We start from the raw sequence: 45,081 nt of genomic DNA, 5'->3' as shown, positions 1-45,081 counted from the left end.
CGCCCGGTTTACATTCCGAACCCGGAAGCTAAGCCTTTCAGCGCCGATGGTACTGCAGGGGGGACCCTGTGGGAGAGTAGGACGCCGCCGAACAACCCGCCCTTTTAGCTCAGTCGGTAGAGCGTCTCCATGGTAAGGAGAAGGTCAACGGTTCGATTCCGTTAAAGGGCTCTGATGAAAAAGGCCCCCGCCATTAGGCGGGGGCCTTTTTTGCGTTGTGCCCACGACAGGGCCGGCGCCCGAAGAATAATGGCCGCATGACGACCGCCCTGATCCTCATCGACCTGATGCCCCGCATCGTCGCGCTGCCGTTGGCACCCCACACCGGGACGGAGGTCGAGGAGCGCTGCCGGCGACTGGGCGAGGTGTTCCGGGCCGAGGGGCTGCCGGTGGTCGTGGTGCGGGTGGAGCGGCCGAACGTCGCGGAGCAGCCGCCGGGGAGCGGGCTCGTGGACGGGCTCCGGCAGCCGGGGGACATCGAGATCGTCAAGCGCACCGTGGGCGCCTTCCACGGGACCGGCCTGGACGAGCGGCTACGGGAGCGGGGCGTGGACACGGTCGTCGTCGCCGGTCTGGTCACCACCATGGGGGTGGAGTCGACGGCCAGGGCCGCCTCCGATCACGGCTACGACGTCGAGTTCGTCGGGGACGCGATGTCGGGGTTCGCGGCCGACGAGCACGCGTTCGCGGTGGACCGGATCTTCCCCCGGTTCGGGGCCGTCCGGACCACCGCCGACTACGTCTGAGACCGGGACGGTCAGTCGCCCGTGCGCTGGCCCGGAACGCGGAACGCCAGGATGGCCATGTCGTCCGAAGCCGGTTCCGCCGCGAAGCGCTCCACCGCCCGCAGGATGCGGGAGGCCACCGCGCCGGCGGTGAGGCCGGTACAGGTGGTGAGGACGTCGGCCAGGCCGTCGTCGCCGAGCATGCGCGCGCCCTCGCGGCGCTCCGTCACCCCGTCGGTGACGCACAGCAGCACGTCGCCCGGGTCGAGGGTCAGGGTCTGTTCGTAGAGGTCGAGGTCCTCGATGACACCGAGGAGCGGCTGCGGTTCGGCGGCCGGGGTGACCTCGCCGTCCGGGCGCAGGCGCAGCGGGAGCGGGTGACCCGCGCAGACGACCTTCATCAGGGCACCGCCGTCGGGCCGCGGGTGCAGTTCCCCGTAGAGGAGGGTGAGGAAGCGGCTGCGGGCGCCCTCGTCCAGGATGGCCGCATTGAGGCGCTCAAGGACCGCCGGGCCGCCCAGGCCCTCGCGGGCGAGCAGGCGCAGGGCGTGGCGGGCCAGGCCGGTGACGGCGGCGGCCTCGGGGCCCGTCCCGCAGACGTCGCCGATGGCGAAGCCGTACACGCCGTCGCGGATCGGGAAGACGTCGTAGAAGTCGCCGCCCACCTCGTTGCCCTCGCCGGCGGCGCGGTAGATCACCTCGACCTCCATGCCGGGGATCGCGGGGGAGCCGGGCGGCAGGAGGCTGCGCTGGAGGGAGCGGCTGATGGCGGTGCGCTCGGAGTAGAGGCGGGCGTTGTCGAGGGCCAGGGCGGCGCGGCGCGAGAGGTCGTCGGCGAGTTCGAGGATCTCCTGGCGGAAGTGCTCCTCGCTGGGCTTGCCGAGCGTGAGCAGGCCGATGACGCGGTTGCGGGCGAGGAGGGGAAGGACCACCGTCTCCCCGCCGACCGCGAGGGCGGCCTCCGCCCAGGGCCGGGCGCCGGCCTCGCGGACCGGGTCGGGCGGGCTGACCCGGGAGAGCAGGGCCTTGAGGCCGTCGATGCGTTCCTCGTCCTCGTGCAGGACGTAGGCGAGGGAGGGGTCGGAGGCCTGGTCGGCGATGGTGTAGACGGCGCACCAGGTGGCCAGGGTGGGGACGGTCATCTGGGCCATCAGGGCCAGGGTCTGGTCCCGGTCGAGGGTGCCGGCGAGCAGGTCGGAGGCCTCGACGAGGAAGGAGAGGGAGCCTCGGCGCAGCCGTTCCAGTTCGCCGAGCCGGGCGGACTCGACGGCGAGGGCGAGGCGGTCGGCGGCGAACTGGAGGCGCAGGGCCTCTTCGTTCGTGTAGCGGCCGGGGCCCTCGGCGGCCACGCCGAGGGAGCCGGTGAGCCGCCCCTCGACCTTGAGGGGGACGGTGACCACGGAGCGCATGCCGGTGGACTCCAGGAGCGGGACGGCTCCGGGTACGGCGGCGAGGTCGTCGTGGACGGCGGGCATCCGGGCCGAGCCGTAGCGGCTGGCGCCGGCCTCGACGGGGACGCGGGCGAAGCGCTGGCGAGTGGAGGGCAGCCCGGTGGTGGCGCGGACCTCAAGTTCCGTCTCGTCGTCGGTGGCGAGGAGGAGGAAGGCGGCGTCGGCGTCGAGCATGTCGCGGGCCCGTTCGACGGTGCGCTGGAGCAGACCCTCCAGATCGTCGGGGGCGGGGGAGCCGATGAACAGCTCGAAGGGGTCCGCGGGGCGCGGCTCGGTGAGCTGACCGCCGTCGGAGGCGGGTACCCGGGCGGGGGTCTGGAGCAGGGCCCGCTCGTCGTCGTGGACGAGGAGGCAGACGATGGAGGGTTCGCCGTGGGCGTCGCGGACGCGCAGGTGGGAGGCGTAGACGGGGATGACGCGGCCGTCGGCGCCGCGGATGCCGTAGCTGCCCTCCCAGCGGGACAGGCGCAGGGCCTCGGCGACGCCGGTGCCGGTGCCGGGGGTCTGGGGCCAGGCGGCGAGCTCGGCGAGCGGGCGGCCCAGGGCCTTCTCGGCGGGGTGGCCGAAGATGTGCTCGGCGTCCTCGTTCCAGGCGGACACGGCATCGGCGGAGTCGATCTGGACGACGGCCACGCGGACCCGGCTGTCGGCCAGGGGCAGCATCTGGTCGGGGACGACGGGGCCCGCGGAGCGGGTACCGACCGGCCGGTCCGGGAGGTCGAGGCGGAACCACACGTGTTTGTGGGTGGTGGTGTACTCGACGCCCCAGCGGGTGGCGAGGGCGGCGCAGAGCATCAGGCCGCGGCCGCTCTCGCGGTCGGGATCGGCGTACGGGCGCTGACCGGGGGGCTGGAGCGGGAGCTCGCGCTCCGGGTAGCGGTCGGCGACCTCGACGCGTACGCCGTCCCCGGAGCGCAGGCACAGGACCTCGGCCCGGGTGCCGGCGTGGACCACGGCGTTGGTGACGAGCTCGCTCGTGAGCACCACGGCGTCGTCGACGATGTCGGCGAAGCCCCAGCCCTGGAGCGTGTCGCGGACGAACGCGCGGGCGGCGGCGACCGAGCGCCCCTGTGGGTCGAAACTGGCAGCCGCCCGTGCCGTGATCACAAGTCTCCTTCGACGCGGTGGGACATCGGAAGCCAGGTTACTTACCTTCGCGGTCGTGAGGAGGCCGTCGTCGGGGATTCCACCCGCGGGGTGCGGCCGGTGTGCGATGGTGCCGGAGTGTTATGGCCTGGTTGGGCCGGGGTGAAACACTGGGCAGTCTTGGAGTGCCGGTCGTGGGTAGTCGGATGTCCGGTGGAACAGCGGTCGACCCTTTCGGGAGGGACACGGTGGAGTCTGGCGCAGCGGTGCGGCGTACGGGAACGCGCCCGAAGGGCGGTCGGTCCCGGCGGGGCGGCACGACGGAAGTCGATACCGCCGCGCTGAACCGGCTGCTCACGGCCCTGGTGTCGATGCGGGACGGCAACTTCCGCAAGCGGCTGACGGTGTCCGGCGAGGGCGAGATGGCGGAGATCGCCGCCGTCTACAACGAGGTCGCCGACCGCAACCTCCACCTGACCGGGGAGTTGTCCCGGGTCCGGCGGATGGTGGGGCGCGAGGGGAAGCTGAGCGAGCGGCTGGAGACGGGTGCCTGCGAGGGCTCCTGGGCGGCCGCGATCGACGCCTCCAACCAGCTCGTGGACGATCTCGCCCGGCCGGTGTCCGAGGTGGGGCGGGTCCTGTCGGCGGTGGCCGAGGGTGACCTCGACCAGCGGATGGACCTGCGGACGCAGACCCCGGAGGGGGTCGGGCACCCGTTGCGCGGGGAGTTCCTGAAGGTCGGCCGGACGGTCAACAACCTGGTCGACCAGCTGTCGGCGTTCACCGACGAGGTGACGCGGGTGGCGCTGGAGGTGGGCACCGAGGGCAAACTCGGCGGTCAGGCCCAGGTGCGCGGAATGTCCGGTTCTTGGAAGGACCTGACCGATTCCGTCAACACGATGGCGTACCGGCTCACCGCCCAGGTGCGTGACATCGCTCTCGTCACGACGGCGGTGGCGAAGGGCGATCTGTCGCGCAAGGTCACGGTGCACGTGGCCGGCGAGATGCTCCAGCTGAAGAACACCGTGAACACCATGGTGGACCAGCTGTCCTCCTTCTCCTCCGAGGTGACGCGCGTCGCCCGCGAGGTGGGTACGGAGGGTGAACTGGGCGGTCAGGCCAAGGTGCCCGGGGTCGCGGGCGTGTGGAAGGACCTGACCGACTCCGTCAACACGATGGCGGGCAACCTGACGGCCCAGGTGCGGGGCATCGCGCAGGTGACGACGGCCGTCGCGAACGGCGACCTGTCGCAGAAGGTGCGGGTCAGCGCGCGCGGAGAAGTGGCGCAACTGGCCGAAACGATCAATCAGATGACCGAAACCCTACGGACCTTCGCGGACGAGGTCACGCGTGTGGCCAGCGAGGTCGGGGCCAAGGGTCTGCTCGGCGGCCAGGCGCAGGTGCCGGGGGCCGCGGGTACGTGGAAGGACCTCACCGACTCGGTGAACACGGTCTTCCGCAACCTCACCACGCAGGTGCGCGACATCGCGCAGGTGACGACGGCGGTGGCCAACGGCGACCTGTCGCAGAAGGTCACCGTCGATGTGGCCGGCGAGATGCTGGAGCTGAAGAACACCGTCAACACGATGGTGGACCAGCTCCAGTCCTTTGGTGCCGAAGTGACCAGGGTGGCCCGTGAGGTGGGTGTCGAGGGCGAGCTCGGCGGCCAGGCGCAGGTGCCGGGGGCAGCCGGTACGTGGAAGGACCTCACCGACTCGGTGAACACCGCCTTCCGCAACCTGACCGGTCAGGTCCGCAACATCGCGCAGGTGACGACGGCGGTGGCCAACGGCGACCTGTCGCAGAAGGTCACCGTGGACGTCTCCGGCGAGATGCTCCAGCTGAAGAACACCGTGAACACGATGGTCGACCAGCTGTCCTCCTTCGCCGACCAGGTCACGCGGATGGCCCGGGACGTGGGTACGGAGGGCAGGCTCGGCGGACAGGCGCGGGTCGAGGGGGTGTCCGGCACCTGGAAGGAGCTGACCGACTCGGTCAACTTCATGGCCGGGAACCTGACGTCCCAGGTGCGTCAGATCGCGCAGGTCACGACGGCGGTGGCGCGCGGTGACCTGTCGCAGAAGATCGACGTGGACGCCCGGGGCGAGATCCTGGAGCTGAAGAACACCATCAACACGATGGTCGACCAGCTCTCCGCCTTCGCGGAGCAGGTGACCCGGGTGGCCCGGGACGTGGGTACCGAGGGCCGCCTCGGCGGGCAGGCGCAGGTCCCGGGCGTGGCCGGGGTCTGGCGCGATCTGACGGACTCGGTGAACGGCATGGCCGGGAACCTGACCTCGCAGGTGCGCAACATCGCGCAGGTCGCCACGGCGGTGGCGCGCGGTGACCTGTCGCAGAAGATCGACGTGGACGCCCGGGGCGAGATCCTGGAGCTGAAGAACACCCTCAACACGATGGTCGACCAGCTCTCCAACTTCGCGGAGCAGGTGACCCGGGTGGCCCGTGAGGTGGGCACCGAGGGCATCCTGGGCGGTCAGGCCGAGGTCAAGGGGGTCTCCGGCACCTGGAAGGACCTGACCCAGTCCGTCAACTTCATGGCGAACAACCTGACCTCGCAGGTGCGCAACATCGCCGAGGTGACCACGGCGGTCGCCATGGGCGACCTGTCGAAGAAGATCACGGTCGACGCCAAGGGCGAGATCCTCGAACTGGTCACCACCGTGAACACGATGGTGGACCAGCTGTCCTCCTTCGCGGAGCAGGTGACCCGGGTGGCCCGTGAGGTGGGTACGGAGGGCATCCTGGGCGGTCAGGCGCGGGTGCGCGGGGTCACGGGCATCTGGAAGGACCTCAGCGACAACGTCAACACGATGGCCGGCAACCTCACCGCCCAGGTGCGCGGGATCGCACAGGTCTCGGCGGCCGTGGCGAACGGCGACCTGACGAAGAAGGTCACCGTCGAGGCGCGCGGCGAGGTCGCGCAGCTCGCCGACACGGTGAACACGATGGTCAAGACCCTGTCGTCCTTCGCGGACGAGGTCACGCGCGTGGCCCGCGAGGTGGGTACGGAGGGCCGCCTGGGCGGCCAGGCCCACGTCCCCGGGGTCTCCGGCACGTGGAAGGACCTCACCGACTCGGTGAACTTCATGGCCTCCAACCTGACCGGCCAGGTCCGGCAGATCGCCATGGTCACGACGGCCATCGCCAAGGGCGACATGACCAAGAAGATCGACATCGACGCGCGCGGCGAGATCCTGGAGCTCAAGACGACCATCAACACGATGGTCGACCAGCTGTCCTCCTTCGCCGACCAGGTGACGCGGGTGGCGCGCGAGGTGGGCACCGAGGGCATCCTCGGCGGCCAGGCCCGCGTCCGTGACGTGGACGGCACCTGGCGGGACCTCACCGAGTCCGTGAACGAGATGGCCGGGAACCTCACCCGGCAGGTGCGCGCCATCGCGGCCGTGGCCACCGCGGTGACCCGCGGCGACCTCAGCCTGAAGGTCGACGTGGACGCGGCGGGGGAGATCCAGGTCCTCCAGGACAACATCAACACGATGATCGTGAACCTGCGCGACACCACCCTGGCCAACAAGGAGCAGGACTGGCTCAAGGGCAACCTCGCCCGGATCTCCGCGCTGATGCAGGGCCGGCGGGAGCTGGACGACGTGGCCTCGCTGATCATGAGCGAGCTGACCCCGGTGGTCTCCGCGCAGCACGGCGCGTTCTTCCTGGCGCTGCCCACCGGCGGGAGCACCGAGATCGGGACGGACGGGGCCGGGGAGGGCTCGTACGAGCTGCGGATGCGCGGGAGTTACGCGTACGCGGGCGGTCAGATGCCCATCTCCTTCCGGCCCGGCGAGGGTCTGATCGGCACGGTCGCCGAGGAGAAGCGGACGATCCTGGTCGAGAACACCCCGCCCGGCTACCTGAAGATCTCCTCGGGGCTCGGGGAGGCCCCGCCCGCGCACGTGATCGTGCTGCCGGTGCTCTTCGAGGGGAAGGTGCTCGGCGTGATCGAGCTGGCGTCCTTCACGCCGTTCACGCAGATCCAGAAGGACTTCCTCAGCCAGATCGCCGAGATGATCGGTACGAGCGTCAACACCATCTCCGTCAACTCCAAGACGGAGGTGCTCCTCAAGCAGTCGCAGGAGATGACCGAGCAACTGCGCGAGCGCTCCGACGAGCTGGAGAACCGTCAGAAGGCCCTCCAGGCCGCCAACGCGGAGCTGGAGGAGAAGGCCGAGCTGCTGGCGCAGCAGAACCGGGACATCGAGGTGAAGAACACCGAGATCGAGGAGGCCCGGCAGGTCCTGGAGGAGCGCGCCGAGCAGCTCGCGGTCTCCATGCGGTACAAGAGCGAGTTCCTCGCGAACATGTCGCACGAGCTGCGGACCCCGCTCAACTCGCTGCTGATCCTGGCCAAGCTGCTCGCCGACAACGCCGACGGGAACCTCTCGCCGAAGCAAGTGGAGTTCGCCGAGACGATCCACGGCGCGGGCTCGGACCTGCTCCAGCTGATCAACGACATCCTCGACCTGTCGAAGGTCGAGGCGGGCAAGATGGACGTCTCGCCGACGCGGATCGCGCTGGTCCAGCTCGTCGACTACGTCGAGGCCACCTTCCGGCCGCTGACGGCGGAGAAGGGGCTCGACTTCTCGGTACGGGTCTCCCCGGAGCTGCCCGCCACCCTGCACACCGACGAGCAGCGACTGCTCCAGGTGCTGCGCAACCTCCTGTCGAACGCGGTGAAGTTCACCGACAACGGGGCGGTGGAGCTGGTGATCCGGCCCGCGGGCGGCGATGTGCCGGCGGCGATCCGGGAACAGCTGCTGGAGGCCGGCTCGCTGCGCGAGGCGGACGCCGATCTGATCGCCTTCTCGGTGACCGACACCGGGATCGGGATCGCTGCGAGCAAGATGCTGGTGATCTTCGAAGCGTTCAAGCAGGCCGACGGGACCACGAGCCGGAAGTACGGCGGCACGGGCCTCGGTCTGTCGATCAGCCGGGAGATCGCCCGGCTGCTGGGCGGGGAGATCCACGCGGCCAGCGAGCCCGGCCGCGGATCCACGTTCACGCTGTACCTGCCGCTGCACCCGAGCGAACTGCCTCCGCAGGGGTACGCGCCGCCCGCGCCCGGCGGCGCCCGCGGGGAGTACCGCAGGGCCGCCGACGAGGCGCGTCCCGCGCCCCAGCCGGTTCCGGCGGTGCCCGCCCCCCTCGCGCAGGCGCCGGTGCGCCAGGCGCTCCCGGCGGCCGAACCCGCCGGGCAGGGCTCGTCGGCGCTCTTCCGGCGGCGCCGCAAGCAGCTGACCGACGCGATGCCGCGCACCGAGGTGCCAGGGCAGCCGTACGGGGTGGGCTGGGAGACCGAGGAGCCGGCCCCGGCGGCGCCGCGGACGTACGACTTCCACGGGGAGCGGGTGCTCATCGTCGACGACGACGTGCGCAACGTCTTCGCCCTGACGAGCGTTCTGGAGCAGCACGGGCTCGCGGTGCTCTACGCCGAGAACGGGCGGGAGGGCATCGAGGTCCTGGAGCAGCACGACGACGTGTCGCTGGTCCTGATGGACATCATGATGCCGGAGATGGACGGGTACGCGACGACGTCCGCGATCCGGCGCATGCCGCAGTTCGCGGGCCTGCCGATCATCGCGCTCACGGCGAAGGCGATGAAGGGGGACCGGGAGAAGGCCATCGACTCCGGGGCTTCCGACTACGTGACCAAGCCGGTCGAACCCGATTACCTCCTGTCGGTGATGGAGCAGCACATGCGCGGAGACTGATCGGCGGGTGGTCGGTGACCGGAGGGCACGGGGGGAACCTTCTGCCCTCCCCTCACGTTTCCGCTTCGTGCACAGTGACATCTTGGTGACAGGGTGTGGCGATCTCGGGACTGGGGCTACGATGACCGGCACAAGGACGGACGGCGCAAGGATGCCGTCCTCTGGGGCGGGGCCCGGCGCGCATGCCGGAGCCAGGAGCCGGGGAGGCCCCATGCCGGGGCGAGGAGGACAGGGCATGGTGCAGAAGGCCAAGATCCTCCTGGTCGACGACAGGCCGGAGAATCTGCTGGCGCTGGAGGCCATCCTCTCCGCGCTCGATCAGACACTGGTCCGGGCGTCGTCGGGGGAGGAAGCGCTCAAAGCGCTGCTGACGGACGATTTCGCGGTCATCCTGCTGGATGTCCAGATGCCGGGCATGGACGGGTTCGAAACGGCCGCGCACATCAAGCGGCGCGAACGGACCCGGGACATCCCGATCATCTTCCTCACCGCGATCAATCACGGTCCGCACCACACCTTCCGCGGTTACGCGGCGGGCGCGGTGGACTACATCTCGAAGCCGTTCGACCCGTGGGTGCTGCGCGCCAAGGTCTCGGTGTTCGTCGAGCTCTACACCAAGAACTGCCAACTGCGGGAGCAGGCGGCACTGCTGCGTCTGCAGCTGGAGGGCGGCGGTTCCCACAACGGCGACGGCGGCAAGGAGACCGCCGGGCTGCTGGCCGAGCTCTCCGCGCGGCTCGCCGCGGTCGAGGAGCAGGCCGAGGCCCTGACCAAGCAGCTCGGCGAGGACGAGGCCGATGCCGCGGTCGTGGCCACCGCCGCGCACCTGGAGCGCAAGCTGACCGGGCTGCGCCGCGCCCTGGACGCCCTGGAACCGGGCGCCGGCGGCGGGGCGCCGATGCTGCCCGCCCAGGGCTGACGGACGGCGGGACGAGCGGGGCGGTGCCGCCGACGGTCCCGAGGTCCGGAAGCGGTGCCTGCGCGACGGTGCCTGGCCGGGTGTCAGGTGTGCCGGTGCGTCAAAGCGCCTACGGACGCGGCGACACGAACGGGTGAAGGGGTGGGCACGCGTGTCCACCGGCGTGCGCACCGGTAACCTCGGGCCCATGGCCTCAAGTACGTCCGGCAAGGGTTCCCAGAGCACCGCGGGCACCGCGAAGGGCCGCACCGGCCGTACGACGGCGCCGGCGAAGAAGGCGGCTCCCGCCCGCAAGCCCCCCGCGAAGAAGGCCGCGGCGGCCAAGCGGCCCCCGGTCAAGAAGGCCGCCGCCAAACCGGCGGCGTCCCCCACGGGGGGCGTGCTGCGGCTCGTGCGCGCCTGCTGGCTCGGTCTCGCGCACGCCGTCGGCGCGGTCCTGCGCGGGCTCGGCCGCGGTGCGAAGAACCTCGACCCCGCGCACCGCAAGGACGGGGTCGCGCTGCTGTTGCTGGCCCTGGCGCTGATCGTCGCCGCCGGGACCTGGTCGAACCTGAGCGGGCCCGTCGGGGACCTGGTCACGATGCTGGTCACCGGCGCGTTCGGGCGCCTCGACCTGCTCGTGCCGGTGCTGCTGGGCGTCATGGCGGTGCGGTTCATCCGCCACCCCGAGCAGACCGACGCCAACGGCCGCATCGGCGTCGGCCTGACCGCCCTGGTCATCGGTGTCCTCGGGCTGGTCCACATCGCCTGCGGGGCGCCGGGCCGCGACGAGGGCACCACCGCGATGCAGAACGCGGGCGGCCTGATCGGCTGGGGTGCCTCCAAGCCGCTGATCTTCACCATGGGTGCGCCGCTGGCCGTGCCGATGCTGGTGCTGCTCACCGTCTTCGGGCTGCTCGTGGTCACCGCGACCCCGGTCAACGCGATCCCGCAGCGGCTGCGCGCGCTCGGGATCCGGCTCGGGATCATCGCGCCGAACGAGTACGACGAGCGGTACGCCGAGCAGGAGGCCGCCGGGCGCCGGGACCGCCACGACGCCGAGCAGTGGCGGGCCCGCACCGGGGCTCTCGCGGGCCCCGGCGGACCGGGTGGCCCGGACGATCCGGCCGACGCCGCCGAGGAGGCGGCGCCGGCCCGGCGGCGCGGGCCGCGGCGCACCGCCGCGCGGCCCGGCGGGCGGGAGATGGACGCGGTCGACGTGGCCGCGGCGGCCGCCGCCGCGCTGGACGGGGTGGTCTACGGGGGTCTGCCCCCGTCCCCGCTGGTCGCCGACCTCACCCAGGGGATCTCCGTGGAGCGCGAGGGCGTCGAGGTCACCGCTCCGGTGCCGCCCGCCCGCGAGGGGCGGCCCGCGGCCTCCGTCCCCGCCTCCGTCGCGCCGATCGTCCCGGCCGGGGCCGAGGCGCCGCACGAGCGCACCGCCGCGGCCTCCGGGACCCTGTCGGTGCCCGACCTGACGAAGACCCCGCCGCAGGCCCAGCCGCTGCCGCCCCGCGCCGAACAGCTCCAGCTGCGCGGGGACATCACGTACGCGCTGCCCTCGCTGGACCTGCTGGAGAAGGGCGGGCCCGGCAAGACCCGCAGTGCCGCCAACGACTCGGTCGTCGCCGCGCTGACGAACGTCTTCACCGAGTTCAAGGTCGACGCGCAGGTCACCGGCTTCACCCGGGGCCCGACGGTCACCCGCTACGAGGTGACGCTCGGCGCCGCCGTGAAGGTCGAGCGGATCACGGCGCTGGCGAAGAACATCGCCTACGCCGTGGCCTCTCCGGACGTGCGGATCATCAGCCCGATCCCCGGCAAGTCGGCGGTCGGCATCGAGATCCCGAACACCGACCGGGAGATGGTCAACCTCGGCGACGTACTGCGTCTGGCCGACGCCGCCGAGGACGACCACCCGATGCTGGTCGCGCTCGGCAAGGACGTCGAGGGCGGCTACGTCATGGCCAACCTCGCGAAGATGCCGCACGTGCTGGTCGCCGGTGCCACCGGCTCCGGCAAGTCCTCCTGCATCAACTGCCTGATCACCTCGATCATGGTCCGGGCGACGCCGGAGGACGTGCGGATGGTGCTCGTCGACCCCAAGCGCGTCGAGCTCACCGCGTACGAGGGCATCCCGCACCTGATCACGCCGATCATCACCAACCCCAAGCGGGCCGCCGAGGCCCTCCAGTGGGTGGTGCGCGAGATGGACCTGCGCTACGACGACCTGGCGGCCTTCGGCTACCGGCACATCGACGACTTCAACCGGGCGATCCGGGACGGCAAGATCAAGCTGCCGCCGGGCAGCGAGCGGGAGCTGAGCCCGTACCCGTACCTGCTGGTGATCGTCGACGAGCTCGCCGACCTGATGATGGTGGCCCCGCGCGACGTCGAGGACTCGATCGTCCGCATCACCCAGTTGGCCCGCGCGGCCGGCATCCACCTGGTGCTCGCCACCCAGCGGCCCTCGGTGGACGTGGTCACCGGCCTGATCAAGGCGAACGTGCCCTCGCGGCTCGCCTTCGCCACCTCCTCGCTCGCCGACAGCCGGGTCATCCTGGACCAGCCCGGCGCCGAGAAGCTGATCGGCAAGGGCGACGGACTGTTCCTGCCGATGGGGGCGAACAAACCGGTCCGCCTCCAGGGCGCCTTCGTCACCGAGGACGAGATCGCCGGGATCGTGCAGCACTGCAAGGACCAGATGGCGCCCGTCTTCCGGGACGACGTGACCGTCGGGCAGAAGCAGAAGAGGGAGATCGACGAGGAGATCGGCGACGACCTCGACCTGTTGTGCCAGGCGGCGGAGCTGGTGGTCTCCACCCAGTTCGGTTCCACTTCCATGCTCCAGCGCAAGCTGCGCGTGGGCTTCGCGAAGGCCGGCCGGCTCATGGACCTGATGGAGTCCCGGGGCGTGGTGGGTGCGAGCGAGGGCTCCAAGGCGCGGGACGTCCTGGTCAAACCCGACGAACTCGACGCGATCCTCGCGGTGATCCGGGGCCAGGACGCCCCCTAGAACGGGGGTCCGTCCGGCTCACCCGACCGTATGGGATCGGCGGGCAACCGTTTCCCCCGGGCGTGCGTCAAGTTGAGGGAGGCAGCGATGGGTGTTCCCGAAGCCATTCGGATGGCGTAGGGAGTACACCCCTCCGGTTGCCCCACCCTTTCGTCACCCCCCTAGACTGGGAAGCCAGCAGGTGGCTACACGCTCGAAAGGCGCACTCGTGTCCATCGGCAACTCCAACTCCCCCGAAGAAGAGCGTCCTTCGACCGACGACCGGTCCGAGGACCGCATCGTCGAACCTTCCGTCGAAGGACCGTCCATCGGGACGGCCCTCAAGAAGGCCCGGATCGCCGCCGGGCTGACAGTCGACGAGGTCAGTTCCACCACCCGCGTGCGCATCCCGATCGTGCACGCGATCGAAGAGGACGACTTCACGCGGTGCGGCGGCGGCGTCTACGCCCGCGGTCACATCCGTACGCTCGCCCGCGCCGTGCACATCGATCCGGAACCCCTGATCGACAGCTTCGACGCGGCCCACGGCGGCCGGCCGGCACCCACCCCCGCCGCGCCGATGTTCGAAGCCGAGCGGATCCGGCCCGAACGGCAGCGGCCCAACTGGACCGCCGCCATGGTCGCCGCCATCGTCGCCGTGATCGGCTTCGTCGGCTTCACCGCCTTCAGCGGCGGCGGCGACGGTCAGGGCAAGCGGCCGGTGGCGGAAGGTTCCGCCGCCCCGAAGGCCGCACCCAAGCAGCCCGCGGGCAAGCCGGCCGCCCAGCCCCAGCAGACCCCGTCGGCGCCCAAGCCGGAGCCCTCCGACAGCGCCATCGCCGCGGCCCCCAAGGACCTCGTCACGGTCGTCCTGACGGCCGACACCGGCGAGAGCTGGATCTCCGCGAAGGACCACAGCGGCCGGCTGCTCTTCGACGGAACCCTCGCGCAGGGCGAGTCGAAGACCTTCACGGACAAGGAGTCCGTGGACCTGGTGCTCGGCGATGCCGGGGTCGTCAAGCTGTTCGTGAACGGCAAGGAGATCAAGGAGCGCTTCCAGGCCGGTCAGGTGGAACGTCTCACCTACACCAAGGACGACCCCCGTCAGGGCCAGGCCCAGGCGGGCTGACCAGCACGGAATAAAAAGTTCCAGATCCCCGGGATCCCGCGCGGCACCTGCCGCCGGCCCCGGGGATCTTGTTCTGGGGGGACTTGGGCGGGGGCCCGCGTCCGGACGAAGTAGTCTTGAGTCCATGCCCGAACGCCGTACCGTCGCCCTTGTCACTCTTGGCTGCGCCCGTAACGAGGTGGACTCGGAGGAGCTCGCAGGCCGCTTGGCGGCGGATGGCTGGGAGCTCGTCGAGGACGCCGCCGACGCGGACGTAGCCGTCGTCAACACCTGTGGCTTCGTCGAAGCCGCCAAGAAGGACTCCGTAGACGCCCTGCTGGAAGCCAACGATCTCAAGGATCACGGCAAGACCCAGGCCGTCGTCGCCGTCGGCTGTATGGCCGAGCGCTACGGCAAGGAACTCGCCGAAGCGCTCCCCGAGGCCGACGGGGTCCTCGGCTTCGACGACTACGCCGACATCTCCGACCGCCTCCAGACCATCCTCAACGGCGGCATCCACGCCTCCCACACCCCGCGCGACCGGCGCAAGCTGCTGCCGATCAGCCCGGCGGAACGCCAGGACACCGCGGTGGCCCTGCCCGGACACGCCCAGGAGCCCGAGGCCGCCCCGGCGGACCTCCCCGAGGGCCTCGCGCCCGCCTCCGGCCCGCGCGCCCCGCTCCGTCGCCGCCTGGGCAACAGCCCGGTCGCCTCGGTCAAGCTCGCCTCCGGCTGCGACCGCCGCTGCTCCTTCTGCGCCATCCCGTCCTTCCGCGGCTCCTTCATCTCCCGCCGCCCCAGCGACGTGCTGGGCGAGACCCGCTGGCTCGCCGAGCAGGGCGTCAAGGAGATCATGCTGGTCTCCGAGAACAACACCTCGTACGGCAAGGACCTCGGCGACATCCGCCTGCTGGAGGCCCTGCTGCCCGAGCTGGCCGAGGTGGACGGCATCGAGCGCGTCCGCGTCAGCTACCTCCAGCCCGCCGAGATGCGGCCCGGTCTGATCGACGTGCTCACCTCGACGCCCAAGGTCGTGCCGTACTTCGACCTGTCCTTCCAGCACTCGGCCCCCGACGTGCTGCGCGCCATGCGCCGCTTCGGTGACACCGACCGCTTCCTGGAGCTGCTGGACACCATCCGCTCCAAGGCCCCGCAGGCCGGCGTCCGGTCCAACTTCATCGTCGGCTTCCCCGGCGAGACGGAGTCGGACTTCGCCGAGCTGGAGCGTTTCCTCACCCACGCCCGCCTCGACGCCATCGGCGTCTTCGGCTACTCCGACGAGGACGGCACCGAGGCCGTCGGCTACGAGAACAAGCTGGACGCGGACACCATCGCCGAGCGCCTCGCGCACATGCAGCGGCTCGCCGAGGAGCTCACCTCCCAGCGCGCCGAGGAGCGGATCGGGGAGACCCTGGAGGTCCTCGTCGAGACGGTCGTGCCGCTGGACGAGGCCGAGGAGGGCGAGGGCGCCTACGGGCGCGCCGCCCACCAGGCGCCCGAGACGGACGGCCAGGTGGTCTTCACGGACGGCGCGGGTCTGGTGCCGGGGCGTATCGTCACGGCCAAGGTGGTCGGAACGCTGGGTGTGGACCTGGTGGCGGAGCCCCTGGACCTGCACCTTGAGGAGGAGGCCGGATGACCGGAGTCCCGGCGTCGGCGGCGGGCGGGACCGGCCGCCGGCCCACGCCCGGCGCGAAGCTCGGGACTGCGGCCGTCAATCAGGCCAGCCTCTGGAACATCGCCAACATCCTGACGATGATCCGGCTCGTGCTCGTGCCGGGATTCGTCCTGCTGCTGCTCGCCGACGGGGGTTACGACCCCGTCTGGCGGGCGCTGGCCTGGGCGGCCTTCGCCGTCGCCATGATCACGGACATCTTCGACGGGCACCTGGCCCGGACGTACAACCTGGTCACGGACTTCGGGAAGATCGCCGACCCCATCGCCGACAAGGCGATCATGGGGTCGGCTCTGGTGTGTCTGTCCTGGCTCGGCGACCTGCCCTGGTGGGTGACGGGGGTGATCCTCGGGCGCGAGCTCGGGATCACGCTGATGCGCTTCTGGGTGATCCGGTACGGAGTGATTCCGGCCAGCCGGGGCGGCAAGCTCAAGACCCTGGCCCAGGGCACCGCGGTGGGCATGTACGTGCTCGCCCTGACCGGGCCGCTGGCGACCATGCGGTTCTGGGTGATGGGGATCGCCGTCGTGCTGACCGTGGTCACCGGCCTGGACTACGTCCGGCAGGCCGTGGTGCTGCGCCGGGCCGGGCTGGCGCAGGAGCGGGCCGCGAAGTGACGTACGGGGCGGGGGACGCACCGGAGACCTCCGGAGCGGTGGAAGACGCGGCGGACACGGCCGGCGTGGCCGGGGACGTACTGCGGATGCTTGCGGAGTGTGACCAGACGCTCGCGGTGGCGGAGTCGCTGACCGGCGGCATGGTCGCCGCCGAGATCACGGCGGTGCCGGGGGCCTCGCGCTCCTTCCTCGGCTCGGTCACGGCGTACGCCACTGAACTCAAGCACCGCGTCCTCGGGGTGGACGCGGCGCTGCTCGCGGCCGAAGGCGCGGTGAACGCGCAGGTCGCAGTCGAGATGGCGACCGGAGTGCGGAGCCTGACGGGTGCATCGTGGGGGATCGCGACCACCGGAGTGGCCGGTCCGGATCCTCAGGACGGGCAGCCCGTGGGCACGGTTTTCATCGCCGTGGCGGGCCCTGCGGGCAGGAAATCGGCCCGGCTGCGGTTGAACGGCTCCCGTGCGGAAATTCGTAGGGAGAGTGCACGGACAGTGCTCGAACTCCTCTCAAGCGAACTCCGCGAGAATCTGCGGGGGCAGGATACGGAACGGAACGGGGGGATTTGATGTTTGCAGCCCTGAGTGAACACGACATCGCTCCCCGCACGGCCGCGGCGCGAGGCGGTACGGTGGGGCGTGAAGGTTACGGCTACACGGTCAGAGGAGGGAGCCACCGATGATTCTGCTCCGTCGCCTGCTGGGTGACGTGCTGCGTCGGCAGCGCCAGCGCCAGGGCCGTACTCTGCGCGAAGTCTCCTCGTCCGCCCGAGTTTCGCTCGGCTATCTCTCCGAGGTGGAGCGGGGGCAGAAGGAGGCATCCTCCGAGCTGCTCTCCGCGATCTGCGACGCGTTGGACGTACGGATGTCCGAGCTGATGCGCGAAGTCAGCGACGAGCTGTCGCTGGCGGAGCTTGCGCAGTCGGCCGCCGCAAGCGAACCGGTGCCGGCACCGGTGCGCCCGATGCTCAATTCGGTTTCCGTGGCCTCGGTCACGGGCGGACCGGAGCGGGTGACCATCAAGGCACCCGTGGAAGCGGTGAACGTCGTCGCCGCTTGAGCGCGAGTCAAGCATGTGAGCGTGGCGGGAGCCCCGGAGGGTGCGTGAGCACCGGCCGGGGCTCTTTGCCGTCCGGGGGCCGGTGGGGCGACGCGGCGGGCGTTCTGGGTGCGGGGGCCGCGGTCCTGCGGGAGGATGGGCCCGTCCCCGATCAGGCCCTCCCCCGGACTGCGTCCGGGGGTACCCCGTGGAGGTGGCCGTGCGGCGGTTGCTCATACCCCTCGCCCTGGCGGTGGGCGTGCTCTGGTGGTGGGCCGTGCTGCGGCTCGTGCTGGTGCCGGAAGGTACCGGGCCCGTGGAGGGCGCCGTCGTGGTCGGCGGATGGGGGCTGGGGCTGTTGCCGGTGCACTGCACGGGGCAGATACCCGTACGCAGGGCCCGGACGGCCGCAGGGGCTGCCGGGGCGTCGCTCGCCGGGGCGGGGAAGCGGCTCACCAGGGCATCGATACTCCGCCGTTCGGACGAAGGATCTGGCCCGTCGTGAAGGACGAGGCGTCGCAGGCCAGGTAGAGCACCGCCTGCGCGATGTCCTCGGGTTCCCCGACCCGGCGCAGCGGGGACATCCGGACCATGGCCTCCTCCGTCCGCTGCTGGACCTCGGAGCCGTGCCGGCCGGTCATGGGCGTGCGGATCCAGCCCGGGGCGACGGCGTTGACGCGGATGCCGTGCGGGCCGGCCTCGGTCGCGAGGGTCTTCGTGAGCTGGACCACGGCGGCCTTGGCGGCGCTGTAGCAGAGCAGCCCCGGCTGGGCGGCGTCCACGGCGCCGGAGGCCATGGTGACCACCGAGCCGGGGCGGCCGGCGGCGATCATGGCGCTGACGGCCTCCTGGCAGGTGCGCAGGACCCCTTTGAAATTGATGTCCAGGATCCGGTCGAGGTCCTCGTCGGTGGTCTCCAGGACGCTGCTGGTGTGCATCACCCCGGCGATGGCGGCGGCGATGTCCAGCGGTCCGGCCGCGGCGACGGCTGCCCGCAGCGCGGCGCGGTCGGTGACGTCGAGGGGGTGGGCGGTGGCGGTGCCGCCACTCTTGGCGATCAGGGCCGCGGTCTCCGCGAGGCCCGGCTCGTCGCGGTCCGCGCAGTGCACGACGGCGCCGGCCCGGGCGAGGAGGAGGGCGGTGGCGCGGCCTATCCCGCTCGCGGCTCCGGTGACGAGCGCGGTGCGGCCGGTGAGGTCGTACGGGGTGGGTGAGGGCATGCAGGGACCGTACGAGCGGATCTGACGGGCCGTCAACTAGCGCGTCGGGGCCGGGCCGGATTGGCAGCTCGGGCACCAGTACGCGGGGCGGTCGTCCTGTACGCCCTCGCGCACCGGGGTGCCGCAGCGCAGGCAGGGGTGCCGGGCGCGGCCGTAGACGAACAGCTCCCGGCCGGGGCGGCGGCTGCCGGTGGTGTTGCGGCGCCGTGGCCGTGCGGGGTCGCCGGTGTTCGCGGCCAGCAGGCGCTGTGCGGCGGCGGCCAGCCGGGGGAGGGTGGCCAGCGGGTCGGGGAGGTCTCCGACCGGGGTCCAGGGGGTGACCTGGGCGAGGAAGCAGAGCTCGGCCTTGTAGATGTTGCCGATGCCCGCCAGGTTGCGCTGGTCGAGCAGGGCCTCGCCCAGGGGCCGCGCGGGGTCGGCGAGGAGGTTGGCCGCCGCCTTGGCCGGATCCCAGTCGGGGCCCAGGAGATCGGGGCCGAGGTGGCCCACCACGCGGTCCTCGTCGGTGGTGCGGAGCAGTTCCAGGACGGGCAGGCGGTAGCCGACGGCGGTGGCGTCGGCGGTGGCCAGGACCGCCCGGATCTCGTGGGCGGGGCCGCCGCGCCACTTCTGGCCGGGCGCGAAGACGTACCAGGCGCCGTCCATGCGCAGGTGGCTGTGGAGGGTGAGGCCGCTGTCGAGGCGGGTCAGGAGGTGCTTGCCGCGCGGGGTGACGCCGAGGACCGTGTCTCCGGTGAGGTCGACGGTGGCGAAACGGGGGACGCGCAGGTCGGCGCTGACGAGGGGCCTGCCCGCGAGCGCGGCGTGCAGGCGGGCCGCGACACGGTGGACGCTGTCTCCTTCGGGCATGCGGCCATTGTCGCGCCGCCGGCCCGGGGAACGCGGAACCCCCTGGGCGGGATGGCCGCCGCAGGGGGTTCGCGGATCAGGAGGTGCGGGCGCCCGACGGGCCGCTCGTCACTTCCAGGTGAGGCCCTTCTGGGCGGGGCTGCTCAGGTTGTTGTACGGGTCGCCCCAGTACTCGGCTCCGGTGACCTTGGTGCCGGTCGGCACGAGGGCGATGGCGCAGGCGGTCTGGCTCTGGCCGTTGGTGAAGCCCTTCGGCAGCGAGTCGCTCGGGCACTTGTCGAACTTGCCGATGGTCAGCAGGACGCCGGACTCGCTGCCGCCGTCGAGCAGGCCCTTGATGTGGCCGACGCTGGCGAAGGACAGGTCCGTGGTGCCGGTGTTCTTGACCGTGTAGTGGATGTAGAAGGGGGTCTGGCCCTTCACCTTGTCGGCGACGTTCAGCGGCGTCAGGTCGGCGGGGGTGCCCGCCTCGATGCCGGTGACGGTGAGGGCGATCTGGCCGCCCTTGTTGCTGCCGTAGCTGAACGGGACGGTGGCGGCCTCGCCGATCTTGAAGGCCTGGCCCGACTTGGCCACCGCGCCGCTGCCGCCCGCGGCGGGCGCGCCGGTGGAGCCGTCGTAGCCGCCCGCGGACGGGGAGCCGGCCGGGGAGCTGGCGTAGCCGGAGGGCTGGCCCGCCGGCTGGGAGGCCGGGGCGGACGGGGCCGCAGGGGCCGCCGGGGTGACCTCCTCGTTGCCGTCCTTGCAGCCCGTCAGGACCAGGCTCGCGGCGACCGCGAGGCCGGCCGCGACCACGGTGGTCTTGCGCATGCTGATGGTGCTCACTGTTCTTCTCCCCCATGACTGTGCACCGCCAATGCGGTGCCTGTGATCACCTTTGATAAGCCATGGATAAGCGTCAGTGCCAGCTCAGGAGCGCCTGGCAGCGGTTTCGTGACATGGCCAAGACATACGTGGCCGAGCCGATACTGGAGCGAGTCCAAGCCGTTTCCCGCAAGGGGCGGCCGGGGCCACCTAGTTGCGCAGGCGCAGCCCCCGTGGGGTGGCGTGGAAGCCGGCCGATTCGAGGGACTTGCCGAGCAGGGAGGTCAGGGCCGGGGTGGCGTTGACGCGTTCCACCGTCAGGTCCGGGAGGGTGCCCGCGCGGGAGGACGCCACCAGGGCGGCCGTCGCCGCCGCGAGGCGCGGATCCTCCGGCTCCGGCCAGGCCAGCAGGGTCTTGCCGCCGCGCTCCAGGTAGAGGACGAGCTCGCCGTCGACCAGGACCACCAGGGAACCCGCCTTGCGGCCCGGCTTGTGCGTGGCGCCCGCCGGGGGCTCCGGCCAGCCCAGGGCCGCCCCGTACGCGTTCGCCGGATCGGCGGCGGCCAGCACCACCGCCGCCAGGGGCGGCGGGGTCCGCTCGGCAGCCCGCAGGCGGTCCACCGCGCCGTCCATCGCGAACTGGGCCGCGCCCAGTCCCTCCACCACGTACCCCCGCCGGGCCTGCCCGCTGTCCTCGAACGCGGACAGGATCCGGTACACCGCGCTGAACCCGCCCTCGACCCCCTCCGCCGCCACCGCCCCGCGGGTGACCACGCCGTGCCGGTCCAGCAGGGTCCGGGCCAGCGCGTGCGCCCGGTGCGTCGGGTCGGGCGCGGGTGCGGGGAGCAGGGACCAGCGGCCGGAGACCGTGGGCGGGCCCGTACGGGAGACCGTGGCGCTCAGGGTCCCGTACCGGCCGCGCGGCACCGTCCGGCGGGCCCGGTGCGCGGTGGCCCCCGCCGTACGGCCCGAGCCGAGCAGGGAGCGCAGCGGGGCCAGGGTGTCGTTCGTCACCCGGCCCGACCAGGCCAGGTCCCACAGGGCCGAGGACAGCTCCAGGTCGGAGGCGTCCGGGAGCCCGGCGCGGACCTCTTGCACCAGCTGCCGGAAGAACAGGGCCCGCCCCGAGGACAGGGCCTCCAGCACCCCCTGGTGCAGCGGCGACGGTTCCAGCGGGTGCGCCGGGGGCAGCAGCAGGGGCGCCGCGTCCGCCAGGTAGAGGGAGATCCAGCCGTCCTTGCCCGGCAGGGCGCCGGCTCCCGCCCACACCACCTCGCCCGTGGTGGTCAGCTCGTCCAGCAGCGCGGGGGAGTATCCGGCGACCCGAGAGGGCAGGATCAGCCGCTCCAGGGCCGAGGCCGGGACCGGCGCGCCCTGGAGCTGCTCGATGGCGCGGGCCAGGCCGTCGATGCCGCGCAGCCCGCCGCCCAGGTGCTGCCATTGGGGCAGGAAGGTGGCCAGCGAGGCCGGCGGAACCGGCTCCAGTTCCTGCCGGAGCGCGGCCAGCGAGCGGCGCCGCAGCCTGCGCAGCACCGTGGCGTCGCACCACTCCTGGCCGATGCCCGCCGGATGGAACTCGCCCTGCACGAGCCGGCCCGGCGCCGCCAGCCGGTGCAGGGCGCCCTCCGTCACCGCCGTGCCCAGGCCGAAGCGGGCGGCGGCGGTGGCGGTGGTGAACGGGCCGTGGGTGCGCGCGTACCGGGCCAGCAGATCGCCGAGGGGGTCCTTGACCGGCTCGGTGAACGCCTCCGGGACCCCCACCGGCAGGGCCGTGCCCAGCGCGTCCCGCAGCCGGCCGGCGTCCTCGATCGCCGCCCAGTGGTCCGCGCCGCCGATCCGGACCCGGATCGCCCGGCGGGCCGCCGCCAGCCCGGGGGCCCAGCCGGGCTCGGCGCCCCGCTCCGCCAGTTCGGCGTCGGTCAGCGGGCCCAGCAGGCGCAACAGGTCGGCCACCGACTCGGCGTCCTTGGCCCGGCGGTCTCCGGTCAGCCACTGCAGCTCCCGCTCCAGCTCCTCCAGCACCTCGGCGTCGAGCAGTTCGCGCAGCTCGGCCTGGCCCAGGAGCTCGGCCAGGAGGCGGGAGTCCAGCGAGAGCGCCGCCGCGCGCCGCTCGGCGAGCGGCGAGTCCCCCTCGTAGAGGAACTGGGCGACGTACCCGAACAGGAGAGAGCGGGCGAAGGGGGAGGGCTCGGGGGTGGTCACCTCGACCATGCGCACGCGCCGCGCCTCGATGTCCCCCATCAGCTCCGTCAGCCCCGGCACGTCGAAGACGTCCTGGAGGCATTCCCGTACGGCTTCCAGCACGATCGGGAACGAGCCGAACTCCGAGGCCACCTGGAGCAGTTGCGAGGCCCGTTGGCGCTGTTGCCACAACGGGGTGCGCTTGCCCGGGCTGCGGCGCGGCAGCAGCAGCGCGCGGGCCGCGCACTCGCGGAACCGGGAGGCGAACAGGGCCGACCCGCCGACCTGGTCGGTGACGATCCCGCTGACCTCGCCCCGCTCGAAGGCGACGTCGGCCGCGCCGAGCGGCGCCCGGTCGTCGTCGAACGCGAAGTCCGCCGGGTGTGCGGGGTCGTGGTCGAGGAGGTCCATGGAGAGCAGGTCGGCGTCCGGCAAGCGCAGGACGATCCCGTCGTCGGCGTGCATGACCTGGGCGTCCATGCCGTACTTCTCGGCGAGGCGGGCGCCGAGCGCCAGTGCCCAGGGGGCGTGCACCTGGGCGCCGAAGGGGGAGTGGACCACCACCCTCCAGTCGCCCAGTTCGTCGCGGAACCGCTCGACCACGATGGTCCGGTCGTCCGGTACGTGACCGCAGGCCTCGCGCTGCTCGGCGAGGTAGGCCAGGACGTTCTGCGCCGCGCGGGCGTCCAGGCCGGCCGCCAGCAGCCGCAGCCGGGCGTCCTCCTCGGTGAGCCCGCCCAGCTCGCGCAGGAACGCACCGACCGCACGGCCCAGTTCGAGGGGGCGGCCCAGCTGGTCGCCCTTCCAGAACGGCAGCCGGCCCGGCACCCCGGGGGCCGGGGTGACCAGGACCCGGTCGCGGGTGATGTCCTCGATCCGCCAGGAGGTGGTGCCCAGGGTGAACACGTCGCCCACGCGGGACTCGTAGACCATCTCCTCGTCCAGCTCGCCGACCCGGCCGCCGCCCTTCTTCGGGTCCGAGCCCGCGAGGAAGACGCCGAAGAGGCCGCGGTCCGGGATGGTCCCCCCGGAGGTGACCGCGAGCCGCTGCGCGCCGGGCCGCCCGGTGACCGTCCCCGCCACCCGGTCCCAGACCACCCTGGGTCTCAGTTCCGCGAAGGCGTCGGAGGGGTAGCGGCCCGCCAGCATGTCCAGCACCGCCGTGAACGCCGATTCCGGCAGCGCCGCGAAGGGCGCCGCCCGCCGTACCAGGGCGAGGAGGTCGTCCAGCTGCCAGGTGTCCAGCGCCGTCATGGCGACCAGCTGCTGGGCGAGGACGTCCAGCGGATTGGAGGGGATGCGCAGGGACTCGATCGCCCCGGTGCGCATCCGCTCGGTGACCACGGCCGCCTGGACCAGGTCCCCGCGGTACTTGGGGAAGACCACCCCCGTGGAGACGGCGCCCACCTGGTGTCCGGCGCGGCCCACGCGCTGGAGCCCGGAGGCCACCGAGGGCGGCGACTCCACCTGCACCACCAGGTCCACCGCGCCCATGTCGATGCCCAGTTCCAGGCTGGACGTGGCGACCACGGCGGGCAGCCGGCCCGCCTTCAGGTCCTCCTCGACCAGGGCCCGCTGCTCCTTGGACACCGATCCGTGGTGCGCGCGGGCCAGCAGGGGAGGCGCCCCGTGGGCGGCCCCGGACTGCGCCATGATCTCGGCGGGCGGCGCCCCCTGGGGCAGGGGCTCGCCCACGGCCCGCTCGTAGGCGATCTCGTTGAGCCGGTTGCAGAGCCGCTCCGCGAGACGGCGGGAGTTGGCGAACACGATCGTCGAACGGTGGGCCTGCACCAGGTCCGCGATCCGCTCCTCCACATGCGGCCAGATCGACGGCTTGTCGCCGCCCTCGCGGCCCTCGGTGGCCGGGGAGCCCCCCAACTCGCCCATGTCCTCGACGGGGACGACCACCGACAGGTCGAACTCCTTGTCCGAGGGCGGCTGCACGATCTCGACCCGGCCGCGCGGGGCCAGGTACCGGGCGACCTCCTCCACCGGCCGGACCGTCGCCGACAGCCCGATCCGGCGGGCCGGGCGCGGCAGCAGCTCGTCCAGCCGCTCCAACGACAGGGCCAGGTGCGCCCCGCGCTTGGTCCCCGCGACGGCGTGCACCTCGTCCAGGATCACCGTCTCGACCCCCGCCAGCGCCTCCCTGGCCGCCGAGGTCAGCATCAGGAACAGCGACTCCGGGGTGGTGATCAGGATGTCCGGCGGTCTGACGGCCAGCGCGCGGCGCTCGGCGGGCGGGGTGTCCCCGGAGCGGATGCCCACCCGGATGTCCGGCTCGGGCAGGCCCAGGCGCGCCGACTCCTGCCGGATCCCGGTCAGGGGGCTGCGCAGGTTGCGCTCCACGTCCACGGCGAGGGCCTTGAGCGGGGACACGTACAGCACGCGGCAGCGCTTCTTCGGTTCGGCGGGCGGCGGGTCCGCGGCGAGCCGGTCGAGGGCGGCGAGGAAGGCGGCGAGGGTCTTGCCGGAACCGGTCGGTGCCACGACGAGCACGTCCGAGCCCTCCCCGATCGCCCGCCAGGCGCCCTCCTGCGCGGCGGTGGGCGTACGGAAGGCCCCCGTGAACCAGGAGCGGGTCGCGGGGGAGAACGAGTCGAGCGCAGCGCCTGCCATGCCCCCATCGTGCACCCCGCCACTGACAACGCACCGGACCTGCGCGGACACCCCCGGCGGCGGCGCGCAGAATGGGGTCATGGGGACGGACGCAACGCACGACGGGCACCGGGAGTGGGCCCGCCACTGGCAGTACCCGCAGTTGCCGGGGCTGGACCTGCTGCGCGCCCACTACGTCCGCCACACCTTTCCGCGCCACGCGCACGACGGCTACGTCATCGCGGCCGTCACCGGCGGCGTCGAGGAGATCGGCCTGCCCTCCGGCACGGTCCGGGCCGGGCCGGGCAGCGTGGTGCTGATCAACCCGGAGGTGGCGCACACCGCGCGCGCCGGGGCGCCCGAGGGCTGGGCGTACGCAACCCTCTACCCCTCCCGGGACCTGATCGCCGAGGTCGCCGCCGAGATCGGCAGCCTGCGCGGCACCCCCGGCTTCACCGCCGACCTGGTCCCCGACCCGGAGGCGTCGCGGGCCATCACCGACGTGCACCGGGCCGCCGAGGCGGGCAACGCGCTCGCCGCCGACACCCTGCTGAGGGGCGTGGTGGCGCGGATGCTCACCCGGCACGCGGGCCCGCTGCCCGCCCGCCCGCCGCGGCGCGCGGGCGCGGCCGACGCGGAACGGGCCCGCAGCGTGCTGGAGCAGCGGATGGCCGAGCCGCCCTCGCTGGAGCGCCTCGCGGAGGAACTGGGCACCAGCCCCTTCGCCCTGCTGCGTGCCTTCCGGGACCGGTACGGGATGCCGCCCCACACCTGGCTCACCGACGCCCGGGTCCGCCGGGCGCGGCTGCTGCTCGACGCGGGCACCGCGCCCGCCGAGGCCGCCGTCACCGTCGGCTTCACGGACCAGCCGCACCTGAACCGGCACTTCACCCGGATCGTCGGGGTGCCCCCGGGCGCGTACCGGCGGGAGCGGGCCGCGGGCTAGGCCGTCTCTTCCGGATCTTGCCTGACCCGCGCCGCCCGGCACCGCACCTCGCCGCCCTGGCGGAGCGCCCAAGTACGTCCAGTACAAGGGCGCCCCGCCAACGCGCCGATGCACGGCACCGGACGACGCGGGCTTAACCGGCAAGATCCGAAAGAGACGGCCTAGCCGCGGGCTGGTGCCGTGGCCGCGGGAGTCCGGGCGGCGCCATCGCCCGTGCCCTCGCCCGTGCCCTCACCCGTGCCCTCGCCCGTGCCCTCGCCCGCGCCCGGCCGGGGCCCCGGCCTGCGGCGACGGGGCGCCGGGCGGGTGCAAGAACGTACAAGACCGCCGGCCGCCCCCCGCGTACGTTCGGGGCGTGGGAGAGAACCAGATGGTGATACGAGAGGCCCCCGTCCACGACGGGGGAGCGCCCCCCGGGCGGCCGCGGGCCGCCGTCGTCCGCGACGCCCTCGGGGTGGGAGTGGCCGTCGGCCTGTCGGGGTTCGCCTTCGGCGTGACCGCCGCCGGGGCCGGGATCAGCGTGCTGCAGGCCTGTGTGCTGAGCCTGCTCGTCTTCACCGGAGCCTCGCAGTTCGCCCTGGTCGGCGCGCTCGCCGCGGGCGGGAACCCCTTCACCGCGGCCGCCGGGGCCTTCTTCCTGGGCACCCGCAACGCCTTCTACGGGCTGCGGCTGTCCCAGCTGCTCGCGCTGCCCCGGGCCGTGCGCCCCTTCGCCGCGCACTGGGTGATCGACGAGACCACCGCCGTGTCGCTGGCGCAGCCCGACCGCAAGTCCGCCCGGCTCGGCTTCACCGTCACCGGGCTCAGCCTCTACCTGCTGTGGAACCTCACCACCCTGCTGGGCGCGCTCGGCGCCGAGGCCATCGGGGACACCTCCGCCTGGGGGCTGGACGCGGCCGGGCCCGCCGTGTTCCTCGCGCTGCTCGCGCCGATGCTGAAGACCACCACCGAGCGGGCCGTCGCGGGCCTGGCCCTGGTCCTCGGACTGGGCTTCCTGCCCGTCCTGCCCTCCGGGGTGCCCGTGCTGATCGCCGCGCTGGCCGCGCCCGCCGTGCTGTGGATGAAGGGACGCCGCTCGTGAACGTCTGGATCGCCATCGGACTGACCGTCGTCGGCTGCTACGCCGTCAAGCTCGCCGGACTCCTCGTGCCCGCCGGGGCCCTGGAGCGGCCCCTGGTGCGCAGGCTGTCCGGCCTGCTGCCGGTCGCGCTGCTCGCCGCGCTCACCGCCCAGCAGACCTTCAGCACCGGCCACGCGCTGGTGCTCGACGCCCGCGCCGCCGGGCTGGCCGCCGCCGCGCTCGCCCTGCTGCTGCGCGCCCCGTTCCTGGTGGTCGTCGGGGCGGCGGTGGTGGTCACCGCGGGCGTCCGGGCGCTGGGGGGCTGACCGTGCCGATCGGGCGCCCGTACGCCCTGAGCGTCAGCAGGGCCTCCAGGGTGGCGATCGGCCGCCGCTCCAGCGAGCTGCCCGGTGCCCAGGCGCGGCGGCGCACCGGCCAGCCTCCGTCCGGCTGCTGCTCCGCCGCGAGGAAGTCCAGGGAGCGGCGCATCTCCTCGTCGGTGAACCAGCTCCGGGCCAGCGACTCCGGGCGCCGCGCGTAGTCGTACGGGAAGAGCAGCTCGCCCGGCGCGTAGCCGGGGGCGGGCGCGTACTCCTCGCGCCGCGCCGGGTCGAGCACCACGAGGTGCCGCTCGCGCACCAGCCGCCCCAGCCGGTCCGCGGCCGCCGCAGCGCGGGACCGGTCGGGGGCGCCGTCGAGGAAGGCCACCGCGCTCTGGACCTCGTAGGGGTGCGAGTGGCGCAGCGTCTCGATCCGCTCCCAGCAGAAGTCCGTGGCCCGGAACAGCCAGGCGTGCCAGATCCGGTTGCGGTGCAGCACCCCGACGACGGGCCCCGTGGTCAGCAGCTCGCCCGGCGGGTCGTCGCGCACCGGGTGGTAGGGAGCCACGGGATGGTCGTGCGGGGCCGGGCGGACCAGGGGGAGCGCGCCCTCGGGGGTGCAGAGCCCGGTCAGGTGGCGGCAGAGCCGCTCGATGCGCTGGCCGGCGCAGCGGCCGAGGCCGTCGAGGACCCGCAGGGCGTGCGCGGTGTGCAGGGGCTGGCTCAGTGGGCCGCGCAGATCCGGGTCGAGCGCGTGTCCGTAGCCGCCGTCGTCGCCCAGGTAGGCGCCGAGGGCGGCGTCCACCGCGTCGGCGTCCCCGCCGAGGAAGTGGAAGGCGAACCGCCGCTGCTCCAGCACCCGGGCCGTGAGCCAGATGAACTGTTCCGCGCGGGCCAGCGGGGCCGGCGGGGGAGATTCGTCTCCAGGCATGCGTGACACCGTAGGGCGCCGGGCGGAGGCGCAGGGGGCCAACGGGACGGGTGCACTCTCCCGGGCGGGATACTGGGGGCATGCGGTTGACGATTTTCTGGGAGCGGATGGCGGAGCACTTCGGTGCGGCCTACGCGGAGTCCTTCGCCCGGGACCACGTGATGGCGGAACTCGGTGGACGCACCGTGCACCAGGCCCTGGACGCGGGCTGGGAGACCAAGGACGTGTGGCGCGCGGTGTGCACCGCGATGGACGTGCCGGCCTCGCTGCGCTGACGCGAACACCGTTTCGCGATTCGGGAAGCGGGTGGGACAGACTGGGCGGCGTGGCAGTCAGTGATGAGACGACGACGACCGACCCGATCCCGGAGGCCCGGGAGGCCGAGGACACCGGCGACGCACCGGACACCGGGGGCGTCCCGGAGGTCCGGGAGGCGTCCGGCGGTACCGCCGCCGGCCGGGGGGACGCGCGGATGCCGCGCTGGCTGCCGCGCGCGGTGGTCCTCGTACTGGCCCTGGTCGCCTGCTTCCAGCTCGGCAGCTGGGCCTTCCACCAGCTGATCGGGCTGCTGGTCAACATCCTGATCGCGTTCTTCCTGGCGCTCGCGATCGAACCCGCCGTGGCCAGGATGGCGGCGCGCGGCATGCGCCGCGGGCTCGCAACCTTCCTGGTGTTCCTCGGGGTGTTCGTCGCGACGGCGGGCTTCCTCGCGCTGCTCGGCTCGATGCTCGCCGGACAGATCGTCGACATGGTGGAGGGCTTCCCGCGCTACCTCGACTCGGTGATCAACTCGATCAACGCCACCTTCCACACCGAGCTGTCCCGCCTGGAGATCCAGGACAGCCTGCTGCACTCCGACTGGCTCCAGAAGTACGTGCAGAACAGCGCGACCGGTGTGCTCGACGTGTCCACCACCGTGCTCGGCGGGCTCTTCAGGCTGCTGACGGTCGGCCTGTTCTCCTTCTACTTCGCCGCCGACGGGCCCCGGCTGCGCCGCGCGCTGTGCTCCGTGCTGCCGCCCGCGAAGCAGGCCGAGGTGCTGCGGGCCTGGGAGATCGCCGTCGCCAAGACGGGCGGCTACCTGTACTCCCGCGGCCTGATGGCGCTGATCTCCGGTATCGCGCACTACGTCGTCTTCGAGTTCCTCGACCTGCCGTACGCGCCCGCCCTGGCGGTGTGGGTGGGGCTGGTCTCCCAGTTCATCCCCACCATCGGCACCTACCTGGCGGGCGCGCTGCCGATGCTGATCGCCTTCACGGTCAACCCGTGGTACGCGCTGTACGTGCTCGGGTTCGTGGTGGTCTACCAGCAGTTCGAGAACTACATGCTCCAGCCGAAGCTGACCGCGCGGACGGTGGACATCCATCCTGCGGTGGCCTTCGGGTCGGTGATCGCGGGCACCGCCCTGCTGGGCGCGGTCGGGGCGCTGATCGCGATCCCGGCCGTCGCGACGCTGCAGTCCTTCCTCGGCGCGTACGTCAAGCGCTACGAGGTCACGGACGCGGCTCCGGCGACGGCGGCTGCGCGGACCCGTCGAGTACGGAGGCCAGGAGTGCGGTGATGCGGGCCTCGCTCTCGGCCTTGTCGAGGCCGAGGCCGCTCAGCACGCCGTCGCCGTCCTCCAGTTCGAGGAGGGCGAGCAGGATGTGCTCGGTGCCGACGTAGCCGTGGCCCAGGCGCAGGGCCTCGCGGAAGGTGAGCTCCAGGGCCTTCTTGGCGCCCGCGTCGAAGGGCACGAGGTCGGGGACGGGGGCGCCGGAGGGTTCCGGCAGGGCTGCCGTGGCGGCGGCGCGGAGGTCGGCGGCGGCGAGCTGCCGGGCGGTGAGGGCGGTGATCCACAGGCCCTCGGGCTCGGCGAGCAGGCCCAGGAGCAGGTGCTCGGGGCGGATCTCGGTGTGGCCGGCCGCGCGGGCCTCGTTCTGGGCGCTGACGACGACGTTGCGGGCGCGGGGGGTGAAGCGTCCGAAGCCCTGGTTCGGGTCGAGGCCGGGGTCGCCCTCCTTGTCGGCCTTGGGGACGAAGCGCTTCTGCGCCGCCTGGCGGGTGACGCCCATGCTGCGGCCGATGTCGGTCCAGGAGGCGCCGGAGCGGCGGGCCTGGTCGACGAAGTGGCCGATGAGGTGGTCCGCCACGTCACCGAGGGCCTCGGCGGCGACCACGGCGCCGCTGAGCTGCTCCAGGGTGTCGGAGTGGACCTTCTTGATGGCCTCGATGAGGTCGTCGAGGCGGACCGGATTGGTCATGCGGACGGGTTCCACGGGTTCCACGGAAGGGTTCGTCATGAGTGCAACCCTAGGTTGACACTCCGCGGGGTGTCAACCGTCGGTTGTCAGTCGTTGCGGGGTCGCCGTATAGGGCCGGAATGCGGGGGCGCGGTACACCTGGCGCTCATGAGCGTGGACACGACTACCGAACAGACCCCCGGCCGGCCGCCCGCCCTGCGCCCGCCCGCCCTGCGCACGCTCGCCGGGCGGGCGCCCGCGCCGGTCGCGCCCGCCCGGGCCACCGCCCTGGTCAGCGGTGGGGTGGCGGCCGCGGCGCTGCTGGCGCTCGTCGGCATCGGCGCGCTGCTGCGCGAGCCCGTGCTGATCCCGCCGATCGCGGCGAGCGCGGCCATCGTCTACGGGGTGCCCGCGCTGCCCCTGGCGCAGCCGCGCAGCGTCGTCGCGGGGCACCTCCTGTGCGCGGCGGTCGGCTACCTGGCGCTGGCGCTGCTCGGCGGCGCGCCGTGGGTGGCGGCGCTCGGGGCGGGGGTGGCGGTGGGGGTCATGACGCTGGCCCGGACCCCGCACTCGCCGGCGGCGGCGACCACCGTGGTGGTGGTGCTGCAGGCGCCGGACCCGGTGTGGTTCCTGCCGCTGCTGACCGGTGCGGCGGTCGTGCTGGTGCTGGCGGGGATGGCGGCGTCGCGGGCGCGGCCGGCGGCCGTCCGGTATCCCGTGTACTGGTGGTGAGGCAGGGGGTGCGCCGGGGGCGGAGGGGGCTGGGGACGTGGTCCCCTCCGCCCGCCGGCTCGGGTCACCGTCAGGCGGCGGGCTGGGGCTGCCCGTTCAGCAGGGAGACGACCTGGTCCATCTCGTCCCGCCAGATGCGGTGCACGTTCATCCGGGTCGGCTTCACGTGGCCGGGGAGCATGATGCGGAACGAGCTCCAGAGGGCGTTGCGGTTGACGTCGGTGACGGTGCCGACGGCCTGGGCGGGCGGTATCGCGAAGACGATTTCCTTCGGGCGGTTGCTCATCCGGCTCGCCTTGTGGAGGACCACCGCCTGCTCGGTCACCGTGACGAAGTAGTAGGTGAGGAACGCCTGGCCGATGAGGCCGAGCATGCTCATCAGCCACACGCTGGGGCCCGCGATGGCCTGCATGGTGACGATGGGCCGGTCGGTGGGGTTCGCCTCGGCGAGCGCGGCTGCCACCTGCTGCTGGATCGTGGCCTTCTTGATGGCCATGGATGGGTCCTCCTGAGCGGAATCTCGGTGCCCCCGTCATCGGGGGCACCGCAGAGTACCGGCCATGGACACGCCATATTTGGCCAGGTCGTGGGGGTGGCCCTTGCGTCCCGTTATGGGCTCCGGTGCCCGGCCCGTGGGCCGTTGGGAGGGTTGGGGGCGGAAGTGCCCGTAGCCCGGCCGGTCGGCCTTTCCTCAACTGGCAAGGCCCTCTTGTGAGTTGACTCAGGTCAACTGAGAATGCGCATGACAACCGAAGGATCTTCGGTCGCATTCGTCACCAGAGGGGAACCCCCACATGAACAAGCCTCTCACCGGCCTCCTGCTCTCCCTGCTCCTCACCGGAGCGGCGGCTGCGCCGGCCGTGGCCTCCGCCCCCCAGGACACGGACCGGGCAACGGCCAAGAACCCGCAGGCCGTGGCCGTCACGTACGCGGGCACCGTCGCGCTCAGCAACTGCTCCGGCTCGGTCGTCCGCACCCCCGCCTCGCAGCCGAACGACCCCGCGCTCGTCCTCTCCAACGGGCACTGCCTGGAGACCGGCTTCCCGGCCGCCGGCGAGGTCCTGGTCAACCGCGCCTCCAGCCGCTCGTTCTCGCTGCTCAACGCTTCCGGCTCCAAGGTCGCGACGCTGCGCGCCAGCAAGATCGCGTACGGGACGATGACGGACACGGACGTCTCGCTGTACCAGCTGACCAAGACGTACGCGCAGATCCAGAGCCAGTACGGCATCGGCGCGCTCACCCTCAACGACACCCGCCCGGCGCAGGGTTCGTCGATCAAGGTGGTCTCCGGATACTGGAAGCGGACCTACAGCTGCAGCGTCGACGGGTTCGCGTACCGCCTCAAGGAGGGCGCCTGGACCTGGAAGGACTCGGTCCGCTACACCTCGTCCTGCAACACCATCGGCGGCACCTCGGGTTCCCCGGTGATCGACACGACGACCGGCAAGGTCGTCGCCGTCAACAACACGGGCAACGAGGACGGACAGCGCTGCACGGACAACAACCCGTGCGAGGTGGACGAGAACGGCAACGTGACGGTCCGTCAGGGCATCAACTACGCGCAGGAGACGTACCTCCTCGTCCCCTGCATCGGCCCCGGCAACCAGATCGACCTGAACCGCCCCGGCTGCGTCCTGCCGAAGCCGTAGCGAGGGCAGCGGTCGTACCCGGCTGCCCCCCCCGCGCCACCCCGGCCCCGCCGACACCACCGTCGGCGGGGCCGGCCCGTTCCGGGGGGACGTGCGGCAAGGCCCCGGGCCGTGCCGCAGAATCGATCACCGAAGTCATGAGCCGCACGAACGCAGGGGGAACGCAATGATCGACGTGATCGTCGCCGGGGGTGGACCGACCGGGTTGATGCTGGCCGCCGAACTGCGGCTGGCCGGGGTGCGGACGGTCGTGCTGGAGAAGCTGACGGAGCCGTCCGGCCTGTCCCGGGCGCGCGGGCTGCACGTGCGCAGCGTCGAGGTGATGGACCAGCGCGGCCTGCTGGAGCGGTTCCTGGCGCACGGCGAGCGGTTCCAGGCCGGCGGCTTCTTCTCGGCCATCATCAAGCCGTGGCCCGACGGGGTGGACACCGCGCACCCGTACGGTCTCGCCATCGAGCAGACGGTCACCGAGCGGCTGCTCACCGAGCGGGCCGTCGAACTCGGTGCCGAGATCCGGCGCGGCGCCGAACTGGCCGGGCTGGCGCAGGACGAGGACGGGGTGGACGTCGAGCTGGCCGACGGCACGCGGCTGCGCTCGCGCTTCCTCGTCGGCTGCGACGGCGGCCGCAGCACGGTGCGCAGGCTGCTCGGCGTCGCCTTCCCCGGTGAGCCGACCAGGGTCGAGACGCTGCTCGGCGACGTCGAGTTGACCGCGGAACCGGCGGAGCTGGCCGCCGTGATCGGGGAGATCCGCAAGACCCACGTCCGGTTCGGCGCGGTTCCCCTGGGCGGCGGGGCGTACCGCGTCATCGTGCCCGCCGGGGGGCCGGTGGAGGACCGTACGGCCGCCCCGACCTTCGAGGAGTTCACGGCGCGGCTGCGGGAGTTCGCGGGCACCGACTTCGGCGCGCACTCGCCGCGCTGGATCTCACGGGTCGGCGACGCCACCCGGCAGGCCGAGCGCTACCGGGTCGGCCGGGTGCTGCTGGCCGGGGACGCGGCGCACATCCACCCGCCGACCGCCGGGCAGGGCCTCAACCTCGGTGTCCAGGACGCGTTCAACCTCGGCTGGAAGCTGGCCGCGGAGGTCAACGGATGGGCGCCCGAGGGGCTGCTCGACAGCTACCACGACGAACGGCACGCGGAGGGCGCCCGGGTGCTGGACAGCACCCTCGCGCAGGGGGTGCTGCTCGGGGCGGATCCGGCCGCGCGGGCGCTGCGGGAGTTCGTCTCGCAGTTGATGGACTTCGAGGTGGTGAACCGGTACGTGACCGAGCAGATCACCGCGGTCGGGGTCCGCTACGACCTGGGCGAGGGACACGACCTGCTCGGCCGGCGCATGCGGGACGTGGAACTGAAGCAGGGGCGACTCTACGAGCTGATGCGCGGCGGTCGCGGGCTGCTGCTCGACCGGACCGGCCTGCTGTCGGTGGCGGGCTGGACGGACCGGGTCGACCACGTGGTCGACGCCGGCGGGGAACCGGGCGCGCCCGCCGTGCTGCTGCGGCCGGACGGGCACGTGGTGTGGGCCGGTACGGACCAGGAGGACCTGCTCGGCCCGCTGTCGCGGTGGTTCGGAGCCGCTGCCGGCTGACCCGAACGGGCCGACGGCGGGAATATCCAATTGGCACATGCCAGACGCACTAAACCATTCCCGTGCACGCTCCATCAGATGTGGTGAACTCCGCAGCTCAGAGGAGTGATGCGCTCAAAACGCCCCCCATGATGACGTCGTCTCGCCCACCCCTTCCCCAAGGAGTACGACCATGTCCGCGACGTCCGAGCCCAATGTCGGTGCGTTCACCCTCGACGGTCCGCTGACCGCCGGGCCCTCCGGGGCGATCGAGGTGCCGGAGCACGAGGAGTGGAGCCTGCCGAACGGCTTCGCGTGGGTCTTCCTCGGCGACGGCAACCGTCACCTCACCCGGCCCGTGATCATGGCCGACGGTTTCAGCCTCGGCCGCAGCGAGCTCGACGTCCTCTACCAGGGGCTGGAAGGCGGAGCCTTCCCGTTCGTCAGCGAGCTGCGCCGGCGCGGCAGGGACGTGATCCTGCTCGGCTTCGACGAGCGCAGCGCATCGATCCTGGACAACGCGCAGGCGGCCATCGCCGCCATCCTGCAGGCGGGCGCCGAGCAGGTCGGCGACGCCCGCCTGGTCGTCGGCGGCTTCAGCATGGGCGGCATCGTCACCCGCTACGCGCTCGCCAAGATGGAGCGGCAGCGGATGGACCACCGGACGGCGCTGTACTTCTCCTACGACAGCCCGCACCGCGGCGCCTCCATCCCGGTCGGCGTGCAGGCGTTCTCGTACTTCATCCCGTTCCCGAACGACTTCGCGAAGCAGATGGACAGCCCGGCCGCGCGTCAGATGCTGTGGCAGCACTACGACAGGGACACCGGCAAGATCGGCGTCGCCCCGGAGCGCGCCGAGTTCCTGGCGGCCCTGGACCGGGTCGGCGGCTGGCCGCAGATCCCGATGAAGATCGGCGTGGCCAACGGCCGCGCCGACGGGGTCGGCCTGCCGGACGTGAAGCCCGGCGAGGTCGCTCTGCGGATCGACAAGATCTACCCGGGCACCACCTTCTACACCCAGGCCCAGGGCAACGACGTGACGGCCGCCTACCTCAACCGCAGGTTCCCCAAGGCCGAGAAGACCATCACGACCAGCGGCTTCCCGGAAATGGACGGCGCGCCGGGCGGAACGCTGCACACGTACCGGATCCTTGCCGAGACGATGGAGAAGCTCGGCGGCAAGGCCGATCTGCGGCACGAGGACGTGTGCTTCGTCCCCTCGGTCAGCGCGGTGGCGATCCGCGACGTCGACGAGCAGGACGACCTGTACGTGAGCATCGACTCCCTGAGCCCGGAGGAGAGCGAGCTGGACGACTTCCTCTGCTCGTCCACGACCACCGTGCACACGGCCATCACCGAGGAACTGGCCACCTGGATCACGGACCGGCTCCCCGACTGATCCCCACCGCGCCCACCGGGGCCGCCGTCCGCCCCCACCCGGCGGACGGCGGCCCCGCTGCCGTCCGCCCCCCGGTCGGGTCGCGGAGGCGTGCGCCGACGTCCGGACCGTCTTGTGACTGAGTGTTCTAGTTGGCCAGTTGAGCGTGCGGGTGGGCGGGGTAGCGCGGACCGGGTCTAAACGGCGGATTTCCGGTGATCCCGGCGACGGCACAGCGGGCGTGCGATGAAGTGGCCTCGTGGAGTCCCGGGATGGTGGTGCCGTACATGAAGCGCGGCCGGTGTGGTCGCATACCTGCGCAGTCGACGAGCTGTTCTTGCCGTACTCCGTTCCCGAAGAGGCTGTCGGTCGGATCAGCGGAAATCCGGACTGGCTGCGTACGTGGACGACGGTATGGAAGGCGGGCAAGGCCAAGGTCATCGTGCCCGTACGCGACCTGGCTACCGCGCCGACGGCGGCACCCGTGCCGGTGCGCCGGTTCTCGTGGCGAGCGGGCCAGAGGCACCGACCTGGGCTGGAGTTCCTGGTCTCTGCCGGGCGGCAGCACGGCTTCGAGAGCCTGGCGGAGCGCCGCCTGCTGCTGGCCTTGGACTTCGCCGGGAGCGTTGTCGAGGTGCTGTCGCAGCCGTTTCGCCTGAGGTTTGCCCCGCTGGACGGCGAGGATTCGCACACCCCTGACTTCCTCGCGCCGACACCGGGGGCGGCCTGGCTGCTGGACGTACGTCCAGCAGAGCGGATCAAGGAGGAGGACCAGGTGCGGTTCGCTGCGGCGGCACGAGCAGCGGCCGCGGTCGGCTGGCGGTACGCGGTGGTGACGGGCTCCGTATTGACACCTTGCAGGAGCGGCCCCGACACGAGCCGCTGCCCAGCTCGACTTAGAAGTCGTCGTTACCAAGATCAGCGGCCAGGCTGGGAAAACGGATCGACGGCCCTGCGCTCCACCAGCGAGGATGCGGGGCTATTGCTCACGCTGCCCGGAGGTCCAGTGGGATCCAGAGACGCCGACATCGACTTCACTTTCACGTGCCCGACCACTGTGCGCGCGATTCTGGACGCCCTGACCAGGGCGGGGTGGTCCGCGGCGGTACCACCTGGGGGCGTCTCGTACATGATCAACGATGCGGACGGCATGTACGAGTGGTACGACGGCACGCTCGACGGCCTCGGTGAGGCGCTGGCGCTGCTGGACCAGCCGGGGAACATGCCCTACACGGTGGCCCTCAACGTCTACCACTCGGAGGCGAGAACAGGCGGCATGCTCATGTTCATGCCCGGTCGTACAGATGTCTCCTTCGTGCCCACCATGGAACGTCGGCGCATCCCGGTGGCGCCGGAGTTCACCGACCTCGCCTGGTACTTGCACGCCCTCGTCCCCGCCCTCGTCACCGCAGGGCTCGAAGGGTACGAGGCCAAAGAGATCCATTACTGACAACGGCCGACGAGCGCTCCGTTGTCACTCAGTGAGGGGTAGCGTCCGGGCGTCCGGCTCGCACGTAGTCCAGGTAGTCGCCACCGGCTACACCTTGATTGCACCAGCGGGCGGGGTGTGCGCCGAGTTCTTGCTCGGCCAGGTACAGGGCCCCAGCACCTTCGGCGACGACACCGATCTCGTGACCGAAGTTCTGCTCGCCGTCCTCGCGTTCGACCTCGGGGAGCCCGTGCAGGTCGTAGAAGTCCTCGCGGCCGATGTCCTCGACCTCATGGAGAATCACGACGAAGCCCTCAGCTACCGGGCGGATCTCGACCCAGCGGACTTCCGGCCTCTCCGCTGTCCCTGCTCCTCCAAGGAACTGCTCGACCGATCGCCCCCGACTGAGGGCTCCGAGAGCGAAAGACTCGACCAGATAGCGCATCCTGGCAGGCTAAGTGCTCTTGACCTGCGCGAACAGGTCCATGCGCGCCCTGCATGATCATTCGACCCGTTGTGCGGCAGGGTGCGGGTGCCAGGCTGATCCGCTACCTGTGATGCACGCCACCTACCGCGTCGTTACGACCTGGCCCCCGCTGCCCCCGCAACTGTTCCGGCCCCACACGGGTCTCCATACCGGGGCCCCGGGCGGGCCACGCGCGTGAGGATGGGGGACGGTGTGGGAGTCCGACGGGCAGTGAAGGGTGTCAGCGAGTTCCTGATGGAGGCGGTTGGAGAAGCCGTCGCCGAGGTGATCCTCACCCTGCTCGCCTGCGCCCTGCTCGCTTGCCTGGCTCTGATCGCCTACCTGAGCTGGTCCTTCAGTCCGCGCTTGACTGTGACGGGCGCCGGACTGCTCAGCCTCTTCCTCGCGCATGGCGCCTGGAGGACCTTCCGCGACCCCGCCAAGGGTCGCAGCCGTCGGGGCCTCGCCGCCGTGACCACGGCCGGCTTCACCCTGACCGCTGCGACAGGCGTGTTCCTGTTGTTCTATGGCACAGGATGCGGCTGCCTGTGACAGCAGTTCCCTGCTGCGTCGCGGTTGGCCATGCCGCCTGACCTGCGGAGATGCCTGTTTCGGCGCACTGGGGGACAGGGGGCGAAGCCGAGTCCTCCATGGTGCGGGCATAGCTGTGCGGCCCCCTGACCTGCACGAGTGCCAGTGCACAGAATGGCCAACCATCACGCTCGCTGGCCAACTACGACGCTCAGTCATACGTCCCGGGAGGGGCTGGCGTGGTGCGCTTGACAGGAAAATCGAACATCCATTCTGATGGGTTATCCACAGCCGGAACGGGTGTGGGAGCGCATTGTCAGTGGCAGGCGTTAGCGTCAATGGCGTGAAGCGATCGACTCAAGCAAACCGGGTGGAACCCATGGCAGGCACCGACCGCGAGAAGGCTCTCGACGCCGCGCTCGCACAGATTGAACGGCAATTCGGCAAGGGTGCGGTCATGCGCCTCGGCGACAAGCCGAACGACCCCATCGAGGTCATCCCCACCGGGTCGACCGCTCTGGACATCGCCCTCGGCGTCGGCGGGCTGCCCCGCGGCCGTGTGATCGAGGTGTACGGGCCGGAGTCCTCCGGTAAGACCACCCTCACCCTGCACGCCGTGGCCAACGCGCAGAAGGCCGGCGGCACCGTCGCCTTCGTGGACGCCGAGCACGCGCTCGACCCCGAGTACGCCAAGGCCCTCGGCGTGGACACCGACAACCTCATCCTGTCCCAGCCGGACACCGGCGAGCAGGCGCTGGAGATCGTCGACATGCTGGTGCGCTCCGGCGCACTCGACCTGATCGTCATCGACTCCGTCGCGGCGCTCGTGCCGCGCGCGGAGATCGAGGGTGAGATGGGTGACTCGCACGTCGGTCTCCAGGCCCGCCTGATGAGCCAGGCGCTCCGCAAGATCACGGGTGCGCTGAACCAGTCCAAGACCACCGCGATCTTCATCAACCAGCTCCGCGAGAAGATCGGTGTGATGTTCGGCTCGCCCGAGACCACCACCGGTGGCCGCGCGCTGAAGTTCTACGCCTCGGTGCGCATCGACATCCGCCGCATCGAGACCCTCAAGGACGGCACCGAGGCGGTCGGCAACCGCACCCGCGTCAAGGTCGTCAAGAACAAGGTCGCGCCGCCCTTCAAGCAGGCCGAGTTCGACATCCTCTACGGCCAGGGCATCAGCCGCGAGGGCGGCCTGATCGACATGGGCGTGGAGCACGGCTTCATCCGCAAGGCCGGCGCCTGGTACACGTACGAGGGCGACCAGCTGGGCCAGGGCAAGGAGAACGCCCGCAACTTCCTGAAGGACAACCCCGACCTCGCCAACGAGATCGAGCGGAAGATCAAGGAAAAGCTGGGCGTGGGTGTCCGCAAGGACGCCGCCGCCGGTGACGAGCCGGCCGCCGCGTCGGCCGACTCCGCGGCCGCCGTGCCCGCCCCGGCGTCGAAGGCCAAGACGACGGCCAAGGCCGCCGTCGCCAAGAGCTGACCCGTGCGGGAGCAGGAGAGGGGCGGCGCGAGCGGCGGGCGTGAGGGCCGCCAGGAGCTGCCGCCCCAGAGCCCCGAGGAGCAGGCGCGGGCGATCTGCCTGCGCCTGCTTACCGGGATGCCGCGGACCCGGCGCCAGCTCGCGGACGCCCTGGAGAAGCGGGGCATCCCCGAGGAGGTGTCGCAGGAGGTCCTCTCCCGGTACGAGGAGGTGGGCCTGATCGACGACGCCGCCTTCGCGGGGGCCTGGGTCGAGTCCCGGCACCGCGGCCGGGGCCTCGCCCGCCGGGCGCTCGCGGAGGAGCTGCGGACCAAGGGGGTGCACACCACCCTCGTGCAGGAGGCGCTGGAACAGCTGGACTCCGAGCAGGAGGAACACACGGCCCGGGAGCTCGTGGAGCGCAAGCTCCGCTCCACCCGGGGCCTGGAGCGGGACAAGCGGATCCGGCGCCTCGCCGGGATGCTCGCCCGCAAGGGGTACCCGGAGGGCATGGCCCTGCGGGTGGTCCGGCGCGCCCTGGAGGCGGAGGGCGAGGACGCCGACGACCTCGGGTACCCGGGAGGCCTCGGGCTCTGAGGCCCGGGTCCTGAGTCGCGGGTTCTGAGTCGCGGGTTCTGAGGCCCAGGTTCTGAGGCTCAGGTTCTGAGGCTCAGGTTCTGAGGCCCGGGTCCGAGACCCGCGCGTCCGGGACCCGCGCGTCCGGGACCCCGGGGCCGAGACCCCAGGTCCCAGACTCCGATTTGAGACCCGCGTGTCCGGAGCCCCGGGTCCGAGACCCGCGCGTCCGGAACCGCAGGTCCGAGAGCCCAGGCCCGGGAGCCCGGGTCCGGAACCGGTGGGGCGCCCGGCGTCAGGCGGGAACGACGGGGAGGCCGGCCGCCTTCCAGGCCTGGAAGCCGCCCGTCAGGTCCGTCGCCCGGTGCAGCCCCAGCGCGTGCAGGGAGGCCGCGGCCAGCGTGGAGGCGTACCCCTCGTTGCAGATCACCACGACCCGGAGGCCGTGACCGGTGGCCTGCGGGAGGCGGTGGGAGCCCTGCGGGTCCAGCCGCCACTCCAGTTCGTTGCGCTCGACGACCATCGCGCCGGGGATCAGCCCGTCCCGCTCGCGCAGCGCCTGGTAGCGGATGTCCACCAGCAGGGCCCCGTCGAGGAACGCCTCGTGGGCGGCCCGCGGTGCGACGCGGGTGTAGCCCGCGCGGACCCGCTCCAGCAGCTCGTCGATGCCGACCGGGGCGCTCACTGCCAGTCCGCCGGGCGCTCGACCTGTTCCAGGGTGAGGACGGGGCCGCTGCGGCCGTAGCGGCGGATCAACGGCAGCGGCGGGTAGTAGGCGTGGACGGAGATCGCGTGCCCGTCCGGGGACTCGTTGAGGACCTCGTGGACGTGGTGCTCCCCGAAGCCGCGTCCCGCGCCGGCGGCCAGGGTGCGGCTGCGGTCCACGCCGGGAGCCAGCTCCAGGCTCTGCCAGCCCTCGGAGGGGAGCCGTACCGCCAGGGAGCGCTCGGTGAGCCTTCCCCGCGCGGTCGCGAAGGCGCCCCGCGATTCGGCGTGGTCGTGCCAGCCGGTACCGGTGCCGGGAGGCCAGCCGATCAGCCAGGCCTCGCTGCCGCCCGGACCGTCGAGCCGGATCCAGGTGCGGCCCTGCGGATCCAGTGGTAGGGAGTCCACGACCGCCGGGTCGGCGGCGGTGCGCAGGGCGAAGGCGAGGAGTTCAGCCGCCGTCGGCGCGGCGGTGCGGGCGGGGGCGGTGGCAGGGGCGTGCGTGGGCGCGGGGGCAGACATGCGATGACCGTCCTGGGAGTTCGCGAAAGGTGCGCGCGGGCCCGGAAGGACAGGGCACGGGGCGCGCGGAGGGAAGGCGAATCAGCAGGAAGGGCGACACACGCAGCCCGCGTAGCGGAGCAGGTCCATGTGAACCCTCCGCCACAGGCGTACGTCGTTGCCGGTCATGTCGGTGAGTGAACCACGCGTGCCCGGGAGCGTCAATCGATCACGGCTGTGGGCGTGGTGGAGGGAGCGATGGCGGGAGCCGCCGCGGGGGCGCCGTCCGGGGCGCCGAGCCGGACCGCGTCCGCCGCCTCGTACAGCTCCGCCGGACGGACCCCGGCGAAGGTGGCCGCCAGGTGCCCGTCGGGCCGGACGAGGAGCACGGTATGGGCCGGAGCCCCCGGGTAGGAGTCCGCGACCAGCAGCTCGGTGCGGACCGGGAGGGCGCTCACGGCCGCCGCGAGCCGGGGCATCAGCCCGGCCCCCACCCAGTGCCGCCGGTCCCACACCCCGGTGCCCGGGGCGACGAGCAGGACCAGCAGCCGGCCCCGCCCCAGCAGGTCGCGCAGCGGCACGGTGGCCCCGTCGGGTGCCGTGACGGGTACGTTCGCCACCGGACCGCCCGGCTCCGTCGCCGTGGGGACCTCCCGTACGGCCACCGGCGGGGCGTACACCGGCTCCGCGCCGAGCGGGCCCCGGCCCAGGTGCCCGTCGGTGAGCAGGGCCTCGGCGGAACGCGCGGATCCGGGAAGCAGGGTGCGCAGGCCGTTGCCGCCCCGCAGGGCGGGCATGGCCTGGTCGGCGGCGCGCAGCCGGGCGGCGACCGCGGTGCGCCGCTCGGCCTCGTAGCTGTCGAGCAGGGCCTCGGAGGCGCCCTGGTGCCAGGCCAGGGCCAGCTTCCAGGCGAGGTTCTCCGCGTCGCGCAGCCCCTCCTCGACGCCCTGGGTGCCGAGCGCGCCCAGCAGGTGCGCCGCGTCCCCGGCGAGGAAGGCGCGGCCGTCGCGCCAGCGCCGGGCGAGCCGGTGGTGCAGGGTGTGCACCCCGGTGTCGATCAGGTCGTACGGGGGAGTGGTGCCCCCGCACCACCCCGCGAGGGTGTCCCGGATCAGGGTGACGAGGGCGTCCGGGGTGACCAGCTCGCCGCGCGCGGCCAGCAGCCAGTCCAGCCGCCAGACCCCGTCGGGCAGCGGCCGGGCGGTGACCTCCTCGGGCCCGGACGGCGGGTTGCGGTGCAGCAAGGCCTCGCCGGGCCAGGGCAGTTCGGCGCGCAGCGCGGCGACGGCGTGGCGTTCCACGGCGGTCCGGCCCGGGAAGCGGATGCCGAGCAGCTTGCGCACGGTGGAGCGGGCCCCGTCGCAGCCGACGAGGTGGCTGCCGCGCCACCAGGTGGCTTCGGCGCCCCGGGTGTGCGCGGTGACCCCGCGGCCGTCCTGCTCCAGGGAGTCCACCCTGCAGTCGGTGACCAGCCGGACGAGGGGGTGCGCGGCTGCGGCGTCGCGCAGGCCGCGCGTGAGGGCGTGCTGCGGGAGGTGAAGGGGCGCGGGCCGGTCCTCGAAGGTGATCCGGCGCATCTCCTGACGGCGCCTCATGGTGCGCCAGGCCGCGAAGTGCGCCCCCTCGTCGCGCAGGGTGGCACAGCCCAGCCGGTGCACCATCGCGGCGGTGTCGCCGTGCAGGACGACGGAACGGGCGGGCCGGGGCTCGTCCTTGCCGGGCCCCTCGTCGAGGAGGACGGAGGGCACGCCGTGGCCGGCCAGGGCGAGGGCCAGGGACAGTCCGACCGGGCCCGCGCCGACGACGATCACCGGGTCCATGGCAGGGCTCCCGATGTCCGGTATGTGATCACAGAACGTATGCAACCCACTGGAGGTGCCTGCGTCAAGTGACACCCGTCCGGACGTAGCGGTGTGGTGCGGCGGAATACTCCGCCGCACCACACAGGTTACGTCGTGTCGCTGACCCGGCGTCAGACCGCCCGGCCCGTGGCCATGTCGCTGACCTCGCCGGCGCCGACCACGGCACCGGTGCTCTTGGTGGACTTGCGCAGCCGCCCCTCCAGCCAGGAGGCGAAGCTGGTGAGTGCGAAGTTCACGCCGATGTAGATCAGGGCGATGACCACGAGGGTGGCGATGGTGTTGCTGTAGTTCGCCGAGACCTGTCGGTTCGCCGCCAGCAGTTCGGTGAGGCCGAGCAGCGAGCCGCCGAGCGCGGTGTCCTTGAGGATCACCACGAGCTGGCTGACCAGGGCGGGCAGCATCGCGGTGACCGCCTGCGGGAGCAGGACGTAGACCATGGTCTGGCCCTTGCGCATGCCGATCGCCTTGGCGGCGTCGGTCTGGCCGCGGGGCAGGGAGAGCACGCCGGCCCGGAGGATCTCGGCGATGACCGACGCGTTGTACAGCACCAGGCCGGCCACGACCGCGTACAGCGGCCGGGAGTCGGAGGGCACTTCGGTGAACTGCACGAAGAAGGCGGAGCCGAAGAGCATCAGCATCAGCACCGGGATGGCGCGGAAGAACTCGACGACCGTGCCGACCGGGACGCGCACCCACGCGTGGTCCGAGAGCCGGCCTATGCCCAGCAGGGCGCCCAGGGGCAGGGCTATGACCATGGAGATGGCCGCGGCCTTCAGGGTCACCAGCAGGCCGGGGATCAGGTAGGTGGTCCAGATCCGGCTGTCGGTGACGAAGGGCGTCCACTTGTCGGCGTCGAGCTGGTGCTTGTCGGCCATGGCCGACAGGACCCACCAGGCGAGGAGGCCGAGCAGGACCAGGAACACCCCGGTGTAGATCCGGTTGCGGGCTTTCGCCTTGGGGCCCGGGACGTCGTACAGCACGGAGCTCATCGCTTCACCGCCACTCGCTTGGCCACCCAGCCCAGCAGCAGCCCGGTGGGCAGGGTCAGCAGACAGAAGCCGAGGGCGAAGATCCCGAAGACGGCGAAGAGCGCGTCCGCCTCGTTCTCGACCATTTCCTTCATCAGCAGGGCCGCTTCGGCCACGCCGATGGCCGCCGCCACCGTGGTGTTCTTGGTGAGCGCGATCAGTACGTTGGCGAGCGGGGCGACGACCGCCCGCCAGGCCTGGGGGAGCACGATCAGGGTGAGCACCTGCGTGAAGCCCAGCCCCAGCGCGCGGGCGGCCTCGGCCTGGCCGACGGGCACCGTGTTGATGCCCGAGCGCAGCGCCTCGCAGACGAAGGTGCCGGTGTAGGCGATCAGCCCGAGGACCGCGAGCCGGAAGCCGGTCTCCTTGAAGGTGCCGCCGCCCAGGGTGACGCCCATGGTCTGGTTCAACCCCAGCGAGCAGCCGATGATCAGCAGGGTCAGCGGCGTGTTGCGGATCAGGTTGACGTACGCGGTGCCGAAGCCCCGCAGCAGCGGGACCGGACTGACCCGCATCCCGGCCAGGACGGTGCCCCAGACCAGGGAGCCCACCGCCGAGTAGAGGGTGAGCTGAACCGTCACCCAGAAGGCTCCGAGCAGGTCGTACTGCCCGGAATCAAGAAAGTCGAACACGTTGCCCTGCGCTCTCCCCAGAGTGGCCGGTGGGGCGCGCCGCCGCCCGCCGGCGCGGGGGGGGGGGGGGCGAGGGGGGC

General features: G+C 72.3%; 38 protein-coding genes, 1 tRNA gene and 1 rRNA gene. 25 read left to right on the top strand and 15 right to left on the bottom strand.

Annotated elements, in window-relative coordinates; genetic code table 11:
- The 3 genes from rrf to ABZW32_RS29440 form a co-directional block, all read left to right on the top strand.
- Positions 1–93 (top strand): 5S ribosomal RNA (gene rrf / locus ABZW32_RS29450); the annotation flags it as partial.
- Positions 94–98: 5 nt separating this feature from the next.
- Positions 99–171, top strand: a tRNA-Thr gene (locus tag ABZW32_RS29445).
- Positions 172–257: 86 nt separating this feature from the next.
- The gene (locus ABZW32_RS29440) at positions 258–746 is read left to right on the top strand and encodes an isochorismatase family protein (protein WP_356221503.1); all 489 of its coding nucleotides are present in this window, start codon (positions 258–260) and stop codon (positions 744–746) included.
- A gap of 11 nt (positions 747–757) precedes the next feature.
- Here ABZW32_RS29440 and ABZW32_RS29435 read toward each other — a convergent pair whose 3' ends face one another.
- The gene (locus ABZW32_RS29435) at positions 758–3,283 is read right to left on the bottom strand and encodes a SpoIIE family protein phosphatase (RefSeq protein ID WP_356221501.1); all 2,526 of its coding nucleotides are present in this window, start codon (positions 3,281–3,283) and stop codon (positions 758–760) included.
- A gap of 227 nt (positions 3,284–3,510) precedes the next feature.
- Here ABZW32_RS29435 and ABZW32_RS29430 point away from each other — a divergent pair, with 227 nt between their 5' ends.
- The 9 genes from ABZW32_RS29430 (at position 3,511) to ABZW32_RS29390 (ending at position 17,842) form a co-directional block, all read left to right on the top strand.
- On the top strand, positions 3,511–9,009 hold the full coding sequence (locus ABZW32_RS29430; RefSeq protein ID WP_356221498.1) for a HAMP domain-containing protein: 5,499 nt from the start codon (positions 3,511–3,513) through the stop codon (positions 9,007–9,009).
- Positions 9,010–9,244: 235 nt separating this feature from the next.
- A complete protein-coding gene (locus ABZW32_RS29425; protein ID WP_356221496.1) occupies positions 9,245–9,928 on the top strand; it encodes a response regulator in 684 nt (227 codons plus the stop codon).
- 187 nt (positions 9,929–10,115) lie between these two features.
- Positions 10,116–12,923, top strand: coding sequence for a DNA translocase FtsK (locus tag ABZW32_RS29420; RefSeq protein WP_356221494.1), 2,808 nt, complete (start codon positions 10,116–10,118; stop codon positions 12,921–12,923).
- Positions 12,924–13,131: 208 nt separating this feature from the next.
- Positions 13,132–14,031 carry a RodZ domain-containing protein gene (locus ABZW32_RS29415; RefSeq protein WP_356221491.1) on the top strand — a complete coding sequence of 300 codons (900 nt, stop codon included), beginning with the start codon at positions 13,132–13,134 and terminating at the stop codon, positions 14,029–14,031.
- Positions 14,032–14,155: 124 nt separating this feature from the next.
- Complete coding sequence (gene rimO / locus ABZW32_RS29410) at positions 14,156–15,649, top strand: 30S ribosomal protein S12 methylthiotransferase RimO (protein WP_356221488.1); 1,494 nt, start codon at positions 14,156–14,158, stop codon at positions 15,647–15,649.
- Positions 15,646–16,302 (top strand): CDP-diacylglycerol--glycerol-3-phosphate 3-phosphatidyltransferase, encoded by a 657-nt coding sequence (gene pgsA / locus ABZW32_RS29405; RefSeq protein WP_356221486.1) that lies wholly within the window; start codon positions 15,646–15,648, stop codon positions 16,300–16,302. Before rimO ends, pgsA begins: the two co-directional genes overlap by 4 nt.
- 86 nt (positions 16,303–16,388) lie before the next feature.
- Positions 16,389–16,868: a nicotinamide-nucleotide amidohydrolase family protein gene (locus tag ABZW32_RS29400; protein WP_356221510.1), complete on the top strand. Its 480-nt coding sequence runs from the start codon at positions 16,389–16,391 to the stop codon at positions 16,866–16,868.
- A gap of 109 nt (positions 16,869–16,977) precedes the next feature.
- On the top strand, positions 16,978–17,358 hold the full coding sequence (locus ABZW32_RS29395; RefSeq protein ID WP_007266936.1) for a helix-turn-helix transcriptional regulator: 381 nt from the start codon (positions 16,978–16,980) through the stop codon (positions 17,356–17,358).
- A 193-nt stretch (positions 17,359–17,551) separates the two neighbouring features.
- On the top strand, positions 17,552–17,842 hold the full coding sequence (locus ABZW32_RS29390; protein WP_356221507.1) for a hypothetical protein: 291 nt from the start codon (positions 17,552–17,554) through the stop codon (positions 17,840–17,842).
- On the opposite strand, the gene ABZW32_RS29385 is transcribed toward ABZW32_RS29390, so the two are convergent.
- From ABZW32_RS29385 to ABZW32_RS29370, 4 genes are all read right to left on the bottom strand, one after another.
- Positions 17,790–18,557, bottom strand: a complete 768-nt coding sequence (locus ABZW32_RS29385) for an SDR family NAD(P)-dependent oxidoreductase (protein WP_356221483.1) — start codon at positions 18,555–18,557, stop codon at positions 17,790–17,792. The two genes, ABZW32_RS29390 and ABZW32_RS29385, sit on opposite strands and share 53 nt — an antisense overlap.
- Before the next feature lie 36 nt (positions 18,558–18,593).
- Positions 18,594–19,406 (bottom strand): DNA-formamidopyrimidine glycosylase family protein, encoded by an 813-nt coding sequence (locus tag ABZW32_RS29380; protein ID WP_356221480.1) that lies wholly within the window; start codon positions 19,404–19,406, stop codon positions 18,594–18,596.
- Positions 19,407–19,514: 108 nt separating this feature from the next.
- Entirely contained in the window at positions 19,515–20,231 is a 717-nt protein-coding gene (locus ABZW32_RS29375) for a hypothetical protein (RefSeq protein WP_356221477.1), read from the bottom strand.
- A gap of 189 nt (positions 20,232–20,420) precedes the next feature.
- Positions 20,421–25,010, bottom strand: a complete 4,590-nt coding sequence (locus ABZW32_RS29370) for an ATP-dependent helicase (protein WP_356221474.1) — start codon at positions 25,008–25,010, stop codon at positions 20,421–20,423.
- A gap of 79 nt (positions 25,011–25,089) precedes the next feature.
- On the opposite strand from ABZW32_RS29370, the gene ABZW32_RS29365 reads away from it, so the two are divergent.
- From ABZW32_RS29365 to ABZW32_RS29355, 3 genes are all read left to right on the top strand, one after another.
- On the top strand, positions 25,090–25,935 hold the full coding sequence (locus ABZW32_RS29365) for an AraC family transcriptional regulator (protein ID WP_356221471.1): 846 nt from the start codon (positions 25,090–25,092) through the stop codon (positions 25,933–25,935).
- A gap of 370 nt (positions 25,936–26,305) precedes the next feature.
- Positions 26,306–27,016 (top strand): AzlC family ABC transporter permease, encoded by a 711-nt coding sequence (locus tag ABZW32_RS29360; protein WP_356221506.1) that lies wholly within the window; start codon positions 26,306–26,308, stop codon positions 27,014–27,016.
- Positions 27,013–27,321 carry an AzlD domain-containing protein gene (locus tag ABZW32_RS29355; protein ID WP_356221468.1) on the top strand — a complete coding sequence of 103 codons (309 nt, stop codon included), beginning with the start codon at positions 27,013–27,015 and terminating at the stop codon, positions 27,319–27,321. Before ABZW32_RS29360 ends, ABZW32_RS29355 begins: the two co-directional genes overlap by 4 nt.
- On the opposite strand, the gene ABZW32_RS29350 is transcribed toward ABZW32_RS29355, so the two are convergent.
- Entirely contained in the window at positions 27,290–28,246 is a 957-nt protein-coding gene (locus ABZW32_RS29350) for a hypothetical protein (protein WP_356221465.1), read from the bottom strand. The genes ABZW32_RS29355 and ABZW32_RS29350 overlap by 32 nt on opposite strands.
- Positions 28,247–28,326: 80 nt before the next feature.
- On the opposite strand from ABZW32_RS29350, the gene ABZW32_RS29345 reads away from it, so the two are divergent.
- The gene (locus tag ABZW32_RS29345; protein WP_280914029.1) at positions 28,327–28,521 is read left to right on the top strand and encodes a DUF3046 domain-containing protein; all 195 of its coding nucleotides are present in this window, start codon (positions 28,327–28,329) and stop codon (positions 28,519–28,521) included.
- A gap of 50 nt (positions 28,522–28,571) precedes the next feature.
- Positions 28,572–29,807 (top strand): AI-2E family transporter, encoded by a 1,236-nt coding sequence (locus ABZW32_RS29340; protein ID WP_356221462.1) that lies wholly within the window; start codon positions 28,572–28,574, stop codon positions 29,805–29,807.
- Here the strand turns inward: ABZW32_RS29340 and ABZW32_RS29335 are convergent.
- Positions 29,740–30,528 carry a Clp protease N-terminal domain-containing protein gene (locus tag ABZW32_RS29335; RefSeq protein WP_356221460.1) on the bottom strand — a complete coding sequence of 263 codons (789 nt, stop codon included), beginning with the start codon at positions 30,526–30,528 and terminating at the stop codon, positions 29,740–29,742. The genes ABZW32_RS29340 and ABZW32_RS29335 overlap by 68 nt on opposite strands.
- 108 nt (positions 30,529–30,636) lie before the next feature.
- Here ABZW32_RS29335 and ABZW32_RS29330 point away from each other — a divergent pair, with 108 nt between their 5' ends.
- Positions 30,637–31,200 (top strand): HPP family protein, encoded by a 564-nt coding sequence (locus ABZW32_RS29330; protein ID WP_356221457.1) that lies wholly within the window; start codon positions 30,637–30,639, stop codon positions 31,198–31,200.
- 70 nt (positions 31,201–31,270) lie between these two features.
- Here the strand turns inward: ABZW32_RS29330 and ABZW32_RS29325 are convergent, their stop codons facing one another.
- Positions 31,271–31,696, bottom strand: coding sequence for a hypothetical protein (locus ABZW32_RS29325; protein WP_356221454.1), 426 nt, complete (start codon positions 31,694–31,696; stop codon positions 31,271–31,273).
- A gap of 298 nt (positions 31,697–31,994) precedes the next feature.
- Here ABZW32_RS29325 and ABZW32_RS29320 point away from each other — a divergent pair, with 298 nt between their 5' ends.
- The 4 genes from ABZW32_RS29320 (at position 31,995) to ABZW32_RS29305 (ending at position 37,250) form a co-directional block, all read left to right on the top strand.
- Positions 31,995–32,849 (top strand): serine protease, encoded by an 855-nt coding sequence (locus ABZW32_RS29320; protein WP_356221451.1) that lies wholly within the window; start codon positions 31,995–31,997, stop codon positions 32,847–32,849.
- A 166-nt stretch (positions 32,850–33,015) separates the two neighbouring features.
- Complete coding sequence (gene rox / locus ABZW32_RS29315) at positions 33,016–34,443, top strand: rifampin monooxygenase (RefSeq protein ID WP_356221448.1); 1,428 nt, start codon at positions 33,016–33,018, stop codon at positions 34,441–34,443.
- 172 nt (positions 34,444–34,615) lie between these two features.
- On the top strand, positions 34,616–35,821 hold the full coding sequence (locus ABZW32_RS29310) for a hypothetical protein (protein WP_356221446.1): 1,206 nt from the start codon (positions 34,616–34,618) through the stop codon (positions 35,819–35,821).
- Between the two features lie 238 nt (positions 35,822–36,059).
- Positions 36,060–37,250, top strand: a complete 1,191-nt coding sequence (locus ABZW32_RS29305; protein WP_356221444.1) for a hypothetical protein — start codon at positions 36,060–36,062, stop codon at positions 37,248–37,250.
- A gap of 28 nt (positions 37,251–37,278) precedes the next feature.
- Here ABZW32_RS29305 and ABZW32_RS29300 read toward each other — a convergent pair whose 3' ends face one another.
- Entirely contained in the window at positions 37,279–37,533 is a 255-nt protein-coding gene (locus tag ABZW32_RS29300) for a hypothetical protein (protein ID WP_356221442.1), read from the bottom strand.
- A gap of 393 nt (positions 37,534–37,926) precedes the next feature.
- On the opposite strand from ABZW32_RS29300, the gene ABZW32_RS29295 reads away from it, so the two are divergent.
- From ABZW32_RS29295 to recX, 3 genes are all read left to right on the top strand, one after another.
- A complete protein-coding gene (locus ABZW32_RS29295; RefSeq protein WP_356221440.1) occupies positions 37,927–38,247 on the top strand; it encodes a lysine transporter LysE in 321 nt (106 codons plus the stop codon).
- 349 nt (positions 38,248–38,596) lie between these two features.
- Positions 38,597–39,718: a recombinase RecA gene (gene recA, locus ABZW32_RS29290; protein ID WP_356221437.1), complete on the top strand. Its 1,122-nt coding sequence runs from the start codon at positions 38,597–38,599 to the stop codon at positions 39,716–39,718.
- A gap of 3 nt (positions 39,719–39,721) precedes the next feature.
- Positions 39,722–40,294, top strand: coding sequence for a recombination regulator RecX (gene recX, locus ABZW32_RS29285; protein WP_356221435.1), 573 nt, complete (start codon positions 39,722–39,724; stop codon positions 40,292–40,294).
- Positions 40,295–40,568: 274 nt separating this feature from the next.
- Here the strand turns inward: recX and ABZW32_RS29280 are convergent, their stop codons facing one another.
- The 6 genes from ABZW32_RS29280 to ABZW32_RS29255 all read right to left on the bottom strand — a co-directional run bounded on the left by ABZW32_RS29280 (position 40,569) and on the right by ABZW32_RS29255 (position 45,001).
- The gene (locus ABZW32_RS29280) at positions 40,569–40,958 is read right to left on the bottom strand and encodes a rhodanese-like domain-containing protein (protein WP_356221432.1); all 390 of its coding nucleotides are present in this window, start codon (positions 40,956–40,958) and stop codon (positions 40,569–40,571) included.
- A complete protein-coding gene (locus ABZW32_RS29275; RefSeq protein ID WP_356221429.1) occupies positions 40,955–41,500 on the bottom strand; it encodes a cysteine dioxygenase in 546 nt (181 codons plus the stop codon). The genes ABZW32_RS29280 and ABZW32_RS29275 overlap by 4 nt, the downstream gene beginning before the upstream one ends.
- An 81-nt stretch (positions 41,501–41,581) precedes the next feature.
- Positions 41,582–41,668, bottom strand: a complete 87-nt coding sequence (locus ABZW32_RS29270; protein ID WP_311318651.1) for a putative leader peptide — start codon at positions 41,666–41,668, stop codon at positions 41,582–41,584.
- A gap of 32 nt (positions 41,669–41,700) precedes the next feature.
- A complete protein-coding gene (locus ABZW32_RS29265; RefSeq protein WP_356221426.1) occupies positions 41,701–43,299 on the bottom strand; it encodes an FAD-dependent monooxygenase in 1,599 nt (532 codons plus the stop codon).
- 152 nt (positions 43,300–43,451) lie between these two features.
- Positions 43,452–44,330 carry an amino acid ABC transporter permease gene (locus ABZW32_RS29260; protein WP_356221423.1) on the bottom strand — a complete coding sequence of 293 codons (879 nt, stop codon included), beginning with the start codon at positions 44,328–44,330 and terminating at the stop codon, positions 43,452–43,454.
- Positions 44,327–45,001 (bottom strand): ABC transporter permease subunit, encoded by a 675-nt coding sequence (locus ABZW32_RS29255; protein ID WP_356221421.1) that lies wholly within the window; start codon positions 44,999–45,001, stop codon positions 44,327–44,329. The genes ABZW32_RS29260 and ABZW32_RS29255 overlap by 4 nt, the downstream gene beginning before the upstream one ends.
- Positions 45,002–45,081: the final 80 nt, after the last annotated feature.

Origin of the sequence: Streptomyces sp. NPDC004667 (assembly GCF_040609475.1) — a bacterium.
GTDB lineage: Bacteria > Actinomycetota > Actinomycetes > Streptomycetales > Streptomycetaceae > Streptomyces.
The sequence above is the reverse complement of the archived record's forward strand: the minus strand, read 5'-3'. Positions and strand labels throughout refer to the sequence as shown.

Bases quoted from the DNA above. Each gene is read 5' to 3' on its own strand.
- ABZW32_RS29440 (WP_356221503.1), top strand. From the start codon at position 258: ATGACGACCGCCCTGATCCTCATCGACCTGATGCCCCGCATCGTCGCG.
- ABZW32_RS29425 (WP_356221496.1), top strand. From the start codon at position 9,245: ATGGTGCAGAAGGCCAAGATCCTCCTGGTCGACGACAGGCCGGAGAAT.
- ABZW32_RS29420 (WP_356221494.1), top strand. From the start codon at position 10,116: ATGGCCTCAAGTACGTCCGGCAAGGGTTCCCAGAGCACCGCGGGCACC.
- rimO (WP_356221488.1), top strand. From the start codon at position 14,156: ATGCCCGAACGCCGTACCGTCGCCCTTGTCACTCTTGGCTGCGCCCGT.
- pgsA (WP_356221486.1), top strand. From the start codon at position 15,646: ATGACCGGAGTCCCGGCGTCGGCGGCGGGCGGGACCGGCCGCCGGCCC.
- ABZW32_RS29400 (WP_356221510.1), top strand. From the start codon at position 16,389: ATGCTTGCGGAGTGTGACCAGACGCTCGCGGTGGCGGAGTCGCTGACC.
- ABZW32_RS29395 (WP_007266936.1), top strand. From the start codon at position 16,978: ATGATTCTGCTCCGTCGCCTGCTGGGTGACGTGCTGCGTCGGCAGCGC.
- ABZW32_RS29385 (WP_356221483.1), bottom strand. From the start codon at position 18,557: ATGCCCTCACCCACCCCGTACGACCTCACCGGCCGCACCGCGCTCGTC.
- ABZW32_RS29380 (WP_356221480.1), bottom strand. From the start codon at position 19,406: ATGCCCGAAGGAGACAGCGTCCACCGTGTCGCGGCCCGCCTGCACGCC.
- ABZW32_RS29370 (WP_356221474.1), bottom strand. From the start codon at position 25,010: ATGGCAGGCGCTGCGCTCGACTCGTTCTCCCCCGCGACCCGCTCCTGG.
- ABZW32_RS29365 (WP_356221471.1), top strand. From the start codon at position 25,090: ATGGGGACGGACGCAACGCACGACGGGCACCGGGAGTGGGCCCGCCAC.
- ABZW32_RS29360 (WP_356221506.1), top strand. From the start codon at position 26,306: ATGGTGATACGAGAGGCCCCCGTCCACGACGGGGGAGCGCCCCCCGGG.
- ABZW32_RS29350 (WP_356221465.1), bottom strand. From the start codon at position 28,246: ATGCCTGGAGACGAATCTCCCCCGCCGGCCCCGCTGGCCCGCGCGGAA.
- ABZW32_RS29345 (WP_280914029.1), top strand. From the start codon at position 28,327: ATGCGGTTGACGATTTTCTGGGAGCGGATGGCGGAGCACTTCGGTGCG.
- ABZW32_RS29335 (WP_356221460.1), bottom strand. From the start codon at position 30,528: ATGACGAACCCTTCCGTGGAACCCGTGGAACCCGTCCGCATGACCAAT.
- ABZW32_RS29330 (WP_356221457.1), top strand. From the start codon at position 30,637: ATGAGCGTGGACACGACTACCGAACAGACCCCCGGCCGGCCGCCCGCC.
- ABZW32_RS29325 (WP_356221454.1), bottom strand. From the start codon at position 31,696: ATGGCCATCAAGAAGGCCACGATCCAGCAGCAGGTGGCAGCCGCGCTC.
- ABZW32_RS29320 (WP_356221451.1), top strand. From the start codon at position 31,995: ATGAACAAGCCTCTCACCGGCCTCCTGCTCTCCCTGCTCCTCACCGGA.
- rox (WP_356221448.1), top strand. From the start codon at position 33,016: ATGATCGACGTGATCGTCGCCGGGGGTGGACCGACCGGGTTGATGCTG.
- ABZW32_RS29310 (WP_356221446.1), top strand. From the start codon at position 34,616: ATGTCCGCGACGTCCGAGCCCAATGTCGGTGCGTTCACCCTCGACGGT.
- ABZW32_RS29275 (WP_356221429.1), bottom strand. From the start codon at position 41,500: ATGTCTGCCCCCGCGCCCACGCACGCCCCTGCCACCGCCCCCGCCCGC.
- ABZW32_RS29270 (WP_311318651.1), bottom strand. From the start codon at position 41,668: ATGACCGGCAACGACGTACGCCTGTGGCGGAGGGTTCACATGGACCTG.
- ABZW32_RS29265 (WP_356221426.1), bottom strand. From the start codon at position 43,299: ATGGACCCGGTGATCGTCGTCGGCGCGGGCCCGGTCGGACTGTCCCTG.
- ABZW32_RS29260 (WP_356221423.1), bottom strand. From the start codon at position 44,330: ATGAGCTCCGTGCTGTACGACGTCCCGGGCCCCAAGGCGAAAGCCCGC.